The sequence below is a fragment of the Empedobacter sp. GD03865 genome (genome assembly GCF_029840775.1).
GTDB classification, from domain to species: Bacteria; Bacteroidota; Bacteroidia; order Flavobacteriales; family Weeksellaceae; genus Empedobacter; species Empedobacter falsenii_B.
The window spans coordinates 1-57070 of the sequence record NZ_JAOCDF010000012.1 but is presented as its reverse complement, the minus strand read 5'-3'; the positions used below and the strand labels follow the sequence as shown (position 1 = coordinate 57070).

The window sequence follows — 57070 nt, the reverse complement described above, 5'->3', positions numbered from 1 at the left end:
TCTCGTTTTGTTGTTGAAGAAAATGATCGTGTAACAAAGGCAAATGCAGCTTTAAAAAATCATGAATTTGACGCGTTAGGAAAATTACTTTTCGAGGCGCATTGGGCATTGAGTAAACAATATGAAGTAAGTTGTGATGAATTAGATTTTTTAATTGAAAATGTTCAAGCGATTCCAGAAGTTATCGGCGCACGTATGATGGGAGGTGGTTTTGGTGGTTGTACAATTAATATTATCAAGAAAGGAAATCGCGATCAAGTGATTGAAAAAATTACACCTCTTTACAAAGCTAAATTTGGTTTTGAGCCAACTCCATTGAAAGTTAGTATAGGAAATGGAACTTCTTTTGTTGATTAAATATAAAATTTTATGACAAATTCAAAAGCAAATTTAGTGGATGCTGAAGCATTTCGTTTTACACACGAAAATCAATTTATCGATCTTTATACGATAAGTAATTCGAATGGAATGACTGTTCAATTCACTAATTTAGGTGCGCGTATTGTTAGTTTGATTGTTCCTGATTCTGAAAATAATCTAACTGATGTTGTAATCGGAATGCAAACTGCGGAAGAATATCTTTCGAAAGATGAACCTTATTATGGAACTATTATTGGACCTTTTACGGGACGAATTTCGAATGCTCAGTTTAAAATTAAAGATAAAACCTATCAATTAATTAAGAATAATGGAGAAAATACATTGCATGGTGGTCATAAAGGACTTCATTTTGCCATTTGGTCAACTTCTTTAGAAGAAAATAAAATCATTTTTCGTTATCAATATCCTCATTTGGAAGAAGGTTTTCCTGGACCAATTCATTTTGAAGTTCATTATACCTTAACAGAAAAAAACGAATTAATTCTTGAGTATTTTGGGGATTCAGAAAATGATACCATTATTAATTTGACAAATCATTCATATTTCAATCTAAATGGAGCAGGAAATGGGACGATTTTAGAACATAATTTACAGATTAATTCAAGTCAAATTACAACGCTTAATGCGGATTATTCGCTAAGTGGAGATTTCTTAAAAGTTGAAAATTCACCTTTTGATTTTAGAAATTTTAAAAAGGTTGGAGAATCTATAAATGATAATCATGAACAATTGATTTTTGGAAATGGTTATGATCACTTTTATGTTTTAAAGCAAACATTTGATGAAACGTTGAATCATGCAGTAACTTTAAAGGGAAACCTTTCTGGAATTGAATTAAATGTTTATACAACTGCGCAAGGTGTTTTGTTGTATACAGGGAATTTTATGTCTGATAAAGTTACATTGAAAAATGAAACGACAGATGGTTTTAGAACAGCTTTGTGTTTAGAAACGCAGAATTTTTCTGATTCAATAAATCAACCAAATTTTCCTCAAAAGATTTACAATTCAGAAGAAAAATATTATTCAAAAACAGTTTTTGAATTTAGTTAAAAAAAACATTTATAATATAAGAGAAATCTACATTTATATGATCTAGATTCTCTTATATTACTTCAATTCTGAGAGAAAACAATGTAATTACCCGCTAATTTATCTTTATCAATATCATATAAATGCAATTCAATTTCTTGTCGAAGTTTTTCCAATTCTTTTAGTTCAATTAATATTGAGGTTTGAAAAATAACTTCTGACAATTGAGTTTCTTCTGAGAAATTTATAAAAATAAGTTCTCCAAGTTCTACATTATTATCTTTTTTGACATGCTCAATTGCGAAATCTAATTTATAATAATGATTAGAAGTATATTTAGTTTGATAAAGTCCAAAATCTCTATTATAACTAATTGTTTTATTATTGATAATAATATTCTCTTTTCCATAAATATTCCACAAAAAATATCGAATAATAAAATAGAAAATAAGGAAACTAATTATAGAAATTGGAATAATAAAATCTTGCGGCTCCGAATCAATAATTGTGATTAAACTAATCGGAACTGAAATCATCAATAAAATGCAAAAGAACAAAAAGAATTTTCTCCTTTTAGAAGGATTAATTTCTAAAGTGACGTACAAATTGATAGAATCTTTTGCTATTTTATATTGATTTATCATCTATTCAATTGTTTGATTCTTGCTTTGTTTCGTCCGTCCAAAAGTGATGCAACAGCCCAAATTGCAGCTGGCAGCCATCCAATTAAGGTGATTTGTAAGATTAAGCAAATAACGCCTTGTATTATTTTTCCTCTTAAAATGAATGATAACCAAGGTAAGAGTACGGCTAATATGATCATTGTGTTGTATTTATTGAATTAATTATTTCGTTGTAATATAAAACTGAAACTTTTTCAGAGTTTAATTGTAAATCATTTTCAAGAAGTGATTGTGCAACTTTTTCGGCTTCAATTGATTTATATTTAGATAAGTTTCCTCGTAAAAAGAAATTAATCAAAGGGAAAATTTTTGCACTGATATTCTCAGCCAAACGATATTCCGCTCGATTTCCAATTAACAAAGATGGACGATATAAGAACAATTGTTTGATATTATTCTTTTGCAAAGTTCTTTCGGCTTCGCCTTTCATTTTTAAATAAAAGTTGGACGAGTTCGTATTTGCACCAATTGCTGAAATATAATGAAACTTTGTTAATCCTTTTTGAATCCCAAGTTTTGCAAATTGATTTGGAATATCGACTTCTATTTTATGATAAGCATCTAAATCAGGCGTCTTTTTTCGTGTTGTTCCCAAGCACGAAAAAATAGAATCAATCGTTTCAATATCATCTAAATTAATCTCCGAATTAAAATCAGTAACTATTTCAATCAATTTTGGATGATTAATTTGTTGAGGTTTTCGAACAATTGTGATAATAGTTGAATAATCAGGATGATTGAATAACTTTTCTAAGAGAAGAGAACCAATCAAACCTGAGCTTCCTAAAACCAATGCAGTTTTGTTCATGGTTTAAATTTTCATTAATAACCAATACCACGCACCATTTACATCTCCTTGTTCCAAAAGTTTTGCAGCAACTTGATGACGAACCTCTGCTGATTTAAACTTTTGAATATCTAATCGTTCTGTCAATTGCTCCTTGAAATTAAGAATCATTTCATCTGTAGGTAATTTTTCTACATTTCCTAATTGACCTAAATTATTACCTGTTAAATAATTAGAATTTTTCACTTCGTCAGGAAGTTGATCTATTCCCAAACCAATTGTACGCGTAGGTTTTTCGACTTCGAAGATCGATTCTGGAATAACTCGGCAATAATAATCACCTCCCATACGAGCAACTAAATCCAAATCATAAGGCGAAACTTTATCATTTTCATCCAGTAAATCCTCTTGTACATGCATGCGCACAATTTCAGCAATCACCAAATTAGCTGCACCTGGTTGATCTGTAACAGAAATTACTTCACGCACTTTACATTCAAACTGAACAGGAGATTCTGCTACACGAGGAGGTTTAACCAACTCTGAAGGTAATTCTGTAAAACCAGCTTTCACAAATTCATTTACACCTTTTGGATATTCCACACTTGCCAACGATTGTTGCTGAACCATGTTATAATTGACAATATTAATTACACATTCTGGATGTTCCCAAATGTTTTCTAATGTATGCTTTGTCGATCCATCTCTCATTTTTCGAAGTGGAGAAAATACACAAATAGGCGGATTTTGTCCCATCATATTGAAGAATGAAAATGGGCTCAAATTTACATTTCCGTCTTTATCTATCGTACTTGCAAAGCAAATAGGACGTGGAGAAATGGCGTGTTTGAAAATGTCATCAAATTGACGTGTATTTGGCTCAAAAGATTTTGTATGTTGCATAAGCTGAGTTTATTGGTTATAAAGATGAACAGAATTTACTAATTTTCCTAATCCTGTAACAGACATTTCGATGGTATCATTTGGTCGTAACCATTGTTCTTGATAAGCTGGATCCTTACGTTTTCCAGTTCCATTCAATTCAAGAAAACAACCTGTACCAACCGTTCCAGACCCTATAATATCACCAGGATAAAGTTTTACACCATATGAAATACGTTCAATAATTTCGGCGAAAGTCCAATGCATATCTTTGAAATTTCCACGAGAAACTTCAATATTATTGACTGAACAAGACATTTCTAAATCATAACAATTTCCGATATGTCCTTCTTTAGGCTCAACTTTGTATTTTTCGATTTCGGTTGGTGTGACTAAATATGGACCAAACATCGAAGCGAAATCTTTTCCTTTTGCTGGACCAAGATTCAGTTTCATTTCTTCCATTTGTAACGCACGTGCGCTCAAATCATTCAAAATCATAAAACCACCAATATATTCATCTGCATGTTCTGCTTTTATATTGATACCTTCTTTTTTGATGACAATAGCTACTTCAAGTTCAAAATCCATTCGATCAAAATGTTTTTCCATTGCAACTATTTTTCCTGGACCTTGAATAGCTTGATGATTAGAAAAATAGAATACAGGAAACTGATCAAATTCTGGAATCATATCCAAACCTCTATTCAAGCGTGAAGTTTCTACATGTTGGCGAAAAGCATACGCATCTCTAAAACTTGCTGGATGAGGTATTGGAGCCAAAATTTGTGGTCCTTTTATAATAGCTTTTTTATATTCACCACGTGAAATTTCGTTTGTAATCTGTTGACAGATTAATAGTGAAAACTCGTCATCTGCTAAGATTTCGATTAGAGTAGTGGGTAAGTTGTGATTAATTTTTGTCAAATCATAGATAGCATCTTGCCAAACAAGACCTGCTTTTTCTTGTTGATTTTCTAAGAAAGTAACGAATTTCATTATTTGTTGTTTGAGAGGTGAAGATACGAAGATGATTTTAATGTTGAAATAAGTGAAGAAAAAAAGAGAAAATTTATAGCACTTATTTTATTTATTCATAATAGAATCCATTTTCAACGTTAACTTATCAGCACCTTTTGCATTTAGATGATCTGAATTTTTGAAATCTTTTTTATTGAAATTTTTATTATTAATAAAATAATCGATGAAAACGACATTATCGTATTTCGATAAGCGATTAATATTATTTTTTAAGTTGAAATATTGAGGTGTATTTATGACATAATTTTTATACAAATTGGTTGTAGGAGTAGCCAATAGAACAACTTTTATATCATTTGATTTTGCTTGTTTTATAATTTGTTCTAAATCATGATAATGTGTTTTTATAATATGTTGTATTTGATTTGAATTCAAATTTGCACAATGTCTTTCAAACGTTTTTTTAGCATAAATACTATCATTCCAACTTGGTTCGTATCGCTTATTTATATATCCATTAGTATCTATTGTCAAATTATTTTTATCCTGAATCCAATAATCTTTTATTCGATTATAATTAACATCAACAGGTTCTGAAAAAATTTCGTAATTAAGATTAAGGTCGTTATTATTTATATCAACTTTCCAATAAATTGAATAATATTTTAATTTCTTTTGATTAAAATCATTTAATTGTTTTGTAAACGAAAAATACGAAATGGGAATAATAATGGTTTTTAAATTGGGTAAATATTTTCGATTTTGTTCAAAAATTTTATAATCTAAATCTAGTGATTGAGCAGAATGTGCAACATTAAAAGTCTTATTGGTAAATAATTTTGGATTGAGCCCTGTAAAAGTATGTGAACTTCCAAGAATCAAAGTTTCTATTTGTTTTCCATTTTCTTTTAAATAATCTGCTTTGTATTTGTAATCGTTGGGAATTTTTCGAAGTGTTTGTTCTATTCCAATTATTATCATAATGACAACTATGAATAAAGGTATTATGAAGCGTACTATTTTTTTCATGCAGAACTAAAAATCTTGAAATTCCATTTTTTAGAATTGCACAAAAGTAATCTAATTCGGTATAATTTTTTGTCAATTTTTTACCTACTTTCTTATTTTAAACTTACTTTTGAGTTAAAATTCAATAACATGATAAACCCAAATGATAGACTATTAGTGATAAGTACGAGTACTATTCACGGCTATAGTTTTTTAGAATATATAAAAGATGAAATCAAAGAATTTATTCAATCTGATGAAATTATTTTTGTTCCTTATGCGCGACCTTCGGGAATTTCGTATGATGAATATACGCAAAATGTAAAAGATGCTTTGCAAACGGTTGGGGTTTCTGTAAAAAGTTTGCATACTTTCGAGAATAAGAAAGAAGCAATTTTGCATGCGAAAGCGATTTTTATTGGAGGAGGAAATACATTTTTATTACTAAAAACGTTGTATGAACTTGGTTTGGTCGAAGAGTTGAGAAGTGCTGTACATAACGGAACGCCATATATTGGTACAAGTGCTGGAAGTAATTTGACAGGTTTAACAATTGGAACAACAAATGATATGCCGATTGTTTATCCGCCAAGTTTTGATGCGTTACAATTTTTACCTTTTAATATTAATCCGCATTACTTGGATCCTGATCCAAATTCTACACATAAAGGTGAAACAAGAGAAACTCGTATCAATGAATTTCACAAGTTTAATCATCAAGTTGTTGTTGGATTGAGAGAAGGAAGTTGGCTTCGTGTAGAAAATGGAGTAGTGGAATTGAAAGGAAAATTATCGGCCCGAATTTTTAGACAGAGCGAACAACCAATTGAAATTGAATCTGGTATTTTAGAGGAAAAAGTTTATAGTATTTAAAAATCATTTATCTTTAAATTTCACAATATGAATTTAGAGAACAATGAGGATAAATAAATTTTCTTTTATTTTTTTGATCCTTTTTACATTTGGTTGTAAAGAAAAGATCGTTAGTGAATCATCAGTTTCAGAGATTCCATCTGATTATGAAGAATTATTTTCTGTCATGAAAAAAGGCTTTATCGATAGAGATAAAATTGATTGGGAGAATTTGGAGAAAAAAGTAATCGAGAAAACTAAAATATCGAAAGATTCGGCGATTGTAGAGGCAATTACTTTATTAGGAAATAATCATACACATTATCTTACGAAAGATAAAGTGTTATTAACAGGTCGTTTTCCGAAAGCAAAAGTTGAAAGATAAAGTGTTATTAACAGGTCGTTTTCCGAAAGCAAAAGTTGATAGCGCTTGTTTGTTAAAAGTAGAAGATAATAATAAGTTAACTAAAATTCCTGACGTTGCGTATATTAGGATTAAGCGTCATGGGTACAATAAAACAATAAGTGATAAAGACTATATTTTCAATAATCTGAAAATTATTTCTGAACAAGCAAATTCTAATTATTGGATTATCGATTTGAGAGATAATACGGGAGGTTCTAATTGGGTAATGATAACATCTTTATTACCATTTTTTGAAGATAATGTATTAGGATATTCTAAAATTAATAATGATGATATTCCTTGGTCAAAAAAAGATGGATATTTTTTTAATGGAGTTAATAATTTATCAAAAGGATATATTAATTATCCGATAATAAATACAATTCATCCAAGGAAAATTTATGTTTTGATTAATCATAGGACAAGTAGTGCGGGCGAAGCTACATTAATTACGTTAAAATCACTTTCGAATGTGAAAGTTCTAGGTAAGAAAACGATGGGAGCAGCTACTATGAATACGAATACAAAATTGTCTAATGGCGATATGCATAATTTAACAGCTGGATATATGATGGATGCTAAAAAGAACATTTATCCATATGGAATTGAGCCAGATTATGAATTGTGCACAGAAGATGAAATTTTAAACTTTATCAAATCAGATATTAAAGAATAGCTTATTTTTCCCAATTTCCTAACAAAATTCATTACAATTTTATAACGAAAATCTATTCGATATTGGTTATATTTGTAGAGTTTAAATTAATTATAATAATAAATCAAAATAAAACTATATGAGTTCTTATGATGTAGCCGTAATTGGTGCTGGACCTGGAGGATATGTTGCAGCTATTCGCGCAGCGCAATTAGGATTTAAAACAGCAATTATCGAGAAAGAAAGTTTAGGAGGTACATGTCTTAATGTAGGATGTATTCCATCAAAAGCTTTATTAGATTCTTCTCACCACTATTACGATGCTGTAAATCACTTTAAAGAGCACGGAATCGAAATCGATGCTCCAAAAGTAAACTTCACTCAAATGATTGCTCGAAAAGCAGGTGTTGTAGATACTAACGTAGCTGGTATCAAATACTTGATGAGTAAAAATAATATTGATGTTTTAGAAGGTACTGGTGCTTTTAAAGATGCAACTCATATCGTTGTAACAGCTAAAGATGGCTCTACTCAAGAGATTGAAGCTAAAAATACAATTATTGCAACTGGATCAGTTTCATCTGAATTACCATTTGCACCAACAGATAAAACTCGTATCATCACTTCTACAGAAGCATTAGCTTTATCTGAAGTTCCAAAACACTTAATCGTTATCGGTGGTGGTGTTATCGGATTAGAGTTAGGATCTGTTTACTTACGTTTGGGTTCTCAAGTAACTGTTGTAGAATATGCAGACCGTGTTATTCCAGGAATGGATGGTGCTTTGTCTAAAGAGTTGACAAAAGTATTGAAAAAACAAGGAATGAAATTCCACACTTCAACTGGTGTAACTTCTGTTGTAAATAACGGAAATGATGTTACATTAAAAGCAACTTCTAAAAAAGGAGAAGAAATCGAAATTAACGGAGATTACGCTTTAGTAGCTGTTGGTCGTCGTGCTTTCACAGGATCTTTAGGTTTAGAAAACGTAGGAGTAGAGGTTGACGAAAGAGGTCGTATCAAAACAAACGATCACTTACAAACTAATGTTTCTAACATTTATGCGATTGGTGACGTTGTTGCTGGTGCAATGTTAGCACATAAAGCAGAAGAAGAAGGTGTTTTAGTTGCTGAGCAATTAGCAGGTCAAAAACCTCATATCAACTATAACTTAATTCCTGGTGTTGTTTATACTTGGCCAGAAGTTGCAGGAGTTGGTAAAACAGAAGAGCAATTAAAAGAAGAAGGAGTAGAGTACAAAGTTGGTTCTTTCCCTTTCAAAGCTTTAGGACGTGCTCGTGCATCTATGGATACAGACGGTTTTGCTAAAATTTTAGCTGATAAAAACACAGACGAAATCTTAGGAATGCATATTATTGGTGCTCGTGCTGCTGATTTAATTGCAGAAGGAGTTGTAGCAATGGAATTCCGTGCATCTGCAGAAGATTTAACAAGAATGTCTCATGCTCACCCAACATTCTCAGAAGCGATCAAAGAAGCTGCTTTAGCTGCTACAGACAATCGTCCAATTCACGCTTAATCAAATAGATTTAAGATAAATTCCTAAAAAGCTGTTCGTAAGAGCAGCTTTTTTTATAATTTTAAACTTTATAAACATCAAGAATGGAAAATATCACGACTTTATTCAAAGAAAATTGGGACACAATATTAATTACTGTTATATCAGTGATAACATTTTATTTTGTATTTAAATCGAAAGAACGAAAGAGAAGAAATTAATTTTCCTTAAAGTAAACTGGGTTTGGGTAAAGAAATTCATAATTAAATTCATCTTGTATTTTTTGACTTGAAATTATTTTTCCTTCTCGATTTGTAGCGGAAATAATTTCCTTGTTTAATTGATATTCTAACACTTCTTCTTTGGTAGGATGTTTTGGTGCAACAACATTATAAATTGATGAATTTTTATTTGAATTAATCAAGTTCTCAATCACTTGACAAATATCTAGATAATGTATATGATTCACCATTTGAGATAGATTTTGACTATATAAATCTATATATTTAGAAAGAAATCTATCGTCTCCCATTAATCCACCTAAGCGTAAAATAATCAATTGATTGAACTTTTCTTTTAATTGATTTTCAATTGAATAATAAGGATTATTTAAATGAATAGTTTCAATTGGATTTTCAAAAATAATTTCATTATTTTCAGGATAAATAGCTGTTGAACTAAGTAAAATAAGTTGATTGTTATAATCATCTAAAAAGTCAATTAAATGCTGAAACCGTTTTTGTAAATCTTCTAAATTATTTCTTCTTCCAAATGGAATTGTCACAATAACAAAATCATGATTGTGTTTAATTTTTTCAGATTTGTAATGATCAAAATCGATTGAAAAACAATTTTCTGCATCCGAAATTCGTTTCGTAGTTTCAATCAAAAATTGCTTTTCTAAATACTTTTCTAATCTTGATCCCAACCAACCTTTTCCAATAATCAATCCTTTTTTCATTCAATTTTATTAAGCAATAAATATAATACTGTTCTATTTTCTAACCGAAAATAACTTTCTATTTTTGCCAAATGTTAGAAATTCTTTATCAAGACGAATATATTATTGCCATTAACAAACCAAGTGGATTGTTGGTTCACAAATCTTTTTATGCGCGTGATGCATCTGTTTTTGCGGTTCAGGAATTACGCAATCAAATTGGTGGACAACATGTTTATCCTATTCATCGTTTGGATCGTAAAACGTCAGGAGTTTTGCTCTTTGCTTTAGATAAAGAAAGTTTAAAAATTATGAATGATCGTTTTGCAACACGCGAAGTTGAGAAAAAATACTTGGCTATTTTGCGTGGTTGGTCGCCAGAAGAAATGACGATAGACTATGATTTGACGAATGATGATGGTGTAAAGCAAAATGCAATTACCTATTTTCATCGTTTACAAACGGCAGAAATTGATTTAGAATATAACAATCATCCGACTTCACGTTATTGTTTGGTAGAAGCAATTCCCGAAACTGGTCGTATGCATCAGTTGCGCAAGCATTTTCGTCATATTTTTCATCCAATTTTGGGAAGTCGTCCGCATGGATGTAACAAGCAAAATAAATTGTGGTTAGAGAATTTTGGATTGAAAGGAATGATGCTTCACGCGCATGAACTAGTGTTTAATCATCCAATTACAAATGAACAACTTGTTTTGAATGCAAAGGTAAATGAAGAATTTTCTAAAGTTGGAGATATTCTTGGGTTAGATTTAGAAAAATATAAATAATCTTAATTAATATTTCTCAATTTATCATTTATATTAAATTTATAATTCAGAACGTTAAATAATTGAAATTGAGAATAATGTTTCATAAATTAGTAAAACCAAATATCCTTGCTTATGAAACATTATTTTTACTCATTTTTTACTTTATTTCTTTTATTTAATTGTTCAGAAAATAAACCTGAAATTAAAAAGCTCACTCAACAAGAATTAACAGAAACAACAGAATTTAAAGAAGCTTCACCCGAAAAAAAACAATTATTTTCTGAACTTACAGCTTTTCAGAAAGATTTACAAAGTAAGCAAGCTCAGAAAATTCCAGATTATTTGGATTGTCCAAAACGTATCGAAGAATTGGATTTGAATACTAAAAATACAGCGATTCGTACTGATGTTGAGGCAAATTCATTTCGATTATCGACAAATTTAGTTACAGATAATTTTGATTTGATTTACAATGAATTAGATTTGAATATTATTAATGAAGCAATAAAATCTATTCCAGAAACGGATTTATTGGCAAATGATAATGTATCGACAAATGTAAAAATTGGTGAATGCGATTATCATACTTCAATTTTGATGAAAAACAAAGAAGTCGAATTTAATATTAAATCTTCGACACCAAAAAATGAATGTAAAAAAGATCAAAAATGGAAATTTGTTTCGAATGGAGAAATTCTTGTTTTAGATCATCGAAAAATGTTATAATAATAAAAAAAGAAGTTCAAATTTGAACTTCTTTTTTTATATTTTTAATGTGAATGCACATGCATAGAAACCGTGAGATAAGCGAGAATAAAACCGACTAAAATAGAACCAAACTTCTTCAAATTAAATTTATGTCCTTCATTACTTTCAAATAAGATTACTGTAGAAATGTGTAAAAATATTCCCGAAACAATTGCACTCATTTCCAAAGAATAATTAGAAATAATGGTATGTTTTCCTAAGAAATACCCAAATGGAGCTGCTAAAGCAAATAAAGCCATAAATAGAAAACGTTTTGCGTTAGATTCTGTATGTTGACATAATGCGCTAAACAAAATCATTGAAACTGGAATATTATGAACAAAAATTGCCCACATAAAATTGTGAGATTCTGCATTTGCAACAGGAATTCCTTCGATAATCGAGTGTAAAAATAATCCGCCAAAAATTCCGAAAGGAAATTGCTCTTTTTTGTGTAAATGAATATGTCCGTGTTCAACGCCTTTACTGATCGTTTCTAAAATATATTGTACAACAACACCTAATAAAACAAACAATCCAATAGAATGATGGCTATGATTTTCGGATGGATGTCCATAGACTTGTGGCAAAATTTCTAAAACGGTCATCGCCAAAAAATACGCACCACTAAAGGTTAGTAGCAGTTTTGAGTTGTGTTTATTTTTGAGTAATATTCGAGAAAATAAAACTCCAATTAACACACTTGAAATTAAGATTAGACTTTCTTTCATTTGTTTAAAACTAGAATTAATCGGTCAGAAGTTTGTTCATCAAAAGCATCGAGATTATAATTTCCAAATACTTTATCTAAAATAAAACCTTCTGTTTCGTATATTTTTTTGAAATCGTTGAAATAAATTAAACGAACAAACTCTTCAAAATGAAATATTTCGCCTTTATCTGTGAAATCAATTTCTTTTTTGATAAAACCATTTTCGACAGATTTTGTGATTTTGAATAAAATTCCATCAATCAGCTTTTCCTCATAAGGAATCATTGTCGAAACTACTTTTTCTGCATTCAGATAATCTAAAACAAAGATTCCATGTGATTTTATTTGTTGTTTTACAGCTTCAAAAACTTTAAAATTATCTTCATAATTTTCAAAATAACCAAAACTTGTAAAAAGATTGAAAACCGCGTCAAATTCGTTTGGATGATAAACTTCGCGCATATCATGTTTTTCAAATTTTAAATATTCATTTTCAAATTGTTTAGCGTACTTGATACTTTCTTCAGATAAATCGATTCCCAAAACATCAAAACCTAATTTATTTAATGTAATAGCATGTCGTCCCTTTCCACAAGCTAAATCTAACACTTTTGCGTACTGTGGAAGTTGTAAATATTTCGTGATTTTTTGAATAAAATCTTCCGCTTCTGTTAAGCTTCTGTTCTTGTATAAAATATGATAATATGGCGAGTTAAACCATTTCACAAACCATTGTAAATCCATTGTTGTTATTATTGGCAATTTGAGCAAGTTCCTGTGATGACGCAATTGCAATCTTGCATCGAAAATCCTTCGGGTAAATTAATTTTTATTTCTTCTTTTAAGCAAATAAGTTGATTGCAAGTCGTGCAACGAAAATGAAAATGATCGTGGTGATGCTGTGTATGCTCACAACACGTCTTGCACATGGCAAAATAATTTACGCCATCATCTCCCACAACTTTATGCATCATTCCGTCTTCGCAAAAATTATTCAGAATACGATAAATCGTTGCTCTGTCCATTTTTCCTTGCAATTGCGTTTCAATTTGTTCCTGATTTAATGCAGTCGTACACGAATTGAACAAATCAATAACCGCTTGTTTGGTTGGTGTATTTCGTCTTTTCATTTCTTAATGCAAATATGTTGCAATAATAAGATAATTCTGAGAAATAAAAAAATCCTATTCACTTTCGAATAGGATTTTTTTGTCTAGCTGAATTTATTTTCAGTTTCTTATTTTTTTATGTCTGATTCTGAAACGAATTTAGAATGACTTTTTGTTGAAATTAAATTTACTTAGAAATAGCCTCACATTTTTCTTTTAACCAAGTTGTTTCTTTCTCATCTAAGAATGGAGAAATTTTCTCGAAAACAAATTGATGATAATTATTCAACCATGCAATTTCTTCGTTTGTCATTAAATTAACATCAATCAAATTTTTCTCAATTGGGAAAACTGTAATAATCTCAAATTTTAAGAAATCACCAAACTGAGTAGACATTGCAGGTTGTACAATCATTAAATTTTCGATTCTGATTCCGTATTCACCATCGCGATACAAACCAGGCTCGTTAGAAAGTACCATTCCGGCTTTTAGTGGTGTTAAATTTTCTTCTAAACGAATACTTTGTGGTCCTTCGTGTACACATAAGAAATGACCAACACCATGTCCAGTTCCATGTCCGTAATTGAAGCCCTTTTCCCAAAGCGCTTTACGAGATAAAACATCTAACAAAGAACCACGAGAATTAATAGGAAAAATAGCTTTCGATAAACCAATATTTCCTTTAAGAACTAAGGTGTAATCTGTTTTTTGTTGCGCTGTTGGTTCTCCTAACATCAATGTGCGCGTAATATCTGTTGTTCCTTCCAAAAACTGAGCTCCAGAATCGATTAACAACATTTCTTTTCGACCTAATGTATAAGCAGTTTCAGGCGAAGCAGAGTAGTGGTTCATTGCGCCGTGGTCTGCGTAACCACAGATTGTTCCGAAACTTGCACCTTTACAATTTTCCTGTTGCAAACGGAAAAATTTCAATTGCTCATCAACTGTAACTTCATTAATATTATTGTCGATATTTTCTTCTAACCAGATGAAAAATTTAGTCAATGCAACGCCATCTTTTACCATAGCATTTCTGAAACCTTCTTGCTCGATTTCATTTTTAACCGATTTTAAGTTTGTTACTGGAGAAGCAGCTAAATTAATAGTTGAAGAAGTAGAAATTGCTTCGTATAACGATTGATTAATTCGATTTCCATCTACCAATACATGCGATTTTTCGTTTTGTTTCTTTAAATAATCATAAATCGTTAAATAAGGTTGAATTGTAATTCCTTCATTTGCTAAAGCAGTTTTTGTTTCTGGAGTTACTTTCGCTTCATCTATAAATAAATACGCATTTTCTGTATCTACAGCAGCATACGAAATTGTCAATGGATTATAGTTAACATCATTTCCACGAATATTAAATAACCACGCAATTTCATCCAACGAATTCATGATATACATATTTGTATTCGCTTTTTTCATCTCATTGCGTACTTCCGAAATTTTTTCTGAAGCAGATTTTCCAGCAAATTTTACATCATAAATATAGAATGGATTCTCTGGTAAAGCAGGACGATCTTGCCAAGCTAAATCAATTAAATCAATATTTTTAACTGAAAGTTGATTGAATGAAAACTCGTTATAATTTTCTGCAAAAGCATTGTGCGCAAACATTTGCGGATTAAGACCAACAACTTCTCCTTCTTTTAATTGAGAAATAATCCATTCGTTGATAGAAGGAGTTTCTGGCATTCTCATTTTCATCAACTCAAAAGTCGTGTCTTTTAATTGATCTTCTGCCTGAATAAAATATCTCGAATCTGTCCAAACAGCTGCTTTTTCTAACGTAACAACTGCAGTTCCAGCCGATCCATTGAAACCTGAAATCCATGTACGCTCTTTCCAACGATTTGGTAAATATTCGCTTCCGTGCGGATCTGTTCCAGGAATAATTGTTGCGCTAACTCCATTTTGTTTCATAACCTCTCTCAAAGCTGAAAGACGATCTGTGATTTTTTCCATTTTATATCGAATTCTAAAAAATTAAACTTTAATAGCCGAAAGGTACGAAGAATGTCGATGAAGGAAAATATAGAAATTAAGAAATATTATTAAGATTATTATCTGGTTTCATCACGATGTTTTTCTGATAAAACAGGTTCTGCAAAAGCAATAAATTCATTTTCTTGTAATTCGATTAATTTATCAAAAACAGATTTATAATTTATTTTTAAAGGAATTTCTAGAACAAAGTATTTTTCATTCAGCGCTTCACTTTCACAATTCAAATTCTTGAAAATATTTCTAATATCATCTCTATTAATTTCATCATTCATTATTATAACTTGAACTGTCGAATTTCCAGAAAATTCAATTACTTTTCTAAAAGTCAAACATTCTTCATCGTTATCATATTCAGCAAATACTATATCGTCACTTGAAAAACATGGACCATAGAACGGAATATTTTCAATTTTATATAATCCTTTTTCTTTGTCTATGGTTTCTGTCCAAAGTGTTTCAACTATTTCTTCTTCTAAAACCTTACTATAATATCGAACCAATATTTTTTCATATTTAGTTTCTTGATCCATGAAATATTTTTTGTTAAGATATAAATTAGTTTAGAATATCGAAAAACAATTATTCCTTTCTCAATTTCCTTTATTTCCCGTACTTTTGTAAAAATTTTATTTCCTTGGAAAATTTCAGAATGATTGCGAAAACCTTTTTTGGTTTCGAAGAAATATTAGCGCAAGAATTAAAAGCGTTGGGTGCGGCAGATGTTAAAATTCAAAACCGAATGGTTGAATTTAATGGCGATTTAGGTTTTATGTACAAAGCAAATTATAGCTTGCGTACGGCACTTCGTATACAGAAGCCAATTCTTTCGTTTTCTGCGAAAAATGATCATCAATTGTACGAGAAATTCAAAAAATTCCATTGGGAAAATTATTTGAATGTCGATCAAACTTTTATGATTGATCCAACTGTTCATTCAGATTATTTTACGCATTCACATTACGCAGCGCTTAAAGTGAAAGATGCTATTGTAGATCGATTCAAAGAAAAAAATGGTCGTCGTCCAAGTATCGATAAAGATTTTCCAGATGTACGTTTCAATTTACATATTTCGCACGATAAAATAACGTTGTCGTTAGATTCTTCGGGTGAATCTTTACACAAACGTGGTTATCGCGAAGAAACTGGTCCAGCTCCAATTAATGAGGTTTTAGCTGCAGGTTTGTTGTTGCAAGCAGGTTATGATGGAAAAGGAAATTATCTTGATCCAATGTGTGGTTCGGGAACAATGTTGATTGAAGCGGCGATTATTGCAAATAATATTCCGCCACAAATTCATCGTAAGCATTTTGCTTTTCAGAATTGGCCAGATTATGACGAAACATTGTTTACACAAATTCGTAATACGCGTCTAAATCGAATCAAAGAATCTGAATATAAGATTGTTGGATACGAAATTTCTCCAATGATGGTAAAAATTGCGCAGATGAATATAAAATCTGCTGATTTAGAAGATTTCATCGAAATTCGTCACCAAGATTTCTTTACATCTAAAAAGGAATTATTCCCAGTTTTATTGGTGTTCAATCCTCCTTATGATGAGCGTATTGAAAACAATAACCAAGAATTTTATAAACAAATTGGAGACACGTTAAAATCGAGTTATCCAAATACATTGGCGTGGTTTATCACATCAGATTTACAAGCCAAAAAATATGTCGGTTTACGTCCTTCGAAAAAGGTAAAAGTGTTTAACGGTAAGTTAGAATGCGACTTTTTACAATACGAAATGTACGAAGGAAGTAAAAAAGCTAAAAATCAAAATTAAGAGAAGTGAGTCAATTTATAAAAGAAATTTGTCAAGATCAAAAAGTATATCTTTTAACTTCGGAAGAAGGTTTTGCAGTTTCGTATTCAGAGGAATTTGAGTATGAAGATGGCTCTAATTTAGAGGTTATTTGTTTTTGGTCGAATACATATTTAGCTGAAAAAGCGAAACAAAATCAATGGGCAAATCATATAATTGATTCGATAGATTTGAATACTTTTTTAGAAGAATGGTTGTTTGGAATGATTGAAGAAGTTTCTTTGGTCGGAATTAATTTTGACGAAACTTCGAAAGGAGAGGAGCAAAGTCCATTGGATACAATTTTGGCAATTGTTCACGAATTGAATCAATCGAAATCAACTTTCAAATTGAATCATTTTAAGAGTTTAGATGAAATTCAGAAAGTGACATTAGAGTTGAAAGAATCATTCAATCAATAATATATTTTGGAAAAAGAAGATTTGCAACTTTCGATAATTATTGCCGTTTACGAACGTCAAGATGAATTGACAGAATTATTGTCAAGTTTAGCGAAACAAACGGATAAGTTATTCGAAATTATTATTGTAGATGATGGTTCTCAAAATAAATTGGATACAGTTTGTGCTAAATTTGAAACTCAATTAGATCTTCATTATTATTACAAAACAAATTCAGGTCCAGGAAAATCGAGAAATTATGGAATGGAAAAAGCGAATGGAAATTATTTCATTTTCTTAGATTCTGACACGATTATTCCTTCGACTTATATCGAATCGGTTAAAAAAGAATTGACAAGCAATTTTGTTGATGCTTTTGGTGGTCCAGATGATGCAGATGATTCGTTTACAGATTTGCAAAAAGCGATTACATTTTCGATGACTTCTTTTTTGACAACAGGAGGAATCCGTGGAGGAAAAAAACAAATTGGTAAATTTCAGCCGCGTAGTTTCAACATGGGAATTTCTCGAAAAGCCTACGAAAAAACAGGTGGTTTTGCGGATTTACGCGTTGGAGAAGATCCAGATTTATCGCTGCGTTTATGGGAAAATGGTTTTGAAACACGATTATTTCAAGATTCGAAAGTGATTCATAAACGTAGAACTTCGTTAAAGAAATTTGCAAAACAAGTCTATCAATTTGGAGTTGGGCGTCCAATTCTAAATCAACGTCATCCAAATTATATCAAACCAACTTTTTGGTTTCCGAGTATATTTTTTGTCGGAACTTTAGTTGCGTTTCTACTTTTATTGTTGAGTTTTATTCTTCCGAAACATCAATTTATTCTACAAATTCCGTTTGTTTTGTGGCTAATTTATATGTTTTTGATTTTTATTTTCTCTACAATTCGTTTCAAATCTGCGGTTGTAGGTTTATTAACAATTCAAACAACTTTAATTCAATTTTTCAATTATGGTTACGGATTTTTAGAAAGTCAATTCAGGTTGAATATTCTCAAACAAAATCCTAAAAAGGCATTTCCGAGTCATTATCATATCGATTAAATATAAAAAATAAAGGTCAAGATTTCTCTTGACCTTCTTAATTTCAAAGCATTGCTTTGACATCTAACTTAAAATACTAATAAGCTCAAATTTAACATTTATTGTTGAAATTAAACTATAAATAATTTGTTATATTTTGTTAATCAATTAGTTAAAATTAATTTTAATAATTATTATTAATGATAATAAAGTAATAGTTGATTAATTTTCTAAAATAGTTAGTTGTAAAGAAATCTATTCTATTTAAAGTTATTTGAGTTTAAAATTTTTTATTTTAACTATTTATACTTGTTCCATTCAATCTTTTCGGTTAGTTCTCTCAAATATTTCGTAATTTTGCAGACTTAAATTAGAGTAATGCGTACAAAATCGACTGGAAAAAAGAAAATTAATGTAATTACGTTAGGATGTTCTAAAAATGTATACGATTCTGAGGTGTTAATGGGACAGCTAAAAGCCAATGGGAAAGAGGTTGTACATGAACAATCTGGGGAAATTGTAGTGATTAATACTTGTGGTTTCATTGATAATGCAAAGGAAGAAAGTGTTGATACAATTTTAGATTATGTGCAACGTAAGGAAGATGGTTTGGTAGAAAAAGTTTTCGTGACAGGATGTTTGTCAGAGCGATATAAACCAGATTTAGTTGAACAAATTCCAAATGTTGATCAATATTTTGGTACGCGCGAGTTACCATTATTGTTAAAAGCTTTAGGAGCAGATTACAAGCACGAATTAGTTGGAGAACGTTTAACAACAACTCCTCGTCATTATGCTTATCTTAAAATTGCAGAAGGTTGTGATCGCCCTTGTTCTTTCTGTGCAATTCCTTTGATGCGTGGAGGAAATGTTTCTCGTCCAATCGAAGATTTAGTTACAGAAGCTACTAAATTGGCAAAAAATGGAACGAAAGAATTAATTTTGATTGCGCAAGATTTAACGTATTATGGATTAGATATTTATAAAAAACGTGAATTAGCGACTTTATTAAGAGAGTTAGTGAAAATTGAAGGAATCGAATGGATTCGTTTGCATTACGCATTTCCAGCTGGTTTCCCAGAAGATGTTTTGGATGTAATTCGCGAAGAACCTAAAGTTTGTAATTATATCGATATTCCGTTACAACATATTTCGACAAAATTATTAAAATCAATGCGTCGTGGTACAACACACGAAAAAACAAATGCTTTGTTAGATGCAATGCGTACAAAAGTTCCTGATATGGCGATTCGTACAACGTTAATTTGTGGTTATCCAGGTGAAACCGAAGAAGATTTCCAAGAAATGAAAGCGTGGGTACAAGAGCAAAAATTTGATCGTCTGGGATGTTTTACTTATTCACACGAAGAAAATACACATGCTTATAATTTGGAAGATGATGTTCCAGAAGAAGTAAAACAACAACGTGTTGAAGAGATTATGGAAATTCAATCTCAGATTTCGTACGATTTGAATCAAGAAAAAATTGGAAAACAATTTAGAGTAATGATTGATCGCAAAGAAGGTGAGAATTTTATTGGTCGTACAGAATATGATTCGCCAGATGTTGATAATGAAGTTTTGATTTCTGCAATTGATACCTATTTACCAGTTGGTGATTTTGTAAATGTAGAGATTATCGAAGCTTACGAATTCGATTTAATTGGAAAAGTAATTGATTAATCAATTTTAGATATAACAAAAAACCACTTCAAATGAAGTGGTTTTTTTATGCTTAATTTTTTTCTTTATTTTTTCAATATTTCATCAAAAAATTCTTTCGAATCGTTATCAAACGTAGGTTTTTGTAACAATAATTGAGAGATTTTCACAATTTTATCAAAATCTTGTTGTGTAAAATATTCACCAAAATGTTCATTGCAAAAATCACCTAAATTTCCTAAAACGATATTCACTTCTTCTTCGCTCAACTCACCTTTTTGTTTCCAACGTTCACGGAACAAACTTGCAGCTAAATAAGAAGAAATATCGATCAAATCATCTATCGAAATATTAGATCCGTTTTTCAATTTTGCCATAATCAACGTATCCATATCGCGATAAATTACTTCTCGTATTGTCAAATCTTTATTTTCCATTCTTTGTATTCTTTCGCAAAATTAGAGATTAAAATTTGGATCTACTTGAAATTTCATCAATTCTTTCGTCTTCGGATGCGTAAATTCTAAGGATTCGGCATGTAAATGTAAACGATTTGTTTTCGTACCATATAAATCATCACCAATAATTGCCGCATTTAGTCCTAAACGATGCGAAGCATGCATGCGTAATTGATGTGTACGACCAGTAATTGGATAAAAATAGACAAGCGTTTTATTGTCTTTTCTTGCAATGACTTCATACTTTGTCTGCGCCGTTTTTCCATGTTCATAACAAACCATTTGTCTCGGTCTATCGTCCAAATCCACACGTAAAGGTAAATCTATAAAACCATTATCGCGCTCAACATTTCCATCTAAAAGTGCAATGTAGCGTTTCTGAACTTTACGTTTAATGAATTGTTGTTGAAGAAGTTTATGACTTTCTTTATTTAACGCCAAAACAAGAATTCCAGAAGTTGACATATCCAAACGATGAACAATAATTGGACCTGTTGCCAATGGAAATTGATGTTTAATTCTAAGATAAACAGAATCTTTAATCTCAATTCCAGGAACAGAAAGAAACTCTTCTGGTTTATTGATGACAACCAAATCATTATCTTGATATAAAATTTCTAACTCTTCAACAGTTGAATTTTGCTTCAACAATAAGTTTTCATTCAGTTCAATTCCTTGCAACATATGTCCTAAAATAGGCTCACATTTTCCTGTACAAGCTGGATAAAATTGACCATGTTTTCTAACCTCAGATTTTGGCGAATCTCCCCACCAAAACTCAGCCATACAAATTGGTTCTAAATCATTTTGAAATGCATATTGCAATAATTTGGGTGCAGCACATTCACCAGCAGCAGCTGGAGGTTGTTGAAATACAGTTGTTGAAAAAATTTCTAATAATCCTTTTTCTTGCTTAAACTTATTCAAGAATTGATATTGATTAAACAATTGATTTTGAAGTGAATTAGATTTTATTTTTCGTTCTTCTTTTAATGAATTGATTTCAGTCTCAAAAACATTTATTTTGTTTAATAAAAGTTGTTTTTCAGCATCAAGTTTTTCACTCAAAACTCTGAATTCATATTTATCACGTAAACTTTGTTTGATTAAATCTTCTTCAAAAAATTGAATTTCTTCTTCAGATAAAGTTGATGAAATTGTTTCGCGTTGAGATTTTCTATCTTTTTTATTTGATTTTAAAAGTTGTTTTCCTTCTTCAATTTTTAATTTAGAATTGATTTCAAATTGAATAAAATCTTCTTTAACTTGTAAATAGTTTTGATCATTTTCTAATGATTCTAAAATACGATTGATTTCATTCAGACGTTCTTCTTGTTCTAAGAAAAAACCATTTTTATTCAACATATCAAAAATAGGTGGAACAAAAAATTTGTGCTGATTAGTATTAGCCAATTTACCTGAAACTGCCGCTAAATATCCTACTTCATTCTTTTGATTTCGAACAATTAAAACACCAAACATTTTACCAATTGGAGTAGAAGATAGATCATTTTCTAAACCAAAATTATGTTCAAAATCGGTTTGATTTTCCAAGTATTCTTGTACCTCTTTGCATGCTTGTTTTGCAATTTCAGTTGGTTCATAATAAAATGGATAATCAAACTTTTTAGGAAGTTCGTATGTTGTAATTGGTTGTTTAAAATATTGAAAATAATTGGACATTTGCTTCTTTAAAATCGATGCAAAGATACAGTTTAAGCAATAAATTTTGAAATTGTATTACTCAATTCGTTCCAATAAATACCAATTATCTTTCAATTTTTCAGATATTTTATATTCATTTTGAAACTTATAACTATTTTTATTCTCTGGATTTTTGTATTTATAGAGACTAAATTTTGCAGGTAAGTTATCATAGTTTTTGATAGCACTTTTATTTTCATTAAGAAATTTTGATTTATGAATTCTTATATATTCTATTGTATCATATTCCAAATAAAAGTAGTGGATAGAATCATTATAAAAAATATTAGTTTTCTCATTCTGTTTAATATGATATACAATACGTTAATATGCATATTTTTAAACAAAAAAATCCCTCAATTTCTTGAAGGATTTTAAATTTTATTTGATCGAAAAAATTAATTACAACCACTCATCATCATCTTCTGAATCTTCTAATTCAGCATCGATGAATTGAATATAAAATGCAATAATTTCTCCTTTTTCATTGTATCCAAAGTAAGCAGGATAAATTCCTTCACCAAAACCAGCTTGAAAAATTGGCGATTTGAATTCTGTATTTGGAATTGTCCAATTGATCCAATCTCCTTCTTCTGATTGATATTTCGGATTATTTTTAGCGTTTTCTACAAATAATGCATTGAAATAATCATCATATAAATTTACATCACCTTTACTTTCGAATTCATCAATAAACTTTACAAAAGAATCTTTTGCTTCTGCATCAACAATTGTTGCTAAACCACTTTCGATAGAAAAACCAAAATATTCTCCTTCTTGTAATTCATCAATCAACTCAATTCCTTTCATTGCTTCTTCATAACGAACAGGTTTTTCGTTTGTAAAAGCAACTTTGATACAACCAATCAAATTCTCAACATCACCATCGTCTTCAAATTTTACGATGCTTGCAGTTACAGGAAAATTACCTTTTGGCGTTTCAAGGAAATAAGGATCTTTGTCCATTGATAAATATTCACCCAAAGGATCATTCACAAAGATTTTTCCAGACGGTAAAGAAACTTCTCCCATTTCAATTTGGTCGATTTCTACACCTCCAATTTCTTTATCTGTAAAATATTTTTCTAAATCATTAGGAGCTAAAGTGAATTCTCTTTTAGATTCCCAAGTTTTTAACCATTCTGCTGTTGGTTGCATAAATTATTGTTTTTAAGTGGTACAAAATTACATTAAATAATGAGACTAGCTTAACTTTTATATGTTAGTGAAAAATTAAATTATCTTAATTTTTTTCTCAACTCGTTCTTATCAATATCATATTCTAAATGCATGATCGAAATTAAATCATCTTCAGAAAGTAAATTGTTTTTGTAATATTGAATTAAAAATGATTCGATTTTAGAAAATTCATTTAATGATTTTTGTAAAAAATAAGCTTCAACAAATTGATTATCTTTTGTTTTTAATGTAATTAAATTACTAATTCCGTGCGAACCTTCTGGGTTTTCGAACTCACCAAATTCTTTTACAGCTTTTCCTTTGTAATCTTCATTATCAATGACAATAGAAAATAAATCGTTGATTGAAAAAGTTTGATCCTTTACAGAAATTGTATCTTTTGTAAATGTCAATTTTCCATCAAAATTACCTTTCAATTCTGTAGTAGGTCTTTTAAAATAACCATTCCAATAAGCAACAGCAGTAGCTAAAAGCCCAATAAAAATGTAATAATACGTTTGATTTTTAAAAACTTTCAGCTCCAAAAACACAAAACTAATTACAGTAACGGCGAGAAATGATAAGATTACTTTCGCAATTTGTTTATTATTTTTTTTAGGTTTTTCTGGTACAAAAATTTCAAAACTATAACTATCCATGTGCTATTTCTTTACGAACTCTACTTAAACTTTCGGGTGTGATGCCTAAATATGAGGCGATCATCCATTGTGGTATGCGAGAAAGTTGGTTGGGATAAAGACGCATAAATTCTAAATAACGAGTCTTTGCAGATGCACCAAGTAATAAATTAATACGATCTTGTAAACTGCGCACATGATTTTGAATTAATTTATTTTGAGCAGCTAAATAATTTGGATTTAATCGAGTGATTAGATTATTTAATTTTTCATTCAATAAAATAACGGTAGAATCTTCTATTGCTTGAATATAAAACTTTGATTGTTGCTTACAAAAAGCACTATTTCTATCACTTACAATCCAATTTTCTGTTCCGAATTGTAAAACATGTTCTTTTCCGTTTTCATCTATTGTATAAGAACGAATAACACCAGATTCAACAAAAAAATAATCTTCGGAATATTCGCCAGGTTCTAAAATAAATTCATTCTTTTTGATGTGTTTTACTACCAGAAATTTTTCAATTTCTGCCCATTGTTCTTCTGTGAGATCAATAATATTTGATAAATGTTTTTTATAATTTTCCATATGTATAGGAATGTGCAACAAATTTAAGAGAAATTAATCAATAAAATTGTATCAATATTTGTTACAATTGAAAATTTTGTACTAAATTTGTCCCATCGATTTAGAGAAATGAATAATTTAAGATTTGCAACGGCGATTCATATTTTAGTTTTGACTGAAAAATTTAAAGGACAATTAATTACTTCTGATTTTATTGCTGGAAGTATTAATGTGAACCCTGTTGTGGTTCGTCGTGAAATAAAATTCTTGAAAGAAGCAGGTTTTATCGATTCGAAAAAAGGTAAAGAAGGAGGAATTTATTTAGTTAAAAATTCTGCTGATATTTTATTAGGTGATGTGTATAAAATTGTCAATCAAGAAAATGTTTTTGGACGAATGAATCATACCAATCCAGAATGTCCAGTTGGTAAACAAATGAATGACAATCTTGAAAGATTATTTGATAATGCTGAATCAGATTTAATTAAATCGTTAAATCATAAAACTTTAAAACAATTTTCTGATGAATTTCAGTAAAATTTTTTATCTTTAAATGTAACAAAATTAATTACAATATAAAATTAAATAAAATGAGAGTAGCAGTAATTGGAGCAACAGGTTTTGTAGGCTCACATATCGTAGAAGAATTGGTAAATAGAAATCAATCTATCAAAGCATTTGCACGAAATACTGACAAGGTTTTAGATAGTAAAAATGTAGCAAAAGTGGCGTTAGATGTAAACGATGTACAGGCTTTGGCGACAGATTTGAAAGGTGCTGATGTAGTTGTAAGTGCATTTAATGCAGGTTGGGCAAATCCAAATATTTATGAGGATTATTTGAAAGGTGCAAAAGCAATTGAAGAAGCAACTAAATTAGCTGGTGTAAAGCGTTTGATTGTTATTGGTGGAGCGGGAAGTTTGTATGTGAATGATCAAAAAGAATTACAAATTGTAGACACACCAGATTTTCCTGAACAAATAAAACAAGGCGCTTTGGCAGCGAGAGATTATTATAATATCTTGAAACAAGATAATGAGTTGGATTGGACAATGTTTTCTCCAGCGCCAGAAATGCATCAAGGAACATCTGGAGAGCGAAAACGAACATATCGTTTAGGCAATGATGTACCAGTTTTCAATGCAGAAGGGCGTAGTATTTTGTCTGTGGAAGATGTTGCAGTGGTGATTGCAGATGAAATAGAAAATGCAAATCATATAAAAAGCAGATTTACAGCAGCTTATTAAGATATTTGAGTAAATTTACAATAAAATTATTTTTATAGGACAATTTTTTGTTTTTGGTACGGTTTGTGAAAAACAGATAACAAATACAAGAATAATGAAATTGTCAATCGCAATAGGAAGTTTAATCCTAAGTTTAGGATTTGTTCTAATATGCTCTTTTCTAAATCTTGGTGTATTTTTTAATCAACTACTTGGAGTAGTTTTTCTGTTCTGTAGTTTGTTTATGGGGTATTTAGGTTTCGTCAATTTATTTGATTACCTAAATCATTCAAGATTATTAAATAAAGGAGTAAAAGTAAAAGCACATATTATTGAAATAAAAAGAGGTTTATTAGGAGAAAATCATTTGCCAGATTATATAGTTGAAGTCTTTTATAAACATCCTAATAATGAGAAAATTTACTATACAGAGTTTGAATATTTTGGAGATGTTAATGCAAATGAGATTTTAAAAAAAGGAAAAGATGTCGATATCTTAATCGATCCTCAAAATCCAGAAAATATATATTATAAAAATATAATTTAAAAAAGGCTGTCCTAACAAATAGACAGCCTTTATTATTTTTATTAGGATAAAAACTATTGTTTGATATACGTTTTATTTCCGTTATCGTTGATATAGTATTTTCCACCTTTTGGTCCTACATAAACTTTGTGTCCATTGTAAGTCCCTGCAGTAGTTGTTTTAGCTACAGTCGTTTTTGTTTCTTTTTTTGGAGTAGTCGTTTTCTCCACTTTTTTTTCTGAAGCTACTTTTTTGTCATTGACTGTTTTAGCAGTTGCATCAGTTTTCTTAGTTGTAGTTGCTTTTACATCCTTTTTTGTTTCTGTTACTTTTTTATCAGTTGTAGCCTTTGTTTTTGCCATTTCTGTTTTAGCAGTTTTAGTTGGAGTTTTAGTTTGAGCAAATGCTACAGTAGATCCAGTAAATGCAAATAAGCTAAGCGCGATAGCTGTTTTTTTAATTAAATTCATAGTGATTTTGTTTTGAATTGTTATTTATATTCAGTTAAAATTTCTATTCAATATTAAACAAATTATCATCCAAAACAATAAGAATAAACTTAAGATTAGCTTAAGAAAAATTATTTTAAATGATCCAATAACATTTCTGCTGTCGCTGGGTTTGTAGCTAATGGAATATTGTGTACATCGCACAGTCTCAATAACATATTTACATCTGGTTCGTGCGGATGTTTTCCCATCGGATCTCTAAAAAAGAAAACCATATCTGTTTTTCCTTCTACAACTCGAGCAGCAATTTGCGCGTCACCACCAAGAGGACCAGATAGATAGCGCGTAACTTTTAGTCCAGTTTGCTCCGCATACTTTCCTGTCGTTCCTGTTGCGATAAATGTGATATTATTATTGTTTAAAGCTTCTTTATGTTTCATTAAAAAATTGACCATTTCAGCTTTTTTTCCATCATGAGCGATCAATGCTATTTCCATATATTTTTTCTATTTAATCTAAAATATTACTTTTGTACAAAGTTAGCAGAACAATCTTAAATAACGAGTTGTTTTCAGAATTATAAATAGTATACGACTATGAAATTTAATTTATTAACGGTAAAAGAAATTGTAAAATTAACGGCTGATGCTGTTCAAATTTCGTTTGATGTTCCTGAGGAATTACACGAAGAATACAATTTTTTACCTGGACAATATATCACTCTTAATATTAATGGAGAACGAAGAGATTACTCTTTATGTGAATCTCCTAAAGATAAAAAATGGAGCATTGGGGTTAAATCTCAACCAAATGGAAAGATTTCTTCTTATTTAGTAAATGAACTAAAAGTTGGTGATCAATTAGAAGTTTCTACGCCAAGTGGACGTTTTTCTATTCCTACAAAACCAAACGAAAAACGTACGTTATTAGCTTTTACAGCGGGTAGTGGAATCACGCCAATTATGAGTATGTTGGAGTTTACATTGCAGACTGAAGAATGGGTAAATTTTCATATTTTTTATGTAAATAGAGACGAGAACTCAATCATGTTCAAAGAGCGTTTGACAGAATTAAAACAAAAATATCCAAACAATGTTTTCATTCATCATTTTTATACGCGCCAAGATCAGGAGAATTTCATTTACAATGGACGAATTGATGAGAAGAAATTTGATTTAATCTTGAATCAAATTATTGATATCAACGAAGTAGATGAAGCAATGGTTTGTGGACCAGAAGAAATGATTTTGACTTTAGCGAAGAAAATCAATGAAGCGGGAATTATCGAGAAACATATTCATTTCGAAATGTTTAATCCTTCAGTGAAAACAGAAGATATTTTTACAAAACATGACGAAGGACCTCAAACGGTTCAAGTTACTGTAACACTTGATGGAGAAACTTCTGAAGTGACTTGGGATAGAGGAAAAAATTTGATTGATACAATGTTAGACGCTGGTATTGATGCGCCTTATTCATGTAAAGGTGGTGTCTGTTCGTCTTGTATGTGTAAGATAACGGAAGGCGAAGTGCATATCGGAGACAACTATGTATTAACAGATTCTGACTATGAAGAAGGAATGACGTTAGCGTGTATTTCTCGTCCAAAAACAGCTACTTTAGCAATTGATTTTGATGAAGTTTAAGTTTAAGAACAATATATTTTAAATCAAAAAGGCGAGCTGAATTCAGCTCGCCTTTTTGATTTATATTTGTTCGCTTTGAATTAGAATTTTATCATCTAAATCTTTATTTAATTTTCCTCATCAAACATTTCCTTGAACGAGACAAATTCTCTTCCCGGAAGAATTAAATTTAAAGCAACTCCAATTATAGATGCCAAAGCCATTCCTTCTAAAGAAAATAAATCTCTGATGTGAATTGCCGCACCACCAATTCCTATAATTAGGATAACAGATGAAATGATTAGGTTTCGTTTTATCTTAAAATCAACTTTATTTTCAATTAACATTCTCAAACCACTCGAAGCAATAATTCCGAATAATAAAATAGAAACGCCACCCATAACTGGTGTTGGAATTGTACTTAATAATGCTGAAACTTTACCACAAAATCCAAATAAAATAGCAAAACAAGCTGCTCCAATAAATACATAAATACTAAAAGCTCTTGTAATAGCTAAAACACCAATATTCTCGCCATACGTCGTGTTTGGAGGCCCACCTAAACAAGCGGCAATCATTGTTGCAATTCCGTCACCTAACATAGATCGGTCTAAACCTGGATCTTCAATTAAATCTCTATTCACGACTTTACTCAAAACTAATTGATGCCCGATATGTTCTGCGATTGGTACAATTGCAACCGGAATCATTAAGAAAATAACATACCAAGACAAAGTTGGTGTGTAATCTACAAAAGGAATGGTAAAATCTGGAATCATAAACCATTTAGCTTCTATAACAGGATTTAGGTCGACAACTCCCATTGTAATTGCAAAAAGATATCCACCAATAATTCCGACCAAAACTGGAATTACACTCAAAAAACCTTTACTGAAAATTGCTGTAATTATCGTGATAATTAAGGTAACAAAACCAATTGTAACATAGGTTAAATCATATTCACCAGAAGGATTATTCGTTACCATTTTGATTGCTGTAGAAGCTAATCCAAGACCAATTACCATAATTACTGGACCAACAACAATAGGAGGTAAAAGTTTCATTAACCATTTTGTTCCAGCCGTTGCTATAAAGAGTGCGACCAATGAATAGGTAACTCCAACTAAAAAACTACCAACCAAGAAACTTCCTGTCGCAATTCCACTTTCTGGGTTTGCTTCTAAAGCTTTCATTGCGATAATTGGATTGATAAAAGCAAATGAAGAACCAAGGTAAGAAGGGACTTTTCCTCGCGTAATTAAGATGAAAACTAAAGTTCCGATTCCGCTCGAAATTAATGCAATTGCTGGAGACATTCCTGTCAAAGCAGGAACTAAAACTGTTGCACCAAACATTGCAAAAAGATGCTGTATACTTAATAATATACCTTGTCCTAACTTCGGTTTTTCGTCGATAGCTAAGATAATACTTTGGTCATTTTGTTGACTCATTTGTAAAAGAAATTGAAAATTGTTTTGTTTGAATGCAAAAGTAGCTCAAAACGATTAATAAGTATAGAAATCATATAACTATTTAGCGAAATCTTGTAAATGATTTTGTACCAATTCTTGCGAAATTTGTAATACAAAAATCAATGAATTATGGAAACAAAAGAATTAAAATTCAAAACAAATATAAATTGTAGTGGTTGCGTGAGCAAAGTGAAACCTTTTTTAGATAAGTTAGATGGTTTAGAAGCTTGGGAAGTTGATACTGATAATCCAGACAAAGTTTTGTCTGTAAAAATTAATCAAGCAACAGACGAAGAAATTATTGATACAATTGAGGAAGTTGGTTTTTCAGCTGAATTAATTGAGGAATAGATATTTTTTTAGGTAGAATGACTTATTTTTTGTGATAGTTTAAGTCAATATAATCTCAAGTTAATCTTGTGTTGACTTGAGATTTTTTATTTTTTCGAAATTGTAGAAAGAAAAGTACGCCCATAGCAAGTTGAAGAATAAATAATAAAATAATCCACGTATTCATTTTTGCTGCAAAATCAGATAATTGATTGTACATTCCATCATATTTATCTACCGAAGTTTCAGCTATATTTTTCACAAACTGTATATCGTTCGATTTTTCAATGAGCATAATTTGTTCACCTTTATAACCTTCATTTTTATTCGGAACAACTTCAATTTGATTAGCGCTTACAAAAAACAGAAAAATACTAATGATTGTAGATAAAAATAATAGAAAATAATTGATGTATTTCATGGGCTATAAAATGTTGAGCAAAGATACATTAACTTTTCTTAGCTTGCTGTATATGCGCCAAATGATGACTACAATGCCAAGCATAAATTGCAAGATTTGTTTACTGATGACGAAATTTTTTGTCCCAATCACTTTCAACAAAAGAATTTAACAAAGTAACCCAACGTTGATGCAGCCTTCAGAACGATATTATTGTTCGAATTTAGGTTCTGAAAGAGAGGTGATTTCATTCTGAATTTTTTGTGGAAATTCACGAATTATTGAAATCCATTGTTCAATAGATTCTTTATTAAATGATGTTGGAATTTCAAATTTTCCAATCGGATATTTTAAATTTTCTAGTGTTTTCATATTGTTCTTAAATTTAAGAAATTTTACAACTTTACTGATAAAAATTATTCTATTTTGTTAGAACGAGTCACTAACTTTGCAACTTCAAAAAATAATTGTGCAAACCAAACGCATCATAAAATTTGTCACCATACTAATTATTTTTGTAATTCAGTTTTTGTTTCTATTTGCGATAATGAACGAGCGAATAGAACATTATGTTGTGCCATATATTATTGTTGCGATTTGTGCTTTATTGCTAATTGTTTACCGCAAGTTTCCACTGCATCATCACGAATATTCTTTTGATCGTAAAACTTTGGTTTTATGGATTCCTATTGCAGCAATAATTACATATTTGATCAATAATAAATTAGGTTTAGGCGGTGTTTTTTCTGCAGGAATTATAGGAACTTTAGGTTCTTTTTTAACGAAGTTTAATTCTCGTTCAGAATATCTAAAACAAATTGCAGGACCAATTTATTGTGGTGCTTTCATTGGGATGACTTCGCTTGATTTTCAGTATGTTTATTGGATGATTATTTCGGCTGGAGTTTTTACTGCCTTGTTATTTTTTGCTACAAAATCTTTATTTGTTGGTGTGGGTGGAAAGCTAGGAACATTAGCATTTATAGGCGTTTTGTTGAGTATGTTGTTGTTTAAATTAATTATTGGCTAATGATTATTGAATTTTTAATATTAATGATGTTTTCAATAATTGCTTCATTAACAACATATGAATTAAACATTCGTTTCAAACAAGGTCCAGTTCGTGCCTCTGCAATGATTGCAATGATTGTCGGTGGATTTTTCTATTTTTTTCCAACAATTTTACCAGAGTTTTATACCAAAAATATTCCGTTGTATGTAATTGGCGGAACTTTCATTGGAATGGTATCATCAACCATAAATATCAGTTATTTTTCGTTAGTTTTTTCTCCAATTTTATTTGCAGTTTTATTGCATTATACGAGCAAAATTTTCAATGGTTATGGAGGTGCATTAGGTACAACGGCTTGCATTTCGTTGATGTGCACAATGGCATTTCCTATTATCACAAAAAATAAAAAGGTAACATATGGTTATCGTCTAATTCGAATTATTTTTAAGAAAAGAAAACGTAAGAAAATTATTAAACGAAAAGTTTAATCAAAACAATTGAAAACAATCTCTCCCAGTGTTTTACTTTTCCAATAATTGATCTGTTTAATTTCAGTATCTCCTAATAATTCTAAATCAGAAACTTCTACTTTTTTGTTTAATTCTTTTGGATTTAGAAGGATCAAACTTGAGTTTACTTCGGCTTTTAATTGTGAAATTAATTCAACAGGAAAGTCAATAAATTTCAAATCGAAACATCTATTTTTTTCGACACAAGCAAAGATTAAATAAGTAGAATTTACAATCAAATAAAGTTCTTGTTTTGTCTTTTGATGATTGATTTTGATTTAATAAAAGTTAGAAGAATCATTCGCTTTCAGAACAATTTCTGTCTTGATAAATGGATAATTAATTTCTTTCAGAATTTTCTCTAAATCTTCTATTGTATAATTAGGAGTGGCGTCAAAACCTGTAATTCCTTTTTGTAATTTCATAAATTTTGGTTGTCAATATATTTTAAAAGTAATATTTATTCGTTCAATTTATATGATTCTCAACTTTAGGAAATTGTTAAATTTTCTAATTAGATTTTATGAATCTGATATGATTTATTGTGTCGTATTTAACAAATTCATCTCATTTGATTCTTTACTTTTGAAATTAACAAAACCATAAATTATTATAACATGAAAAAACTTTTATTTTCGGTATGTTTTACGACTATTTCTTGTATTGCTTCGTTTGCACAAGCTAAAAAGGAGAACATAAAAGTAATCTACAACACAGATTTTATTTTAGATTTCGATAAAGTTAAAAATAGTATTCCTGCTGCGTATCAAGCGAGTTTCAAAAGTGAAATAGATCGCGGAATTTCGGTGAAATTTGTTTTGGAAAGTAATGGAAAAATGTCTTCTTTCAAACCTGAAATTAAAATTGATAATAATCAATCTAATGATAATTCTATTGCGCAAATGATTATTGCTGCAGAAGCAAATCCACAATATAAAGATTATGAAAAAAATGAATTTTATAATGTGAAAGATTTTGGAGTGAAAACCTTTTTGATTAAAGATAAAATTTTTGATTATCAATGGAAAATCACAAAAGAAAAAACAGAAATAGCAGGTTACAATGCGACAAAAGCAGTTGGAATAGATGAGGAAGGAAGAGAGGTGATTGCATGGTATACAACGAGTTTACCTTATAGAGATGGTCCTTATCGTTATGCTAATTTACCAGGCTTAATTATGAAAGCAGAAATGTCAACAGATGAATTCAAGGCTGTTTTTACGATGAAAGAAATCGAAATTCTGGATAAAGATATTGTAATTACTTTTCCAACAAAAGGAAAAGTTGTGACAGACAAAGAATTTATGGCGGAAATGAAAGTAATGAATGAACGTCATAAGTAAGTAAATCAGGGAGTTGATAAATAACAATAGAAGAGTTGCAGAAATGTGACTCTTTTTTTGAATAAATATTATTGATTTAATCAATCAATTAAACGAATAATCATTTTAATTTTTGATAATTCTAATCTGTTACTTTTGGAAAAATTAGATATATGACAAAGAAAGGAAATCACTACAAATTAACGTTAGAACAGACCGAATTATTAGACAAAGATGCACCATTACAGGCTCCAATCGTTTTAGATTTTATGAATCATGATGAGATTTTTAAGATTATTGAAATGATAAAATCTAAAAATCCGTTCGAAAATGAAAATCAATCAGTAGAATTTGCAATAGGTTTAAAGTTGTTTTTGGAAGTGGTTATGAAGAATAAAAACAATCCAATTTTTGAGGATTTACTTCCTGCGATAAAAGTTTTTATGCCTAAATTGAAAGAAAATTAAAGTAAAAAAAGATGATTTGGCAAAATGAACTAACAGCATTATTTGGCGTAAAATATCCGATTATTCAAGCGCCAATGTTTGGAGTAACGACATCAGAAATGGTTGCTGCAGCAAGTAATTGTAACTGTTTAGGTTCTTTGCCAATTGCTGATTTGGATGCAGAAAATTCATTGAAGCGAATCTATCAAACCAAAAAAATAACGAATAAACCTTTTGCTGTCAATATTTTTGCAAACGATATTCCTGAAATTACACCAGAATTAAAACAAAGGTATAATGCAACAAAAGATAAGTTAATTGAGCTTTCGCATCAACAAAACTTTGCAGTTGTTTTTCCTGAGATTGAAGCTGTAAAACCAAATGGTTATAAGGAGCAAATAGATGTAATTTTACAAGAAAAATGTAAAATTTTGAGCTTTACTTTTGGTAATTTAGATGATAATTCAATTAATCGTCTTAAAGAACATGATGTGACATTAATAGGGACTTGTACGACGCTGGAAGAAGCGATACAATTGGAAAAGTCGAATATTGATGTGATTTGTGTGCAAGGAATTGAAGCAGGTGGACATCGTGGAACATTTAATCCAGATATTTTGCCTCAAATTGGTGGTTTTTCTTTGGTTTCGCAAGTAAAAGATGTTGTGAAAAAGCCGTTGATTTTTGCTGGTGGAATTTATGATGCGAAAACACTTTTGGCAGCTAAACAGTTGGGTGCAGACGCTTTTCAGATTGGTAGTTTGTTTTTGTGTTCCAATGAAAGTGCTTTAAAATCGTTCGAAAAAGAGCAATTAAAAAATGTAAAGGAAAATGAAATTATCTTGACAAAAAGTTTTTCCGGAAGATATGCACGAGGAATTGAGAATGAATTTATTCGTTTGTTTGAAAATTCCGAGTTTGTTTTACCTTATCCTTATCAAAATAAATTGACTAATCCATTGAGAAACGCTTCGAAATTAAATGAAAATACAGCGTTCACGAATTTATGGTTAGGACAATCTTTTAAAAATTTTGAAGAAGATTCTATATCAAATCTTCTTCAAAAATTAATCGATTCAGTGGAAAATTATCAATAATTATCGCATCGATTTTTCAATTCTTCTATCTGGAATCAACCACAATAAAGCGATTAAAGCATAAATGACAATACCAATTTCTGGTTTTACAAATGAAATTCCAATTCCGACTAAATAACCAATACTAGAGGTTTTTTCTTTTAAACTTCTACTCACAGATTTTCCAATAACAGATTCCTTTCCTTCTTGTTTTATAGCAATTTTTTCAATAATCATAAATGCTACACTGCTCATAAATAGGACAAATCCATAAAAAGCAACAGGAAAAGTTGAGTCGTAATTTTCGCCCATCCAACCTGTGGAAACTGGTAATAAAGACAACCAAAAAAGCAAGTGCAAATTACTCCATAAAATTCCGCCATTTACTTTCTCAATCGCCTGAAAAAGATGATGATGATTGTTCCAATAAATTCCAACATAAATAAAACTGAACAAATAATTCAGAAATTTTGGGATATAAGGTTTCAAACTCATTATATCATCTCCAAGCGGAACTTTCAGATCCAAAACCATAATGGTAATAATAATTGCAAGAACGCCATCGCTAAAAGCTTCTAATCTGTTTGTAGTCATAGGTTTTATTAGTTTTTTTATTATTCAGAATGATGCTAATTTATCAAAATTATCGTAACAATTAGGGATTTGTTTTAAAATTTCTATTATATTTATTTTCATAATTTTAAACAAAGTTTCTCGTAAATAGAGATAGTTTTATGAATACTTTTATTGCAATTCTGAGAGGTATAAATGTGAGTGGTAAAAAAATCATCAAAATGGATGTTTTAACCAAACTTTTAGAGGAACTTAGACTGGAAAATGTTACCACTTACGTGCAAAGTGGAAATGCAGTTTTTTCGACAAATTTGACTGATATCAAAGAAATTGGAGATTTAATTCACGATAAAATTGTAGAAAGTTTATCTTTTGAAGTTCCAATTTTGATTTTAACCATCGAAAAATTAAAAAACATCATCGAAAATAATCCATTCTTAAAGGATTTTAGCATCGATAAAGAGTTTTTGCATTATACATTTTTAGCCAATAAACCTGAGGAAATAAATACTGAAAAAGTTGAAAATTCGAAAACTGAAGATGAACAATATTTTATTGCTGATGATGTCGTTTATTTGTATTGTCCTTCTGGTTACGGAAAAACAAAATTGACCAATAATTTTTTCGAAAATCTATTTAATGTAAGTGCTACTACACGTAATCAAAATACAACAACTGCTTTATTGCAATTAGCATTGATGAGAGAAAATTAAATTACAGATATAAAAAAACCCGTTATTAATCATTTAATAACGGTTTTTTATCTTTTTGAATGAAATTATTCAGCGATTAATTTATCTAATAAATCATTAATTTCTTTATCGTTCCAATCTCTCGTTTTTGTTTCTTTCAACACAACTTCACCTTTTTTATTTAAGATATAAGTTGTTGGAAAAACCTTTGGTAACATATTATTCGAAATTGGACTATTTGGCTCATAAACTGGCATTGTATAATTATTTTTTTGCAAAAAAGGATTAAAAACTGTCGGTTTATCCTGAATAGCAATCAATACAAATTTTACTTTTTGTCCTTTTGCTTCATACAATTTCTGAATTGTTGGCATTTCTGCAACACAAGGAGGACACCAGCTTCCCCAAAAATTTAGGAAAACAACTTCACCACTTTTCTTGAAATCAATCAAGTTTGTATTCGCAGCGCCGTTATGACCAATTAAATCAATATCATAATCACTTTCTGTTAATTCTATATCAGAACCAGCAACGTGGCTATTATCTTCCATTTTACTTTTAAAAAATGTACCAATTGGCGTAAACATAATAGCGACTAAAGCGACAACTACAACGATGGCAAAAATAATTTGCTTATTTCCTTTCATTTTTCTTTTTCAATAAAATCTTACACAAAGATGCGAACAAATATCAAGTTGAACAAATAGAAAAAAATGATTAATTACCGATGTTTTCGTCAATCAAATCTAAAATTTCATTTACAATATCTTCACCTTTATTATTGTTGTAATATTTTTGTAAATCTTCGTGAAAATCATCTGCTGAATACGTATCAGGATTACTTTTGAAACGCGCCAACATTTCCATTCCAGCTTGTGGACGAGGACCAAAACGGAAAGCTTCTTCATTTTCATCATTCACTCCAATAATAATCGGAATAGAAGCTGCACCATTTGTTTTGTATTTTTCCATCAACTCCATGTTTTCATCACGTAAAACATAATGCGTCGAAACTTGAAGTGCATTTGCCAATTTCTCCACAACAGGTAAAATTTGAGATGCATCTCCACACCAACCTTCTGTAATTACTAATAATTTTAAATTATTTGTAGTTGATTTAACGCGTATTTCTTGAGCAGGATTTAAACTGAATGTTTTAAAAATTCTGTTCATGCGTTGCAATCCCAAAGCATAATATTGTACATATTCTTTCGGATCATCGTTTTCGATTTCGTTTTCCAAATCATCTTCAACGCGTGTGATATAATCTTCGTATGATAAACCTTTGTTGATGTATTCTGTTAAATTCATTTGATTCTAATTTGTTACAAATATAAAGCAATTCTACGAGCTTATTTTGTAACAATGATGACATTGTTTATCGTTAAAATTTGGTAAATTGCGACTTTCGAAAGTAGAAAAATGTATCAAAATCCATTAAAAAAAACAATAGAATATTTAAAAGGTGCTGGACCTGAGCGTGCTAAAACACTGCAAAGTGAATTCAGAATTTTTAGATACGAAGATTTGATACAGCATTTTCCTTTTCGTTATGTTGATAAATCGAAATTCTATAAAATTTCAGAAATTTCATCAACAGCAGCCGAAATACAATTGAAAGGTAAAATTGTTAGTTTAGAAGAAATTAACCAAGGAAAAGTAAAACGTTTAGTTGGGAAATTTCAAGATGGAACTGGAACTTTAGGATTGGTTTGGTTCAAAGTTTCTTCTTGGCAAAAGGAGAAATTAAGAAATGATCTTTTCAAAGAAGTTGTGATTTACGGAAAACCAAATGTGTTCAATAATAATTTTAGTATTACACATCCTGAAATTGAATTAGTTGAAGACGCTAAAAATATTCCGCTTGGATTATTTCCAGTTTATCCGAGTACCGAAAAGTTGACAAAAAAAGGAATTACGAATCGTGTTCTTCAAAAAATGATGATGAATCTTTTTGCTGAAAATATTGATATTCCTGAGAATTTACCTTTAAATGTTCTCGATCATTATAAATTAGTTGGAAGAAATGACGCGTTGAAAGCAATTCATTTTCCGAAAGATGTAACAGAATTAAATGCAGCAATTCGTCGTCTGAAATTTGAAGAATTTTTCTTTCTAAATCTTTCTAATCTCTCTCAAAAAGCAGTCAATAAACAAAAGAATAGAAGTAATCCTTTTCCAGAAATTGGTCATTATTTCAATACATTTTATAATGAATATTTACCTTTTGAATTGACAAATGCACAAAAAAGAGTGATAAAAGAAATTCGTTTTGATCTTCGTCAACCTGCGCAAATGAATCGTTTGTTGCAAGGTGATGTTGGTTCTGGAAAAACGATGGTTGCGTTGTTAACGATGTTGATTGCAGTTGACAATGGTTTTCAGGCCGCTTTAATTGCGCCAACCGAAATTCTTGCACAACAACATTACGAAAGCATTACAGAATTGCTGAATGGTTTGGATGTTTCAGTTGAATTATTGACTGGTTCGGTGACAAAGAAAAAACGTCAACCAATTTTAGAAAACCTTGAAAATGGAAACCTTAAAATAATTATCGGGACGCATGCTTTGTTAGAAGATAATGTGATTTTTCAGAATTTGGGATTAGCTATTATTGATGAACAGCATCGTTTTGGAGTCGCTCAACGTGCTAAATTTTGGAGAAAAGCTAAACTTCCACCACATATTTTAGTGATGACAGCTACACCAATTCCACGTACACTTTCGATGACAATGTATGGCGATTTGGATGTTTCGGTGATCGATGAATTACCAAAAGGACGAAAACCAATTAAAACGCTTCATAAAACGGATGCGCATCGTTTGAGTGTTTTCAACTTTATGAAAGATGAAATTGCGAAAGGCCGTCAAATTTATGTGGTTTATCCATTAATTGAAGAATCTGCAAAGTTAGAATTGAAAGATTTGATGGATGGCTACGAAAGTATTTCTCGTGCTTTTCCGTTGCCAGAATATGCGATAAGTATTGTGCATGGTCGTCAAAAACCTGCTGATAAAGAATTTGAAATGAATCGTTTCAAAAATAATGAAACTCAAATTTTGGTAGCGACAACTGTGATAGAAGTAGGTGTTAATGTCCCAAATGCGTCGGTGATGATTATTGAAAATTCTGAACGTTTTGGACTTTCTCAATTACATCAACTTCGTGGCCGTGTAGGTCGTGGAGCGGAACAATCGTATTGTATTTTGATGACAGGTGGAAAATTGAACGAAGTTTCGAAACGTCGTATACAAACGATGTGTCAAACAAATGATGGTTTTCAGGTAGCTGAAGTTGATTTGGAATTGCGTGGTCCTGGAGATATGATGGGAACGCAACAAAGTGGTGTTTTAAATCTTAAGATTGCTGATTTAGCGAAAGACAAAGAGGTTTTGTATGCAGCAAGAAAATGTGTTGAAGCTATTCTTTCACAAGATCCGACACTTTCTTCACCAGTTTACGAACCAACAAAAAAATATTTTATTGAAAATCATAAAGATAAAGTAGGATGGAGTCAAATTTCATAAAATTTAACATTAAGGAAACCATTTGTATATTTTTTGGTATAATTTATGTTTATTAAAAAACAAATACAAAATACTGAATTTTATTAGAAACTTTTAATTTTATCAGTTGTGTTAAATGAAATTAACATTAAAAATTATTTTTAACACAATATTAGCGTCAACCAAAAAATTATAGATTATGATGTACACAAATTTAGAACTTATCAGAACTCCACAAGGAGTAGAGGTTGAAGGAAATTCACTATGGATGTTCAATCAGCATTTGAATTTAATGGTATTAATAGCTAATGAATCGATAAAAATTAAACCTTCTATGTCTTTTCAACGATTTAGAAAAAATTAAATAATATCTCTCAAAACCGCTAAATAAGCGGTTTTTTTTTATTTCTAAAATTCTTCATCATTTTTATTTATTCATTTATTGCGAAATAATATATCACCTTTTTCTTCCTTGTAAAGGATTGGGTTATAATTATTATAAAAATTAATTACATCTAATAGATTTTATAGATTTGATTTATAGTTGTAGCCGATTTAGTTTTGCTCTGTCTTAAAATGATAAATAAAGAATAAAACTATAATTATGATCAAAAGAAGTTTAGTATTAAGTTTAGCATTCCTTTCTACGATTGGATTTGCCCAACAATTAACAACAAACACAGGTGCTCCAGTTGGAGATAATCAAAATTCTAAAACAATCGGAAATAACGGACAAGTTTTGTTGGAGGACATTCATTTAATTGAAAAATTAGCAGCATTTGATCGCGAACGTATTCCTGAACGTGTTGTTCATGCGCGTGGAGCTGGAGCTTTCGGAGAATTTGTAGCTGATAAAGATTTTTCTGATGTGACAATGGCTGATTTCTTGTCAACAGCTGGTAAAAAAACACCATTATTTGTACGTTTTTCAACTGTAACGCATCAACAAGGTTCGCCAGAAACTTATCGTGATCCACGTGGATTTGCTGTTAAATTTTACACAGAACAAGGAAATTACGATTTAGTTGGAAACAATTTACCTGTTTTCTTTATTCGAGATGCAATCAAATTCCCAGATATGGTGCATGCTTTCAGGCCATCTCCTGTAACAAATGGCGCATCTGATCCAAATCGTGTATTTGATTTTTTCTCTAATTTACCAGAGTCTACGCATATGTTAACGTGGTTGTTTTCAGATTATGGAATTCCTGCAAATTTTCGTCAAATGGAAGGAAATGGTGTACATGCTTACAAATGGGTAAATGCAAAAGGTGAAGTAACTTATGTGAAATACAAATGGGTTCCTCAACAAGAAACGAAAAATTTAACACAAGAAGAAGCGAATAAAATTCAATCGACTGAAATAGAACATGCAACATTAGATTTACGTAATGAAATCGACAAAGGAAACTTTCCGAAATGGGATTTATATGTTCAATTATTGAAACGAGAAGATTTTGATAAATTAGATTTCAATCCTGTTGATGTAACGAAAATTTGGCCAGAATCTGTTGTAAAGTTAGTTAAAGTTGGAACAATGACATTGAATGAGAATCCAACGAATTATTTTCAACAAGTTGAGCAAGCAGCATTTGCTCCAGCTACGTTGGTTCCAGGAATTGAAGCTTCTGAAGATAAATTGTTACAAGGTCGTTTGTTTTCCTATTCTGATACACAACGTCATCGTTTAACGGGTAATTTCCAACAAATTCCTGTTAATGCACCAAAAAATAGTGTAAAAACATATAATCAAGACGGTTATATGTCGATCCGTGAGCAAAAAGGTGATGTAAATTATCAACCTTCAACTAATCTTCCTGAGGTTGTAGATAATGCAAAATTCAAGTATTCAAAATCTGTTTTTCCTGCAGGAGCTATAACAACTCAGCATGTCATTGATAAAGAAAATAACTTTGTACAAGCTGGAGATTTGTACAAATCATTCTCTAAAAAAGATCAAGATAACTTAATCAAAAATTTATCTGGAGCTTTAAATTCGGTTAAAAATAAAGTAATTGTTCATAAAATGATTGCACATTTTTACCAAGCAAATACAGAATATGGAACACGTTTGATGAAGGCTACAAATACTTCTATGAGCGATGTAAAGCAATATTTACCAAAATAATTTTTATTGGATTGGAGTCGATTGAGTTTGGCTCCATGACTTTCATAAAATCAATATTATCATGAAAAAGTATATATTTTTAGCCTTATTTCTATTCAGTTTTTCTTCAATTTATGCACAAGATTTGTTTAGTGCGGCGAGAGAAAATAATGTGAAGCAAATAGAAGAATTAATTTCGAATGGAAAACATGTAAATGAAGCAAATCAACGTGGATTTACACCTTTAATTTTAGCGATTTATAATAACAGTTCAGACGCTGCGAAAGTATTATTATCAAAAGGAGCAAATCCTAATGCGCAAGATTTATCTGGAAACAATGCGTTGATGGGAGCCGTCTTTAGAGGATTTCCTGAAATGGTAAATTTACTAATTGCGAATAAGGCTGATGTTAATCAAGTGAATTTTAATGGAGCTTCTGCTTTGATTTTTGCTGTAACATTTGGTCAAAATGAAATTGCCAAAAAACTAATCGAAGCTGGTGCAGATTTAAACATTAAAGATAATAATGGTAAAACTGCTTTAGATCATGCTATTTTACAAGAAAATAAAGAAATGATTGAATTATTATCGATCAAATAATTTTTATATTTTAATCTAATCAAAAAGCCATTCAGAAAAATTCTGAATGGCTTTTTATTATTTTGCAATAAAGACCGGAATATTAACGCGATGCCTTAATTTATTAATCGTTTCTCCAAAAATAAAATCCATAAAACCTCGGTGTCCGTGCGAACCAACAATCAACAAATCTGCTTGATTTCGTTTACAAATTTCAGCAATTGAATTGATTCGATTATTGTAACCTAATTCGATTTTAGTTTCATTAAACAAAGGTCGAATGATCTCTGCATATTGTTCTAAACGTTTCAAATCTGACAGAGATTCTTCATCATTCGTACGCTCTCCCGTGTATTTTGCAGAAGCACTTTCGACAATATGAACCAAAATAATGGTAGATTCTGTAGTAGCTAATTGTGTCGCATAATTAATCACTTTTCTATCCGTTTTCGAAAAATCTAACGCAACAACAATCTTTTTGAAATGTTGATTCGAAATTTCTTCTAACGTAAACTTCTCAAATGGTTCATGAATTTCCTTTTGATGTTCTTCATTTTTCTTCAACATAATTGGAATAAAAAATGTCAGCAATAATAAAACTAAAAGTCCTATTTCTAACGCTATAAGAAAAATATTTAAAGTGTAAGATTCACTATTTGCCATCCATTTATTAACTTCTTCATACACCAATTGCGCATTCAGAAATGAAATAATAAAAGCGATTGTCCATGCAAAAAATTTGGTTGTTGTATTGATTGCAAAATTCCCCATTTTCGCTTTATCACTCACAAAATGAATCAACGGAATTACCGCAAAAGCCAATTGCATACTTAGGATAACTTGACTGAAAATTAGTAAAGAACCGACTTCTTTTTCTCCAAAAATAAGAATGACTACAACTGCTGGAACTACGGCTAATAATCGTGTCAAAATTCTTCTCAAAACAGGATTAATACGTAGATGTAAATATCCTTCCATCACAATTTGTCCAGCTAAAGTTCCTGTAACTGTAGAGCTTTGTCCAGCTAAAATTAAAGCAACTGCGAATAATTTTGGAGCCAAATCTGTTCCTAAAGTTGTCCCCAATAATCTATAAGCATCGCTCAGTTCTGCAACATCGTGATAGCCGTTTTTATGGAATACGGATGAAGCTAAAATTAAGATTGCAGCATTGACAAAGAAGGCTAAATTCAGAGCAATTGCGCTATCCCAAAAGTTATATTTGAGGGCTTTTTTGATTGAAAAATCATCGCGTTTTATTTGCCGCGTTTGGACGAGTGCAGAATGTAAATAAAGATTATGCGGCATTACAGTTGCGCCGATAATACCAATGCTGATATACAATGCAGCGCTATTTGGAATAGATGGAATAAATCCTTTTGCAACTTCTCCAAAATCTGGTTTTGCTAAAAACATTTCGGTTAAAAAACATAAACCAATCATCGTGATTAAACCAACAATGAAAAGTTCCATTTTTCGCATGCCTAATTTTTGAAGATAAAGTAGGAGAAAAGTGTCTAAGAAACTGATTAAAACACCATAGATCAAATCTATTCCAAAAAGTAAATTTAGACCAATTGCCATTCCCAAAATTTCTGCTAAATCACAAGCTGCAATAGCTATTTCGGCTAAAATATACAAGATGAGATTCATTCCTTTCGGATAAGTTTCTCGGTTACATTGCGCCAAATCTTTTCGTCGAACAATTCCCAAACGTGTACATAAACTTTGTAATAACAAAGCCATTATGTTACTCATCAATAAAACCCAAATCAAAGTATAACCAAATTGGCTGCCGCCTGCTAAATCGGTTGCCCAGTTTCCCGGATCCATGTAACCAACGCTTATTAAGTAGGCAGGTCCAAAAAAACTTAGGATTTTTCTAAACTTTCCTTTTTTGATTTGAACACTTTCGTGCACATCTTCTAATGATTTGGATTGATTTGGCATTGAATGATATTTCTAATTCAAATTTATGTAAAAATGAATAAAAAAAGCAGTAATAGTAGGAATTACTGCTTTTGAAATAGTGAATGAATAAAATGGATTATATTGACGAAATCGCAAAGGCTAGACCTACGTTTCTTCTTGAAAATTCGTGAATTAATTCATCTAAAACTGTAGCATCATCAATTGTAGATGGAATTGTGAATGGTGTTCCGTCTGCAATTTGAGATAAAGTTTTGCGTAATATTTTTCCGCTTCGTGTTTTTGGTAGTCTGTTAACTATTATAGATGTTTTGAAACAGGCAATTCCGCCAATTTCTTTGCGTAATAAAGCAATCAAATCTTTTTCGATTTCTTCTTCCGATTTTGATGCGTTTTCTTTTGTAACAATCAACCCTATTGGAATTTGGCCTTTCAATTCATCTTTTATTCCCACAACCGCACATTCTGTAATATCAGGATGAGAAGAAACTAATTCTTCCATTGTTGCAGTACTTAATCGATGACCAGCAACATTAATAATATCATCAGTTCGACCTGTAATAAATACAAAACCATTTTCATCTCTAAAACCTCCGTCACCAGTTAAATAATGATTCGGAAATTGTTGAAAATAACCTTTTATAAATCGGTGTTCATTTCGCCATAAACTTGTCATACAACCAGGAGGAAGTGGAAGCTGAATCACGATAGAACCTTCCTCTCGTATATCATTTTCTTGTCCTTCTTCATTTACAATTTTTATATTATACCCAAAAACAGGTAATCCAGCTGCGCCAGGTTCAGGCATTATATTTTCGATTCCAACACAAATTCCTAACATTGGCCAGCCGCTTTCTGTCTGCCACCAATGATCAATAACGGGTAATTTTGAAATTTCTTTTAACCAATAATAAGTAGATGTATCACAACGTTCTCCTGCTAAGAATAAACGTTTCAGACTTGACGTATCGTATTTTTGGAATAATTTTCCTTCTGGATCTTCTTTTCGAATTGCTCGAATTGCTGTTGGAGCTGTGAAAACATTTTTGATTTTATGTTCTTCAACCATTCTCCAAAAAGCTCCAGCGTCAGGAGTTTTGATTGGTTTTCCTTCATAAATAACCGTTGTAACACCATAAATTAACGGCGCATAAACGATATAGGAATGTCCAACAACCCAACCAATATCACTTGCAGTAAGAATTGTATCACCTGGTTCTAAATCATAAAAATAGTTCATTGTCGAATTTAGTGCAGTTGCATAACCTCCTGTATCGCGTACGACACCTTTTGGCGTAGAAGTTGTTCCAGAAGTATACAAAATATATAATGGATGTGTACTTGGAACTTCGATAGGTTCTATAGGTTGATGTTGATACATTTCATCATAGGTATGAACGTTTTCTGCTGATAAATCATCGGTGTGATTTGGACGTTCAAAAATGACAATGTTTTTTGGTTTGTAAAGTGTTAATTCAATTGCTTCATCAATCAATGGTTTATAGTTGATTTGACGATTAATTTCTACTCCATAAGACGCAGAAATAATAACATCAGGTTGAGCATCATCAATACGAATAGCTAATTCTGGCGCTGCAAAACCTCCAAAAACAACAGAATGTATTACACCAATTCTCGCACAAGCAAGCATCGCAACAATTGCTTCTGGAATCATAGGCATATAAATAATTGCTGTATCACCTTTTGATAATCCTAAGGATGTAAGACCTCCTGCAAAACGACTTACTTTTTCTAAAAGCTGATTGTACGTAATTTTTTGAACAACTTCTGTAACAGGAGAATCGTAAATTAAAGCAAATTGTTCTCCGCGTCCAGCTTTTATATTTTCCTCCAAAGCCAAACGGCTCATATTTATTTTTCCGTCAACAAACCACGAATAATATCCGTTTTCATTTTGTTTTAAGATTTGTTCAGGGTAAGTTGACCATGCTAATTTCTGCGCTTCTTCTTTCCAAAAAAGTTCAGGTTCTTCAATACTTTTTGAGTATAAAGTTTTGTAATCCATTTATGTGTGTGCTGTGTTTTATTTGTTTTGTTAAGTTAGAAAAATGTTTAGAATTAATAATAAAGTTTAAAATGTTTGTTTTAGGACAGTTAATTATTTATCAACTATACAATAAAAAGTAGTATATAATTGTAAATTGATAAAATCAGATTATATTAATCAACTTTTATTATTAAATTAATAGTGTAAAAAGTACGTTATAAATTAGATTGATTAAAAATAAAGACTTAAAAAACGTGATAAAATCAGTTGAATATTATAGTCAATAAAAAATAAAATATTGTATATTTAATCCTTCGAAGAAAGCAGATAAATAAAGGGAATTAAAGCTTTTTTCTAAATCAACAAAAACATAAGAAAGATGGATACGCCTCATGTTATTACAGACGAACAATTAGAGAGAGAGAACATTGAGATAACGAGACGTTATAAAGAGATGCTTCAAAATACATATGTCACTTTATCAGATGAAGATAAAAAGCTGATTCGTAAAGCTTTTGATTTGGCTGTTGATGCGCACAAAGATCAGCGCAGAAAAACAGGCGAACCATATATTTATCATCCGATTGCTGTTGCCAAAATTGTTGCTGACGAAATTGGGCTTGGTGCTACATCAATTTCTGCGGCTTTAATGCATGATGTAGTAGAAGATACGGAATATACGTTAGAAGATATTGAGAAACTTTTTGGAAAAAAGATTGCAAAAATTATAGACGGATTAACAAAAATTGCGGTCTTAAACAAGCAAGATGTTTCGATACAATCAGAAAATTATAAAAAATTATTACTGACTTTATCTGAAGATGTGCGTGTGATTTTGATCAAAATTGCCGATCGTTTACACAATATGCGTACGTTAGAAAGTATGCGAGAGGATAAACAGTTAAAAATAGCATCCGAAACTATTTTTATATATGCGCCTTTGGCTCACAGAATGGGATTGTATAACATCAAATCTGAACTAGAAGATTTGAGTTTGAAATACACTAAACCAGATGCATATTTTAATATTGAACATAAATTAACAGAAACTGAAGCCGAAAGAAAAAAATACATTGATGATTTCTGTAAGACTATTTCAGAAAAACTTGAAGCCGAAGGTTTAGAATTTGAGATAAAAGGTCGTTCAAAATCAATCAATTCAATTTATCGAAAAACGATTAATCAAGGAATTCCTTTCGAGGAAGTTTTTGATTTGTTTGCGATTCGTGTAATTTATCGTTCGGATAAAAAGAATGAAAAATTCTTAGCTTGGAAAATTTATTCGTTGGTAACGGATTTATTTATTCCAAATCCAAAACGTATGCGCGACTGGATTTCTCAACCCAAAACAACGGGTTATGAATCTCTTCACGTAACGGTTATGGGGCCACAAGCGCGTTGGGTGGAAGTACAAATTCGTTCCGAAAGAATGGACGAAGTTGCCGAAATGGGTATCGCAGCACACTATAAATACAAAGAAAATGTATCTGACGACGAAACGAAAGTTGATGAGTGGATTCACCAAGTTCGTGAAATGTTAGAGCAAGAAGATACAAAGGATGCGATTGAATTTATGGATAATTTCAAATTCAATTTGTACTCCAAAGAGATTTATGTTTTTACACCAAAAGGAGATTTACATTCGTTACCAAAAGGAGCGAGTTCGTTGGATTTTGCTTACTCTATTCACACCAATGTTGGTGACCATTGTTTGGGTGCAAAAGTGAACGGTAAATTGTATCCCTTGTCGCATCAATTGCAAAGTGGAGATCAAGTAGAAATTATTACTTCAACGCAACAAAAACCAAAATTAGAGTGGTTAGAATATGTTGTAACGAGTAAAGCTAGAAGTAAAATTAAAGCTTCTTTAAACTCGGATAAACGTAAAGTTGCAGAAGATGGAAAAGAAATTATTCAACGAAAATTAAGACACTTAAAGGTTGATTTTAATGATAATACAACTAATCAGTTACAGCAATACTTTAAGTTAAGTTCGAGTCAAGATGTATTCTATAATGTTGCAATGGGAATTATTGACAACAATGATTTACGCAAATTTGCAGAACGAAATACTGGCTTCACAGGGTTGATTAACCGTTTCAGAAAATCAACATTCAATACAACTAAAAAAGATGATATTCCTGTCGACAAAACGAAATTAGATAGTCTTGTATTTGGGAATGATGAAGAGCGTTTAGATTACGAATTAGCGAGTTGTTGTAATCCAATTCCAGGTGACAAAGTATATGGTTTTATCACAGTTTCAAAAGGAATAAAAGTACATAAGGTAGATTGTCCAAACTCAGTTTCGTTACAAGCAAATTACGCCTACAGAATTATAAAAGCGAAATGGATTGATTCTTCTCAACAAGAGTTCAAAGCGTTGATTGAGCTACAAGGATTGGATCGAGCTGGAATGGTGAGTGATATTACGTTAGTTATTTCAAAAAATAACTCGTTGAACATGCATAGTATTAATTTATCTGAGGATGCAGGTATTTTTGATGGAAAGATTACAGTTTCTGTTAAAAATAAAGCCGAATTAGAAAAAATTATGATGGAATTAAAGAATATTGAAGGAATACAATCTGTAAAACGAACATATAAAAATTAGTTTTTATAAAATATTTAATTAACTTTATGTAAATTAACAATTTATGAAAAAATTACTATTAGCTTTTGCATTTCTTCCAATGATGAGTTTTGCTCAAGAAAATAAATTAAATGGAATTGTTTCAGGAATAAATGAGAAGGACAAAAAAGTTATTATATGTAAAAAATGTGGTACAGATAAAAAGATATATTTTGTTGATGAAAAGAAAGTTGAGAATAATGTTTTATCAACTCTGAATCCTTTATCTATAAAAAGTATTGAAGTCATTAAAACCGATCCTGAATATCCAGAAGGTAAAGTTTTAATTGTGTTAAACAAATAAAAATATCAATATGAAAAAATTATTATTAGCTTTTGCATTTCTTCCAATGTTGAGTTTTGCACAAGATGCAAATGAATCTCCTCGTAAAGGAATTTTTGATAGTTCGGTTATTAAAGAATCAAATGATCCAGCAGTTTTTTTAGATGGACAAAGAGTAGATAAAAGTGTTTTATCTAAAATGAATCCTGATGATATTAAATATATTACTGTAATCAAAACAGACAAAAATCAATATCCTAATGGTAAAATTGAAATTATTCTGAAAAAACAGAAAGAATCATAAATAGAAAAAGTCCAACGATATGTTGGACTTTTTTATTCGCTGATGTTACTAACAAAGGCACAAAGTTACAGAAATCTTTTTGATAATATCGCTTCATTTCTATTGAATAATCTTGTTAATTTTACATCCCGAAAACAAACAAACTCACGATGAACAAACAAAACTATAATCCAATTGAAGAAGTACTTGAAAAAATCAACGAAAAAGGAGGTTGGGTTAATACGCATTCACACTTAGACAGAGCTTATTCATTGACTTCGGACACTTTCGCATTATCTAATTCTTACCTAAAAGAAAAATGGCATTTAGTTGATGACATGAAACGCAATTCATCTGTTGATGATATTTATTTCCGTATGGAAAAAGCGATTAATTTCATGTTAGAGCAAGGTTGTCAAGCAATTGGTTCTTTTATTGATGCGGATGAAGTGATCGAAGATCGTAGTATTCAAGCAGCTCAACGCTTAAAAGATAATTACGGAAAAGACATCGAAATGCGTTTTGCAAACCAAGTACTGAAAGGAGTTATCGATCCAAAAGCGCGCGAATGGTTTGATATGTCTTCTGATTTTGTGGATATTATCGGAGGTTTACCTGCAAAAGATTTCGGTCGAGAAGATGAGCATTTAGATATTTTATTATCAACTGCAAAAGCAAAAAATAAATTGGTTCACGTTCATGTTGATCAATTTAACACAGACGAAGAAAAAGAAACGGAACAATTAGCTTTGAAAACGATTGAACACGGAATGCAAGGAAAAGTTTCTGCGGTTCACTCAATTTCTGTAGCGGCTCATCCAAGAAAATATCGTTACGAATTATATGATTTAATTAAAAAAGCAGATATGCACATTGTTTCTTGTCCAACTGCTTGGATAGATCACAATCGTACAGAGCGTTTGGCGCCTTCGCACAACTCGGTAACGCCAGTTGATGAAATGATTCCAAGAGGAATTAACGTTGCCTTCGGAACAGATAATATTAATGATATTTATAAACCTTTTTCTGATGGTCATTTACTTACAGAATTGAGAGTAATGCTAGAGTCTTGTCACTTTTATGATGTGGAACAACTTTCAAATATTGCAACAGTAAATGGTTTGAAAGCTTTAGGAATTCAAAAATAAAATGTATATTTATACAAAATTAAATCTCGCTATTGCGGGATTTTTTTTGGAACATAAAATTAAAAACTACAATAAATTATGCGATTAAATGTACAGAATGAAACGGCTCAACTGCAAACTGTAGTCTTGGGTCGAGCAGAATCTAACGGAGCTAATCCAACACTTGATCAGACGTTCGATGCCAAATCTTATGAAACCGTAAAGAATAACGATTATCCAAAAGAAGAAGATTTGATTGCGGAAATGTCAGAATTTGAACAAGTTTTGAAGAAGTATAATGTTGAAGTTTTACGTCCAACATTGATCGAAGATTGTAATCAAGTTTTTTCTCGTGATGTCGGTTTTGTAATTGAAGATGAATTCTTTATCGCGAATATTATTCCAGATCGTTTAGAAGAATTACAAGCCTATCGCGAAATAAAACGTCAATTCAAAGGAAATAAAATCAATGCGTTACCAGAAGAAGTTTATGTAGAAGGTGGCGATGTAATTTTGTATAACGACTATATTTTTGTTGGAACGTACAAACAAGCTGATTTCAAAAATTATAAAACAGGACGCACAAATGTTGAATTTGTAGAGTATATCAAAGCTAAATTTCCCAATAAAAACGTCTTGGATTTTGAATTGAAAAAGAATGATGAAGATCCTTACGAAGGAATTTTACATTTAGATTGTACATTTAATCCTGTTGGGAAAGATAAAGCGATTATTTATAAAGACGGCTTTTTATTTGAGCATGAATATCAGCAAATTGTCGATATTTTTGGGAAAGAAAATTTATTCGAAGTGACAAAAGAAGAAATGTATTGGATGAATCCTAATGTGTTTTCAATTTCTCCTGAAGTTGTTGTTTCTGAGAAAAATTTTACGCGTTTAAATGATCATTTAGAAAATGTATGGAACATAAAAGTGGAACGAATTAATTACAGAGAAGTCTCTAAAATGGGAGGTTTATTGAGATGTTCTACAATGCCATTAATCAGAAAATAACATGAAACAAAAACAATATACATCAACTATTTTGATGGTTGAGCCAACAGCTTTTTATTACAATCCAGAAACGGCTGTTAATAATTATTTCCAAACGGAAACAACAGATTCTCAAGAAGATATTCAGAAAGAAGCGTTAGAAGAATTTCAAGGAATGGTTTCTGCTTTGCGTTCAAAAGGTGTAAATGTTATCACGATCAAAGATACTGCTTCGCCACATACGCCAGATTCTATTTTTCCGAACAATTGGATTTCTTTTCACGATAACGGAAATGTAGTGTTGTATCCGATGTTTGCAAAAAACAGGAGAGAAGAGCGTCGTGAGGAAGATGTATTGAGTTTGTTGGAAGAAAAAGGTTTTCATATAGATGATGTGATTGACTTTACATCGGCAGAAGAAGACGAAATTTTCTTGGAAGGAACAGGAAGTATTATTCTTGATCGTGAACATGAACTGGCTTATGCATGTATTTCTCAACGAACTGACGAAGATTTATTGATTGAATTTTGTGAGGAATTAGAATATACACCAGTTATTTTTCATGCGAATCAAACTGTAAATGGAGAACGTAAACCGATTTATCACACCAATGTAATGATGTGTATTGCAGATAAATATGCGATTATTTGTTTAGATTCTATCGATGATAAAAAAGAAAAGAAAGCGGTTTGTGAGTACTTATTAGAAGCTGGAAAAGAAATTATTGCAATTACAGAAGCGCAAATGCATCAATTTGCTGGAAATATGTTGCAAGTAGGTGGTTTAGGACAATCATATTTGGTGATGTCGCAAACGGCTTATAATTCGCTTAATCAAGAACAAATTTCTAAAATTGAGGCTTATAACCCAATTTTACCTGTTAAGATAGATTTGATTGAAAAATTAGGTGGAGGAAGTGCCCGTTGTATGATGGCGGAAGTTTTCTTACCAAAAAAATAAAAACATTTAGCTTAAAATTTACAAATCCGAGTAAAAAACTCGGATTTGTAAATCATGCAAAATAGTTTTAAACTATCTTTCAATCGGTAAATTTTCGTCAGCGCCCCATTCAGACCAAGACCCATCATAAACTTTTACCTTATCAAAACCTGCAATTGTCGAAGCTAAGGCTAGGATGGAAGCTGTAACTCCAGAACCACACGAAAAAATATTTTCTTTGGATGAATCTGTCAATTTTTCGAAAATTGCTTTCAGTTCTTCTTTTGATTTATATGTTGTATCAGCCAAAACATTTTCAAAAAATAAATTCTTAGAAGTTGGAATATGTCCGCTTCGTAAACCTTGTCTTGGCTCAGAAGAAGTACCCTTGAAACGCCCTTCTGATCGTGCATCTATAATTATTTTCGAATCATCATTTATTGCATTTAATATAACTTGTGTATCGGCAAACCAATTTAATTGAAAATCAGCAATAAAGTTACCTTTTACAGTAGATTGAAAATAAATAGAAGTTGTGACAAAATTATTATCCATCCAAACAGGTAATCCGCCATCTAAAACATATACTTCATTGTGTCCCATTGCTTTGAACATCCACCAAACTCTCGGACTCGAATAAACTCCCCAACGATCATAACAAACGATGATAGAATTTTGATTAATGCCCAAATTTTGAGCTTCTTTTGTAAAAGTTTTTTCATCAACAAGTGTATGAGGAAATTGCGAAGAATGATCAGAAAATTTTCCTTCCAAATCAAAGAAAATAGAATTCGGAATTAATTTTAATTCTTGATCTTTTATTGATTGTCCAACTTTATCAATCGTACAATCTAAAATAATTAAATTTTTAAGATCTAGATTATCATGTAATTCTTGTGTTGATATGATTGGTGAATTGAAAGTCATTTCTAATTTATTTTTTATAAAAGTAAAAAAACGCAACCATATTTGGTTACGTTTTCTTATCTATCTTATTTATTTTTTCTTTAACTGATAATTTTGTGCTAAAGCTCCAGTAATTTCATTTCCTTCTAAATCTAATTGGAATAAAATATTCTCTCCAACCTTATAACGTTTATATTCATCGTCTTTTGTTTTTAATGAAATTGAATTACCATCATCAGTCCACGTAATATTACCTTGATTTTCAACCTTTAGGTTTTTGTCGATATATTCCTCTATTAAGGTATATGTATTATCTTGATTTAAGGTTAATTCTGTTTTAATTCCTTCACAATCAGCACAAGGAATCACGCCCTCATAAGTTCCGTCCCAATCTAAAGCAGATTGAGAAGTAGAATCATCGATTTTTTGTGATGACTTATTTTCAGTGGTAGGAGTACTTTCAGTCTTTTTTTCGCAAGCTGTGAATAATATGCTTGTAAAAGCACATAATACAAATAATTTTTTCATAATATATTTATTTTAAGGTTATTATTTTAAGTTAAAGCCAACTTTTATCATTGGTCCAAACATATCCATATCATAAACAAAGTTGGAATTGTTACTTCCTTTCTCGTAGTCCATACTTATGATTTGATAGCCCGCCATTGCGTAAAATAAATCAGAAAATTGATAACCAGCCAATCCTTCTAATTGCCATGCTAATTTTGATCCGATTCCAAATCCTCCAATTTCTCCAGAAACATTATACAAAAACTTTTTGTTTGGTAAACTTCTTGTTCTTGCAACTAACATTGGATCTACCCAAGTTTTAGAAATACTACGATCTAAATGCATTGGTTTTAAAGAAACTGGATTGATTAGATTTACATCAAATCCAGATTTAATATTTACAAGGTTCATACTAATACCAGCTTCTAGCCAAGGTGTAATTTTTCTCAATAAACCTGCTTCAAAAGAGAATTGTTTTGCTGTTAATTTACCATCCAAAACTAAAGGATCTTTTTTAACATTTGCAGCTAAAGAAGCATAAATAATATCAGATGTAATTACCCAATCTTTATTTTCGGCTTCAAAAGTTAACATTCCGGCAAATTTCAAATGCTCAAAAAAGTCTGATGGAGATTGACTTACATGTACATTCGGAAGTCGAGAAACACTCGCTTTTCCTTTCATGTGTGGCAACATCATATTTGGTTCTACTTTGAAATGCCAAGAATTATCGGATTGAATTGAGTCTTGAGCAAAAGTTTGAGTACTTGATGCTAATAGAATTAAAAATGTGCTTTTTTGAAAAAAGTTAAACATGATTTTTTAAGTTTCGTTTTATTAATTATTTCAAATAATAGAGAGAAAAGTTAAGTTAGTTATGGTTTATTATAGGTTAAGTTTCTTGTTAAATTGTCTAGATAAATCTAGTTTCATTCCCAATGTAAAAACGCTTTGTTCTTTTTTACCAGCATAATTTTTACCAAAAGAGATGCGCTGTTCTGTATACAATTGTACATATTTCATCGGATGATATTCTAATCCGGTAATCAAATCACTTCGTCTGAATTTTTTATCAATACTAATATTTTCAACAGATTTCTTTGTTTCAGGAACATATAAATTATAACCTCCTAAAATTGAAAATTTATTTAGTTTATATTTCATAGCAGTTTCAAAACCTTTTGCATCAAAAACATAAGAAGGATTAATTGTATTTTCAGATTGATATGAAATAGGTGTAAAATCTCCATTTTGTTGTAAGATTCCAAGTAGACTAACATCAAATTGTTTACTCGTATATTTTAAACCAATTGAATAAAAAGTTGGATGTCCTGATAAACCTAAGATATGATTATCATCAATTAAGTTTTGAGCTATAAAAGCACGGTTAAATGCAGCTCCAATACTAATATTTTGATTTAATTCTAATTGAGCTGAAAAACCAAAACCATCAATAATCTTATCATCATTTCCACCTTTTGTTTGGATTTGAGCACCAAATTGAAAAGCTTTAATTTTATTTCTATAAATTATTGATTGATCTGCTCGTCCTGTTCCTAGCAAACCACCATCTGTTCCACCTGTAAAAGTTGCAGAAGCGCGTCCTCCAAATACATTAAAACGATCTGTATAAGCTGTAACATCACGGTAAACACTCCATTGTTTACCAAATGTTATTTTACCATATTTAGACAAATCAATACCTAAGTAACCCAAGCGATTACCAAAAACTTGTTGTTTTTGTTCTGAAACAATTGTCAAAAGATCACTATCTAAATTTCCATCAACATTAAACGACGAGTTACCTTTGAACATATTTATTTGGAGTTCAATACCAGCTACAAATGCAATATTTCCTTTTTTTAGATTAATTTCAATTCCAGCACGAGAGGCATTTTCTTGTAGCTCCATTACTTTATCATGCACAGCAAGATGACCTCTCAAACTAGTGTAAGGTCTTATCGAAATATCAATTGTATCATTTGATTTTTGAGCATAAACAATAGATCCTAATAATAAAAAGGCAGATATAAAATGTTTGTTATTGGCAATCATATTGAATGTTGATTTAGAACTATTTGCAAGAAAAATATTGATTAATTTTTCGATCTAAATTCCAACAAATGTAAATGGTTTTGTATCACTAAAAAGTTGTGAAGTTTCGCCAGCATACGTTTCATTTTTACTTACGCTTAATCGTTTTGTTTTTGCATTTTTACCAAAATCAATTTTCTTTAAATCAACCCAAAATGTATTTGGAGTTTTTGTAGTTTCAAAGTAATAAACAAGATTTAATTGAGGATACTGGCTTTCTACTAACCACAAAACATTCGCAACAAGTCCTTTTTCGTTCATGCCATCTGTTGTCGCAATGTCCCAAGCACTTGCAATTACACTTCCGTATTTTGAAGTCCATTTTTCCGAAGCATTTCCAACGTTGCCAGATCGATCTATACCTCTAGGAAAAACCCAAATATTTGCATCAATTTCATCTTTCCAATCCATAGAACGAGCTGTGATTACAGTATTTTCTGGACCTTTATAGACAAACTCTTGTGCAAGCATCTAGTTGTGGAGATAATAAAAAAAATAGGTTGGTAGAAAATAATGTCAAAGTTAATTTACTTAAAAAAGTCTTTTTCATTATGATGTATTTAGAATATTAAAGTTA

General features: G+C 30.7%; 66 protein-coding genes and 1 pseudogene (1 of these 67 cut by a window edge). 33 read left to right on the top strand and 34 right to left on the bottom strand.

Annotated features, from left to right (window positions below):
- Window positions 1-357: the end of a galactokinase gene (locus N5D46_RS06635; protein WP_280049528.1), read on the top strand. 801 nt of this gene lie to the left of the window's left edge; only the last 357 of its 1158 coding nucleotides appear in the window; the start codon falls outside the window, past its left edge; the stop codon is at window positions 355-357.
- 12 nt (window positions 358-369) lie between these two features.
- Window positions 370-1434, top strand: a complete 1065-nt coding sequence (locus N5D46_RS06630; protein ID WP_280049527.1) for a galactose mutarotase — start codon at window positions 370-372, stop codon at window positions 1432-1434.
- A 62-nt stretch (window positions 1435-1496) separates the two neighbouring features.
- On the opposite strand, the gene N5D46_RS06625 is transcribed toward N5D46_RS06630, so the two are convergent.
- The 6 genes from N5D46_RS06625 to N5D46_RS06600 form a co-directional block, all read right to left on the bottom strand.
- Window positions 1497-2057: a hypothetical protein gene (locus tag N5D46_RS06625; protein ID WP_125349328.1), complete on the bottom strand. Its 561-nt coding sequence runs from the start codon at window positions 2055-2057 to the stop codon at window positions 1497-1499.
- Window positions 2054-2236 carry a YqaE/Pmp3 family membrane protein gene (locus tag N5D46_RS06620; protein WP_125349329.1) on the bottom strand — a complete coding sequence of 61 codons (183 nt, stop codon included), beginning with the start codon at window positions 2234-2236 and terminating at the stop codon, window positions 2054-2056. The genes N5D46_RS06625 and N5D46_RS06620 overlap by 4 nt, the downstream gene beginning before the upstream one ends.
- Window positions 2233-2904, bottom strand: coding sequence for an NAD-dependent epimerase/dehydratase family protein (locus N5D46_RS06615; RefSeq protein WP_125349330.1), 672 nt, complete (start codon window positions 2902-2904; stop codon window positions 2233-2235). The genes N5D46_RS06620 and N5D46_RS06615 overlap by 4 nt, the downstream gene beginning before the upstream one ends.
- A 3-nt stretch (window positions 2905-2907) precedes the next feature.
- Window positions 2908-3786 carry a flavin reductase family protein gene (locus N5D46_RS06610; protein WP_125349331.1) on the bottom strand — a complete coding sequence of 293 codons (879 nt, stop codon included), beginning with the start codon at window positions 3784-3786 and terminating at the stop codon, window positions 2908-2910.
- 9 nt (window positions 3787-3795) lie between these two features.
- A complete protein-coding gene (locus N5D46_RS06605; protein WP_280049526.1) occupies window positions 3796-4764 on the bottom strand; it encodes a fumarylacetoacetate hydrolase family protein in 969 nt (322 codons plus the stop codon).
- A gap of 87 nt (window positions 4765-4851) precedes the next feature.
- Window positions 4852-5727 carry a hypothetical protein gene (locus N5D46_RS06600; RefSeq protein ID WP_280049525.1) on the bottom strand — a complete coding sequence of 292 codons (876 nt, stop codon included), beginning with the start codon at window positions 5725-5727 and terminating at the stop codon, window positions 4852-4854.
- Between the two features lie 177 nt (window positions 5728-5904).
- Between N5D46_RS06600 and pepE the strand changes: the two genes are divergently transcribed.
- From pepE to lpdA, 4 genes are all read left to right on the top strand, one after another.
- Window positions 5905-6627: a dipeptidase PepE gene (pepE, locus tag N5D46_RS06595; RefSeq protein ID WP_280037809.1), complete on the top strand. Its 723-nt coding sequence runs from the start codon at window positions 5905-5907 to the stop codon at window positions 6625-6627.
- Window positions 6628-6670: 43 nt separating this feature from the next.
- Entirely contained in the window at window positions 6671-6991 is a 321-nt protein-coding gene (locus N5D46_RS06590; protein WP_125349335.1) for a hypothetical protein, read from the top strand.
- Window positions 6981-7688 (top strand): S41 family peptidase, encoded by a 708-nt coding sequence (locus N5D46_RS06585; RefSeq protein WP_125349336.1) that lies wholly within the window; start codon window positions 6981-6983, stop codon window positions 7686-7688. The genes N5D46_RS06590 and N5D46_RS06585 overlap by 11 nt, the downstream gene beginning before the upstream one ends.
- 118 nt (window positions 7689-7806) lie before the next feature.
- Window positions 7807-9207 carry a dihydrolipoyl dehydrogenase gene (lpdA, locus tag N5D46_RS06580; protein ID WP_115000751.1) on the top strand — a complete coding sequence of 467 codons (1401 nt, stop codon included), beginning with the start codon at window positions 7807-7809 and terminating at the stop codon, window positions 9205-9207.
- A gap of 196 nt (window positions 9208-9403) precedes the next feature.
- Here lpdA and N5D46_RS06575 read toward each other — a convergent pair whose 3' ends face one another.
- On the bottom strand, window positions 9404-10147 hold the full coding sequence (locus N5D46_RS06575; protein ID WP_280049524.1) for a hypothetical protein: 744 nt from the start codon (window positions 10145-10147) through the stop codon (window positions 9404-9406).
- Window positions 10148-10218: 71 nt separating this feature from the next.
- On the opposite strand from N5D46_RS06575, the gene N5D46_RS06570 reads away from it, so the two are divergent.
- Complete coding sequence (locus N5D46_RS06570) at window positions 10219-10917, top strand: pseudouridine synthase (RefSeq protein ID WP_038331486.1); 699 nt, start codon at window positions 10219-10221, stop codon at window positions 10915-10917.
- Window positions 10918-11031: 114 nt separating this feature from the next.
- Window positions 11032-11625 carry a hypothetical protein gene (locus N5D46_RS06565; protein ID WP_038331490.1) on the top strand — a complete coding sequence of 198 codons (594 nt, stop codon included), beginning with the start codon at window positions 11032-11034 and terminating at the stop codon, window positions 11623-11625.
- Between the two features lie 44 nt (window positions 11626-11669).
- Here the strand turns inward: N5D46_RS06565 and N5D46_RS06560 are convergent, their stop codons facing one another.
- The 5 genes from N5D46_RS06560 to N5D46_RS06540 all read right to left on the bottom strand — a co-directional run bounded on the left by N5D46_RS06560 (window position 11670) and on the right by N5D46_RS06540 (window position 16008).
- Complete coding sequence (locus N5D46_RS06560; protein WP_038331492.1) at window positions 11670-12377, bottom strand: ZIP family metal transporter; 708 nt, start codon at window positions 12375-12377, stop codon at window positions 11670-11672.
- Entirely contained in the window at window positions 12374-13120 is a 747-nt protein-coding gene (locus N5D46_RS06555) for a class I SAM-dependent methyltransferase (RefSeq protein ID WP_038331749.1), read from the bottom strand. The genes N5D46_RS06560 and N5D46_RS06555 overlap by 4 nt, the downstream gene beginning before the upstream one ends.
- On the bottom strand, window positions 13111-13488 hold the full coding sequence (locus N5D46_RS06550) for a transcriptional repressor (protein WP_280049523.1): 378 nt from the start codon (window positions 13486-13488) through the stop codon (window positions 13111-13113). The genes N5D46_RS06555 and N5D46_RS06550 overlap by 10 nt, the downstream gene beginning before the upstream one ends.
- A gap of 166 nt (window positions 13489-13654) precedes the next feature.
- Entirely contained in the window at window positions 13655-15436 is a 1782-nt protein-coding gene (locus N5D46_RS06545; protein ID WP_280049522.1) for an aminopeptidase P family protein, read from the bottom strand.
- A gap of 98 nt (window positions 15437-15534) precedes the next feature.
- Window positions 15535-16008 (bottom strand): DUF4265 domain-containing protein, encoded by a 474-nt coding sequence (locus N5D46_RS06540; RefSeq protein ID WP_038331503.1) that lies wholly within the window; start codon window positions 16006-16008, stop codon window positions 15535-15537.
- Between the two features lie 98 nt (window positions 16009-16106).
- Here N5D46_RS06540 and N5D46_RS06535 point away from each other — a divergent pair, with 98 nt between their 5' ends.
- From N5D46_RS06535 to rimO, 4 genes are all read left to right on the top strand, one after another.
- On the top strand, window positions 16107-17264 hold the full coding sequence (locus N5D46_RS06535; protein ID WP_280049536.1) for a class I SAM-dependent RNA methyltransferase: 1158 nt from the start codon (window positions 16107-16109) through the stop codon (window positions 17262-17264).
- 5 nt (window positions 17265-17269) lie between these two features.
- Complete coding sequence (locus tag N5D46_RS06530) at window positions 17270-17704, top strand: DUF2750 domain-containing protein (RefSeq protein ID WP_280049521.1); 435 nt, start codon at window positions 17270-17272, stop codon at window positions 17702-17704.
- A 6-nt stretch (window positions 17705-17710) separates the two neighbouring features.
- Window positions 17711-18748: a glycosyltransferase gene (locus tag N5D46_RS06525; protein WP_280049520.1), complete on the top strand. Its 1038-nt coding sequence runs from the start codon at window positions 17711-17713 to the stop codon at window positions 18746-18748.
- A 357-nt stretch (window positions 18749-19105) separates the two neighbouring features.
- On the top strand, window positions 19106-20410 hold the full coding sequence (gene rimO / locus N5D46_RS06520) for a 30S ribosomal protein S12 methylthiotransferase RimO (RefSeq protein WP_280049519.1): 1305 nt from the start codon (window positions 19106-19108) through the stop codon (window positions 20408-20410).
- A 65-nt stretch (window positions 20411-20475) separates the two neighbouring features.
- Here rimO and N5D46_RS06515 read toward each other — a convergent pair whose 3' ends face one another.
- From N5D46_RS06515 to N5D46_RS06495, 5 genes are all read right to left on the bottom strand, one after another.
- On the bottom strand, window positions 20476-20826 hold the full coding sequence (locus N5D46_RS06515; RefSeq protein WP_219035247.1) for a hypothetical protein: 351 nt from the start codon (window positions 20824-20826) through the stop codon (window positions 20476-20478).
- Between the two features lie 21 nt (window positions 20827-20847).
- On the bottom strand, window positions 20848-22530 hold the full coding sequence (locus N5D46_RS06510) for an RluA family pseudouridine synthase (RefSeq protein ID WP_280049517.1): 1683 nt from the start codon (window positions 22528-22530) through the stop codon (window positions 20848-20850).
- Window positions 22531-22953: 423 nt separating this feature from the next.
- A complete protein-coding gene (locus tag N5D46_RS06505) occupies window positions 22954-23709 on the bottom strand; it encodes a DUF4241 domain-containing protein (RefSeq protein ID WP_125349346.1) in 756 nt (251 codons plus the stop codon).
- An 80-nt stretch (window positions 23710-23789) separates the two neighbouring features.
- Window positions 23790-24389: a hypothetical protein gene (locus tag N5D46_RS06500; RefSeq protein WP_219035245.1), complete on the bottom strand. Its 600-nt coding sequence runs from the start codon at window positions 24387-24389 to the stop codon at window positions 23790-23792.
- Window positions 24382-24957: a Crp/Fnr family transcriptional regulator gene (locus N5D46_RS06495; protein WP_115000276.1), complete on the bottom strand. Its 576-nt coding sequence runs from the start codon at window positions 24955-24957 to the stop codon at window positions 24382-24384. The genes N5D46_RS06500 and N5D46_RS06495 overlap by 8 nt, the downstream gene beginning before the upstream one ends.
- 108 nt (window positions 24958-25065) lie before the next feature.
- On the opposite strand from N5D46_RS06495, the gene N5D46_RS06490 reads away from it, so the two are divergent.
- From N5D46_RS06490 to N5D46_RS06480, 3 genes are all read left to right on the top strand, one after another.
- The gene (locus N5D46_RS06490; RefSeq protein ID WP_221854439.1) at window positions 25066-25473 is read left to right on the top strand and encodes an Rrf2 family transcriptional regulator; all 408 of its coding nucleotides are present in this window, start codon (window positions 25066-25068) and stop codon (window positions 25471-25473) included.
- Window positions 25474-25526: 53 nt separating this feature from the next.
- Entirely contained in the window at window positions 25527-26183 is a 657-nt protein-coding gene (locus N5D46_RS06485; protein ID WP_280049514.1) for an NAD(P)H-binding protein, read from the top strand.
- Window positions 26184-26277: 94 nt separating this feature from the next.
- Window positions 26278-26709 (top strand): hypothetical protein, encoded by a 432-nt coding sequence (locus N5D46_RS06480; protein ID WP_125349350.1) that lies wholly within the window; start codon window positions 26278-26280, stop codon window positions 26707-26709.
- A 53-nt stretch (window positions 26710-26762) separates the two neighbouring features.
- On the opposite strand, the gene N5D46_RS06475 is transcribed toward N5D46_RS06480, so the two are convergent.
- Together N5D46_RS06475 and N5D46_RS06470 are read right to left on the bottom strand one after the other, a co-directional pair.
- Window positions 26763-27158 (bottom strand): hypothetical protein, encoded by a 396-nt coding sequence (locus N5D46_RS06475; RefSeq protein WP_125349351.1) that lies wholly within the window; start codon window positions 27156-27158, stop codon window positions 26763-26765.
- 110 nt (window positions 27159-27268) lie between these two features.
- Window positions 27269-27634: a methylglyoxal synthase gene (locus N5D46_RS06470; protein WP_038335760.1), complete on the bottom strand. Its 366-nt coding sequence runs from the start codon at window positions 27632-27634 to the stop codon at window positions 27269-27271.
- 99 nt (window positions 27635-27733) lie between these two features.
- Here N5D46_RS06470 and N5D46_RS06465 point away from each other — a divergent pair, with 99 nt between their 5' ends.
- The gene (locus N5D46_RS06465) at window positions 27734-28783 is read left to right on the top strand and encodes a 2Fe-2S iron-sulfur cluster-binding protein (RefSeq protein ID WP_280049512.1); all 1050 of its coding nucleotides are present in this window, start codon (window positions 27734-27736) and stop codon (window positions 28781-28783) included.
- Between the two features lie 107 nt (window positions 28784-28890).
- On the opposite strand, the gene N5D46_RS06460 is transcribed toward N5D46_RS06465, so the two are convergent.
- On the bottom strand, window positions 28891-30213 hold the full coding sequence (locus N5D46_RS06460) for a solute carrier family 23 protein (protein WP_280049510.1): 1323 nt from the start codon (window positions 30211-30213) through the stop codon (window positions 28891-28893).
- 150 nt (window positions 30214-30363) lie between these two features.
- Here N5D46_RS06460 and N5D46_RS06455 point away from each other — a divergent pair, with 150 nt between their 5' ends.
- Window positions 30364-30585: a heavy-metal-associated domain-containing protein gene (locus N5D46_RS06455; RefSeq protein ID WP_038335762.1), complete on the top strand. Its 222-nt coding sequence runs from the start codon at window positions 30364-30366 to the stop codon at window positions 30583-30585.
- A gap of 55 nt (window positions 30586-30640) precedes the next feature.
- Here the strand turns inward: N5D46_RS06455 and N5D46_RS06450 are convergent, their stop codons facing one another.
- Complete coding sequence (locus N5D46_RS06450) at window positions 30641-30985, bottom strand: hypothetical protein (RefSeq protein ID WP_115000272.1); 345 nt, start codon at window positions 30983-30985, stop codon at window positions 30641-30643.
- Between the two features lie 189 nt (window positions 30986-31174).
- Window positions 31175-31336, bottom strand: coding sequence for a hypothetical protein (locus tag N5D46_RS06445; RefSeq protein WP_280049509.1), 162 nt, complete (start codon window positions 31334-31336; stop codon window positions 31175-31177).
- A gap of 175 nt (window positions 31337-31511) precedes the next feature.
- On the opposite strand from N5D46_RS06445, the gene N5D46_RS06440 reads away from it, so the two are divergent.
- Window positions 31512-31994 carry a hypothetical protein gene (locus N5D46_RS06440; RefSeq protein WP_280049508.1) on the top strand — a complete coding sequence of 161 codons (483 nt, stop codon included), beginning with the start codon at window positions 31512-31514 and terminating at the stop codon, window positions 31992-31994.
- A 23-nt stretch (window positions 31995-32017) separates the two neighbouring features.
- Window positions 32018-32464, top strand: a complete 447-nt coding sequence (locus N5D46_RS06435) for a hypothetical protein (protein ID WP_147279982.1) — start codon at window positions 32018-32020, stop codon at window positions 32462-32464.
- Here the strand turns inward: N5D46_RS06435 and N5D46_RS06430 are convergent.
- Both N5D46_RS06430 and N5D46_RS06425 read right to left on the bottom strand, forming a co-directional pair.
- The gene (locus tag N5D46_RS06430; RefSeq protein WP_280049506.1) at window positions 32461-32724 is read right to left on the bottom strand and encodes a hypothetical protein; all 264 of its coding nucleotides are present in this window, start codon (window positions 32722-32724) and stop codon (window positions 32461-32463) included. The genes N5D46_RS06435 and N5D46_RS06430 overlap by 4 nt on opposite strands.
- A gap of 39 nt (window positions 32725-32763) precedes the next feature.
- Window positions 32764-32910 carry a hypothetical protein gene (locus N5D46_RS06425; protein ID WP_280049505.1) on the bottom strand — a complete coding sequence of 49 codons (147 nt, stop codon included), beginning with the start codon at window positions 32908-32910 and terminating at the stop codon, window positions 32764-32766.
- Window positions 32911-33102: 192 nt separating this feature from the next.
- Between N5D46_RS06425 and N5D46_RS06420 the strand changes: the two genes are divergently transcribed.
- The 3 genes from N5D46_RS06420 (at window position 33103) to N5D46_RS06410 (ending at window position 35350) form a co-directional block, all read left to right on the top strand.
- Window positions 33103-33828, top strand: coding sequence for a GLPGLI family protein (locus N5D46_RS06420; protein ID WP_038335771.1), 726 nt, complete (start codon window positions 33103-33105; stop codon window positions 33826-33828).
- A gap of 152 nt (window positions 33829-33980) precedes the next feature.
- Window positions 33981-34274 carry a DUF3861 domain-containing protein gene (locus N5D46_RS06415; RefSeq protein WP_280037999.1) on the top strand — a complete coding sequence of 98 codons (294 nt, stop codon included), beginning with the start codon at window positions 33981-33983 and terminating at the stop codon, window positions 34272-34274.
- Between the two features lie 11 nt (window positions 34275-34285).
- Complete coding sequence (locus N5D46_RS06410) at window positions 34286-35350, top strand: nitronate monooxygenase (RefSeq protein WP_280049504.1); 1065 nt, start codon at window positions 34286-34288, stop codon at window positions 35348-35350.
- Here N5D46_RS06410 and N5D46_RS06405 read toward each other — a convergent pair whose 3' ends face one another.
- Window positions 35351-35923 (bottom strand): TMEM175 family protein, encoded by a 573-nt coding sequence (locus tag N5D46_RS06405; RefSeq protein WP_280049503.1) that lies wholly within the window; start codon window positions 35921-35923, stop codon window positions 35351-35353.
- Between the two features lie 140 nt (window positions 35924-36063).
- Here N5D46_RS06405 and N5D46_RS06400 point away from each other — a divergent pair, with 140 nt between their 5' ends.
- The gene (locus tag N5D46_RS06400) at window positions 36064-36615 is read left to right on the top strand and encodes a DUF1697 domain-containing protein (RefSeq protein ID WP_115000257.1); all 552 of its coding nucleotides are present in this window, start codon (window positions 36064-36066) and stop codon (window positions 36613-36615) included.
- A gap of 65 nt (window positions 36616-36680) precedes the next feature.
- On the opposite strand, the gene N5D46_RS06395 is transcribed toward N5D46_RS06400, so the two are convergent.
- Together N5D46_RS06395 and N5D46_RS06390 are read right to left on the bottom strand one after the other, a co-directional pair.
- Window positions 36681-37241 carry a TlpA disulfide reductase family protein gene (locus N5D46_RS06395; protein ID WP_115000255.1) on the bottom strand — a complete coding sequence of 187 codons (561 nt, stop codon included), beginning with the start codon at window positions 37239-37241 and terminating at the stop codon, window positions 36681-36683.
- Between the two features lie 70 nt (window positions 37242-37311).
- Window positions 37312-37905, bottom strand: coding sequence for a thioredoxin family protein (locus tag N5D46_RS06390; RefSeq protein ID WP_115000253.1), 594 nt, complete (start codon window positions 37903-37905; stop codon window positions 37312-37314).
- Window positions 37906-38016: 111 nt separating this feature from the next.
- On the opposite strand from N5D46_RS06390, the gene recG reads away from it, so the two are divergent.
- The 4 genes from recG (at window position 38017) to N5D46_RS06370 (ending at window position 42809) form a co-directional block, all read left to right on the top strand.
- Window positions 38017-40122, top strand: a complete 2106-nt coding sequence (gene recG, locus N5D46_RS06385) for an ATP-dependent DNA helicase RecG (protein ID WP_280049501.1) — start codon at window positions 38017-38019, stop codon at window positions 40120-40122.
- A 178-nt stretch (window positions 40123-40300) separates the two neighbouring features.
- Entirely contained in the window at window positions 40301-40465 is a 165-nt protein-coding gene (locus tag N5D46_RS06380; RefSeq protein WP_181816300.1) for a hypothetical protein, read from the top strand.
- Between the two features lie 240 nt (window positions 40466-40705).
- Window positions 40706-42229: a catalase gene (locus N5D46_RS06375; RefSeq protein ID WP_221854452.1), complete on the top strand. Its 1524-nt coding sequence runs from the start codon at window positions 40706-40708 to the stop codon at window positions 42227-42229.
- Between the two features lie 61 nt (window positions 42230-42290).
- Window positions 42291-42809: an ankyrin repeat domain-containing protein gene (locus N5D46_RS06370; protein WP_115000247.1), complete on the top strand. Its 519-nt coding sequence runs from the start codon at window positions 42291-42293 to the stop codon at window positions 42807-42809.
- 57 nt (window positions 42810-42866) lie between these two features.
- Here the strand turns inward: N5D46_RS06370 and N5D46_RS06365 are convergent, their stop codons facing one another.
- Window positions 42867-44738: an Nramp family divalent metal transporter gene (locus N5D46_RS06365; protein ID WP_038335783.1), complete on the bottom strand. Its 1872-nt coding sequence runs from the start codon at window positions 44736-44738 to the stop codon at window positions 42867-42869.
- Between the two features lie 97 nt (window positions 44739-44835).
- Window positions 44836-46743: an AMP-binding protein gene (locus N5D46_RS06360; RefSeq protein WP_115000246.1), complete on the bottom strand. Its 1908-nt coding sequence runs from the start codon at window positions 46741-46743 to the stop codon at window positions 44836-44838.
- A 361-nt stretch (window positions 46744-47104) separates the two neighbouring features.
- Here N5D46_RS06360 and N5D46_RS06355 point away from each other — a divergent pair, with 361 nt between their 5' ends.
- The 6 genes from N5D46_RS06355 to N5D46_RS06330 all read left to right on the top strand — a co-directional run bounded on the left by N5D46_RS06355 (window position 47105) and on the right by N5D46_RS06330 (window position 53004).
- Entirely contained in the window at window positions 47105-49339 is a 2235-nt protein-coding gene (locus N5D46_RS06355) for a RelA/SpoT family protein (protein ID WP_125349362.1), read from the top strand.
- Window positions 49340-49382: 43 nt separating this feature from the next.
- On the top strand, window positions 49383-49661 hold the full coding sequence (locus N5D46_RS06350; RefSeq protein ID WP_125349363.1) for a hypothetical protein: 279 nt from the start codon (window positions 49383-49385) through the stop codon (window positions 49659-49661).
- Between the two features lie 10 nt (window positions 49662-49671).
- A complete protein-coding gene (locus tag N5D46_RS06345) occupies window positions 49672-49944 on the top strand; it encodes a hypothetical protein (RefSeq protein ID WP_125349364.1) in 273 nt (90 codons plus the stop codon).
- A 149-nt stretch (window positions 49945-50093) separates the two neighbouring features.
- Window positions 50094-51071 (top strand): amidohydrolase family protein, encoded by a 978-nt coding sequence (locus tag N5D46_RS06340; RefSeq protein ID WP_125349365.1) that lies wholly within the window; start codon window positions 50094-50096, stop codon window positions 51069-51071.
- Between the two features lie 78 nt (window positions 51072-51149).
- Window positions 51150-52064, top strand: a complete 915-nt coding sequence (locus N5D46_RS06335) for an amidinotransferase (protein WP_115000239.1) — start codon at window positions 51150-51152, stop codon at window positions 52062-52064.
- Window position 52065: 1 nt separating this feature from the next.
- Window positions 52066-53004, top strand: a complete 939-nt coding sequence (locus N5D46_RS06330) for an arginine deiminase-related protein (protein ID WP_038335795.1) — start codon at window positions 52066-52068, stop codon at window positions 53002-53004.
- A 72-nt stretch (window positions 53005-53076) separates the two neighbouring features.
- Here N5D46_RS06330 and N5D46_RS06325 read toward each other — a convergent pair whose 3' ends face one another.
- The 5 genes and pseudogenes from N5D46_RS06325 to N5D46_RS14775 all read right to left on the bottom strand — a co-directional run.
- Window positions 53077-53910 (bottom strand): sulfurtransferase, encoded by an 834-nt coding sequence (locus N5D46_RS06325; RefSeq protein WP_280037937.1) that lies wholly within the window; start codon window positions 53908-53910, stop codon window positions 53077-53079.
- 69 nt (window positions 53911-53979) lie between these two features.
- Entirely contained in the window at window positions 53980-54417 is a 438-nt protein-coding gene (locus N5D46_RS06320; protein ID WP_280049500.1) for a copper resistance protein NlpE, read from the bottom strand.
- Window positions 54418-54438: 21 nt separating this feature from the next.
- A complete protein-coding gene (locus tag N5D46_RS06315) occupies window positions 54439-55215 on the bottom strand; it encodes a hypothetical protein (protein WP_280049499.1) in 777 nt (258 codons plus the stop codon).
- A 69-nt stretch (window positions 55216-55284) separates the two neighbouring features.
- A complete protein-coding gene (locus N5D46_RS06310) occupies window positions 55285-56454 on the bottom strand; it encodes a porin (protein ID WP_280049498.1) in 1170 nt (389 codons plus the stop codon).
- Between the two features lie 240 nt (window positions 56455-56694).
- A pseudogene (locus N5D46_RS14775) lies at window positions 56695-57013 on the bottom strand (linear amide C-N hydrolase); the annotation flags it as partial.
- Window positions 57014-57070: the final 57 nt, after the last annotated feature.

Coding starts and splice junctions, on each gene's coding strand:
- N5D46_RS06630 (WP_280049527.1), top strand. CDS start 370: ATGACAAATTCAAAAGCAAATTTAGTGGATGCTGAAGCATTTCGTTTT.
- N5D46_RS06625 (WP_125349328.1), bottom strand. CDS start 2,057: ATGATAAATCAATATAAAATAGCAAAAGATTCTATCAATTTGTACGTC.
- N5D46_RS06620 (WP_125349329.1), bottom strand. CDS start 2,236: ATGATCATATTAGCCGTACTCTTACCTTGGTTATCATTCATTTTAAGA.
- N5D46_RS06615 (WP_125349330.1), bottom strand. CDS start 2,904: ATGAACAAAACTGCATTGGTTTTAGGAAGCTCAGGTTTGATTGGTTCT.
- N5D46_RS06610 (WP_125349331.1), bottom strand. CDS start 3,786: ATGCAACATACAAAATCTTTTGAGCCAAATACACGTCAATTTGATGAC.
- N5D46_RS06605 (WP_280049526.1), bottom strand. CDS start 4,764: ATGAAATTCGTTACTTTCTTAGAAAATCAACAAGAAAAAGCAGGTCTT.
- N5D46_RS06600 (WP_280049525.1), bottom strand. CDS start 5,727: ATGATAATAATTGGAATAGAACAAACACTTCGAAAAATTCCCAACGAT.
- pepE (WP_280037809.1), top strand. CDS start 5,905: ATGATAAACCCAAATGATAGACTATTAGTGATAAGTACGAGTACTATT.
- N5D46_RS06590 (WP_125349335.1), top strand. CDS start 6,671: ATGAGGATAAATAAATTTTCTTTTATTTTTTTGATCCTTTTTACATTT.
- lpdA (WP_115000751.1), top strand. CDS start 7,807: ATGAGTTCTTATGATGTAGCCGTAATTGGTGCTGGACCTGGAGGATAT.
- N5D46_RS06575 (WP_280049524.1), bottom strand. CDS start 10,147: ATGAAAAAAGGATTGATTATTGGAAAAGGTTGGTTGGGATCAAGATTA.
- N5D46_RS06570 (WP_038331486.1), top strand. CDS start 10,219: ATGTTAGAAATTCTTTATCAAGACGAATATATTATTGCCATTAACAAA.
- N5D46_RS06565 (WP_038331490.1), top strand. CDS start 11,032: ATGAAACATTATTTTTACTCATTTTTTACTTTATTTCTTTTATTTAAT.
- N5D46_RS06560 (WP_038331492.1), bottom strand. CDS start 12,377: ATGAAAGAAAGTCTAATCTTAATTTCAAGTGTGTTAATTGGAGTTTTA.
- N5D46_RS06550 (WP_280049523.1), bottom strand. CDS start 13,488: ATGAAAAGACGAAATACACCAACCAAACAAGCGGTTATTGATTTGTTC.
- N5D46_RS06545 (WP_280049522.1), bottom strand. CDS start 15,436: ATGGAAAAAATCACAGATCGTCTTTCAGCTTTGAGAGAGGTTATGAAA.
- N5D46_RS06540 (WP_038331503.1), bottom strand. CDS start 16,008: ATGGATCAAGAAACTAAATATGAAAAAATATTGGTTCGATATTATAGT.
- rimO (WP_280049519.1), top strand. CDS start 19,106: ATGCGTACAAAATCGACTGGAAAAAAGAAAATTAATGTAATTACGTTA.
- N5D46_RS06515 (WP_219035247.1), bottom strand. CDS start 20,826: ATGGAAAATAAAGATTTGACAATACGAGAAGTAATTTATCGCGATATG.
- N5D46_RS06510 (WP_280049517.1), bottom strand. CDS start 22,530: ATGTCCAATTATTTTCAATATTTTAAACAACCAATTACAACATACGAA.
- N5D46_RS06505 (WP_125349346.1), bottom strand. CDS start 23,709: ATGCAACCAACAGCAGAATGGTTAAAAACTTGGGAATCTAAAAGAGAA.
- N5D46_RS06500 (WP_219035245.1), bottom strand. CDS start 24,389: ATGGATAGTTATAGTTTTGAAATTTTTGTACCAGAAAAACCTAAAAAA.
- N5D46_RS06495 (WP_115000276.1), bottom strand. CDS start 24,957: ATGGAAAATTATAAAAAACATTTATCAAATATTATTGATCTCACAGAA.
- N5D46_RS06490 (WP_221854439.1), top strand. CDS start 25,066: ATGAATAATTTAAGATTTGCAACGGCGATTCATATTTTAGTTTTGACT.
- N5D46_RS06485 (WP_280049514.1), top strand. CDS start 25,527: ATGAGAGTAGCAGTAATTGGAGCAACAGGTTTTGTAGGCTCACATATC.
- N5D46_RS06480 (WP_125349350.1), top strand. CDS start 26,278: ATGAAATTGTCAATCGCAATAGGAAGTTTAATCCTAAGTTTAGGATTT.
- N5D46_RS06475 (WP_125349351.1), bottom strand. CDS start 27,158: ATGAATTTAATTAAAAAAACAGCTATCGCGCTTAGCTTATTTGCATTT.
- N5D46_RS06470 (WP_038335760.1), bottom strand. CDS start 27,634: ATGGAAATAGCATTGATCGCTCATGATGGAAAAAAAGCTGAAATGGTC.
- N5D46_RS06465 (WP_280049512.1), top strand. CDS start 27,734: ATGAAATTTAATTTATTAACGGTAAAAGAAATTGTAAAATTAACGGCT.
- N5D46_RS06460 (WP_280049510.1), bottom strand. CDS start 30,213: ATGAGTCAACAAAATGACCAAAGTATTATCTTAGCTATCGACGAAAAA.
- N5D46_RS06455 (WP_038335762.1), top strand. CDS start 30,364: ATGGAAACAAAAGAATTAAAATTCAAAACAAATATAAATTGTAGTGGT.
- N5D46_RS06450 (WP_115000272.1), bottom strand. CDS start 30,985: ATGAAATACATCAATTATTTTCTATTATTTTTATCTACAATCATTAGT.
- N5D46_RS06445 (WP_280049509.1), bottom strand. CDS start 31,336: ATGAAAACACTAGAAAATTTAAAATATCCGATTGGAAAATTTGAAATT.
- N5D46_RS06440 (WP_280049508.1), top strand. CDS start 31,512: ATGAACGAGCGAATAGAACATTATGTTGTGCCATATATTATTGTTGCG.
- N5D46_RS06435 (WP_147279982.1), top strand. CDS start 32,018: ATGATGTTTTCAATAATTGCTTCATTAACAACATATGAATTAAACATT.
- N5D46_RS06425 (WP_280049505.1), bottom strand. CDS start 32,910: ATGAAATTACAAAAAGGAATTACAGGTTTTGACGCCACTCCTAATTAT.
- N5D46_RS06420 (WP_038335771.1), top strand. CDS start 33,103: ATGAAAAAACTTTTATTTTCGGTATGTTTTACGACTATTTCTTGTATT.
- N5D46_RS06415 (WP_280037999.1), top strand. CDS start 33,981: ATGACAAAGAAAGGAAATCACTACAAATTAACGTTAGAACAGACCGAA.
- N5D46_RS06410 (WP_280049504.1), top strand. CDS start 34,286: ATGATTTGGCAAAATGAACTAACAGCATTATTTGGCGTAAAATATCCG.
- N5D46_RS06405 (WP_280049503.1), bottom strand. CDS start 35,923: ATGACTACAAACAGATTAGAAGCTTTTAGCGATGGCGTTCTTGCAATT.
- N5D46_RS06400 (WP_115000257.1), top strand. CDS start 36,064: ATGAATACTTTTATTGCAATTCTGAGAGGTATAAATGTGAGTGGTAAA.
- N5D46_RS06395 (WP_115000255.1), bottom strand. CDS start 37,241: ATGAAAGGAAATAAGCAAATTATTTTTGCCATCGTTGTAGTTGTCGCT.
- N5D46_RS06390 (WP_115000253.1), bottom strand. CDS start 37,905: ATGAATTTAACAGAATACATCAACAAAGGTTTATCATACGAAGATTAT.
- recG (WP_280049501.1), top strand. CDS start 38,017: ATGTATCAAAATCCATTAAAAAAAACAATAGAATATTTAAAAGGTGCT.
- N5D46_RS06380 (WP_181816300.1), top strand. CDS start 40,301: ATGATGTACACAAATTTAGAACTTATCAGAACTCCACAAGGAGTAGAG.
- N5D46_RS06375 (WP_221854452.1), top strand. CDS start 40,706: ATGATCAAAAGAAGTTTAGTATTAAGTTTAGCATTCCTTTCTACGATT.
- N5D46_RS06370 (WP_115000247.1), top strand. CDS start 42,291: ATGAAAAAGTATATATTTTTAGCCTTATTTCTATTCAGTTTTTCTTCA.
- N5D46_RS06365 (WP_038335783.1), bottom strand. CDS start 44,738: ATGCCAAATCAATCCAAATCATTAGAAGATGTGCACGAAAGTGTTCAA.
- N5D46_RS06360 (WP_115000246.1), bottom strand. CDS start 46,743: ATGGATTACAAAACTTTATACTCAAAAAGTATTGAAGAACCTGAACTT.
- N5D46_RS06355 (WP_125349362.1), top strand. CDS start 47,105: ATGGATACGCCTCATGTTATTACAGACGAACAATTAGAGAGAGAGAAC.
- N5D46_RS06350 (WP_125349363.1), top strand. CDS start 49,383: ATGAAAAAATTACTATTAGCTTTTGCATTTCTTCCAATGATGAGTTTT.
- N5D46_RS06345 (WP_125349364.1), top strand. CDS start 49,672: ATGAAAAAATTATTATTAGCTTTTGCATTTCTTCCAATGTTGAGTTTT.
- N5D46_RS06340 (WP_125349365.1), top strand. CDS start 50,094: ATGAACAAACAAAACTATAATCCAATTGAAGAAGTACTTGAAAAAATC.
- N5D46_RS06335 (WP_115000239.1), top strand. CDS start 51,150: ATGCGATTAAATGTACAGAATGAAACGGCTCAACTGCAAACTGTAGTC.
- N5D46_RS06330 (WP_038335795.1), top strand. CDS start 52,066: ATGAAACAAAAACAATATACATCAACTATTTTGATGGTTGAGCCAACA.
- N5D46_RS06325 (WP_280037937.1), bottom strand. CDS start 53,910: ATGACTTTCAATTCACCAATCATATCAACACAAGAATTACATGATAAT.
- N5D46_RS06320 (WP_280049500.1), bottom strand. CDS start 54,417: ATGAAAAAATTATTTGTATTATGTGCTTTTACAAGCATATTATTCACA.
- N5D46_RS06315 (WP_280049499.1), bottom strand. CDS start 55,215: ATGTTTAACTTTTTTCAAAAAAGCACATTTTTAATTCTATTAGCATCA.
- N5D46_RS06310 (WP_280049498.1), bottom strand. CDS start 56,454: ATGATTGCCAATAACAAACATTTTATATCTGCCTTTTTATTATTAGGA.